The sequence below is a fragment of the Nostoc sp. genome, from assembly GCF_036917675.1.
GTDB lineage: Bacteria > Cyanobacteriota > Cyanobacteriia > Cyanobacteriales > Nostocaceae > Nostoc.
This window is the reverse complement of sequence record NZ_JBALCT010000005.1, coordinates 57,672-115,342: the sequence shown is the minus strand read 5'-3', so window position 1 is coordinate 115,342 and position 57,671 is coordinate 57,672. Positions and strand designations below refer to the sequence as shown.

Annotated in this window: 44 protein-coding genes, 1 other RNA gene and 1 pseudogene (2 of these 46 cut by a window edge); 16 read left to right on the top strand and 30 right to left on the bottom strand. The window is 41.4% G+C overall.

The genetic code is table 11. The features are described from left to right. A protein-coding gene (locus tag V7K31_RS02320; protein WP_335092349.1) for an alpha-L-fucosidase crosses the window boundary here: on the top strand, window positions 1-249 show its 3' portion. The gene continues 999 nt to the left of window position 1, outside the view; the window shows 249 of its 1,248 coding nt (coding positions 1,000-1,248); the start codon falls outside the window, past its left edge; its stop codon occupies window positions 247-249. A 147-nt stretch (window positions 250-396) separates the two neighbouring features. Here the strand turns inward: V7K31_RS02320 and V7K31_RS02315 are convergent, their stop codons facing one another. From V7K31_RS02315 to V7K31_RS02305, 3 genes are all read right to left on the bottom strand, one after another. Then, window positions 397-804 carry a hypothetical protein gene (locus tag V7K31_RS02315; protein WP_335092367.1) on the bottom strand — a complete coding sequence of 136 codons (408 nt, stop codon included), beginning with the start codon at window positions 802-804 and terminating at the stop codon, window positions 397-399. Window positions 805-1,218: 414 nt separating this feature from the next. Continuing rightward, window positions 1,219-1,713 carry a hypothetical protein gene (locus V7K31_RS02310; protein WP_335092348.1) on the bottom strand — a complete coding sequence of 165 codons (495 nt, stop codon included), beginning with the start codon at window positions 1,711-1,713 and terminating at the stop codon, window positions 1,219-1,221. Window positions 1,714-2,069: 356 nt separating this feature from the next. Continuing rightward, window positions 2,070-3,170 carry a D-alanine--D-alanine ligase family protein gene (locus V7K31_RS02305; protein WP_335092347.1) on the bottom strand — a complete coding sequence of 367 codons (1,101 nt, stop codon included), beginning with the start codon at window positions 3,168-3,170 and terminating at the stop codon, window positions 2,070-2,072. 229 nt (window positions 3,171-3,399) lie between these two features. Between V7K31_RS02305 and V7K31_RS02300 the strand changes: the two genes are divergently transcribed. Next, window positions 3,400-5,091 carry an NAD-binding protein gene (locus V7K31_RS02300; protein ID WP_335092346.1) on the top strand — a complete coding sequence of 564 codons (1,692 nt, stop codon included), beginning with the start codon at window positions 3,400-3,402 and terminating at the stop codon, window positions 5,089-5,091. Between the two features lie 566 nt (window positions 5,092-5,657). On the opposite strand, the gene def is transcribed toward V7K31_RS02300, so the two are convergent. After that, on the bottom strand, window positions 5,658-6,188 hold the full coding sequence (def, locus tag V7K31_RS02295) for a peptide deformylase (RefSeq protein WP_335092366.1): 531 nt from the start codon (window positions 6,186-6,188) through the stop codon (window positions 5,658-5,660). A gap of 128 nt (window positions 6,189-6,316) precedes the next feature. Next, window positions 6,317-7,576 carry an HhoA/HhoB/HtrA family serine endopeptidase gene (locus V7K31_RS02290; protein WP_335092345.1) on the bottom strand — a complete coding sequence of 420 codons (1,260 nt, stop codon included), beginning with the start codon at window positions 7,574-7,576 and terminating at the stop codon, window positions 6,317-6,319. Window positions 7,577-7,739: 163 nt separating this feature from the next. On the opposite strand from V7K31_RS02290, the gene dnaA reads away from it, so the two are divergent. After that, complete coding sequence (gene dnaA, locus V7K31_RS02285; protein WP_335092344.1) at window positions 7,740-9,122, top strand: chromosomal replication initiator protein DnaA; 1,383 nt, start codon at window positions 7,740-7,742, stop codon at window positions 9,120-9,122. Window positions 9,123-9,583: 461 nt separating this feature from the next. On the opposite strand, the pseudogene V7K31_RS02280 reads toward dnaA, so the two are convergent. The 6 genes and pseudogenes from V7K31_RS02280 to V7K31_RS02255 all read right to left on the bottom strand — a co-directional run. After that, a pseudogene (locus tag V7K31_RS02280) lies at window positions 9,584-9,796 on the bottom strand (SUMF1/EgtB/PvdO family nonheme iron enzyme); the annotation flags it as partial. A gap of 36 nt (window positions 9,797-9,832) precedes the next feature. Continuing rightward, window positions 9,833-10,906: an RNA-directed DNA polymerase gene (locus V7K31_RS02275; RefSeq protein WP_335092342.1), complete on the bottom strand. Its 1,074-nt coding sequence runs from the start codon at window positions 10,904-10,906 to the stop codon at window positions 9,833-9,835. Between the two features lie 244 nt (window positions 10,907-11,150). Further along, the gene (gene avd, locus V7K31_RS02270; protein WP_335092340.1) at window positions 11,151-11,495 is read right to left on the bottom strand and encodes a diversity-generating retroelement protein Avd; all 345 of its coding nucleotides are present in this window, start codon (window positions 11,493-11,495) and stop codon (window positions 11,151-11,153) included. 107 nt (window positions 11,496-11,602) lie between these two features. After that, window positions 11,603-13,594, bottom strand: a complete 1,992-nt coding sequence (locus tag V7K31_RS02265; RefSeq protein ID WP_335092338.1) for a caspase, EACC1-associated type — start codon at window positions 13,592-13,594, stop codon at window positions 11,603-11,605. Window positions 13,595-13,604: 10 nt separating this feature from the next. Next, a complete protein-coding gene (locus V7K31_RS02260) occupies window positions 13,605-13,994 on the bottom strand; it encodes a sugar ABC transporter permease (RefSeq protein ID WP_335092336.1) in 390 nt (129 codons plus the stop codon). Window positions 13,995-14,192: 198 nt separating this feature from the next. Further along, window positions 14,193-14,633, bottom strand: a complete 441-nt coding sequence (locus V7K31_RS02255; RefSeq protein WP_335092335.1) for a hypothetical protein — start codon at window positions 14,631-14,633, stop codon at window positions 14,193-14,195. 478 nt (window positions 14,634-15,111) lie between these two features. Between V7K31_RS02255 and dnaN the strand changes: the two genes are divergently transcribed. Both dnaN and V7K31_RS02245 read left to right on the top strand, forming a co-directional pair. After that, entirely contained in the window at window positions 15,112-16,275 is a 1,164-nt protein-coding gene (gene dnaN, locus V7K31_RS02250) for a DNA polymerase III subunit beta (protein ID WP_335092334.1), read from the top strand. Between the two features lie 399 nt (window positions 16,276-16,674). After that, window positions 16,675-18,927, top strand: coding sequence for a cytochrome-c peroxidase (locus tag V7K31_RS02245; protein ID WP_335092333.1), 2,253 nt, complete (start codon window positions 16,675-16,677; stop codon window positions 18,925-18,927). A gap of 173 nt (window positions 18,928-19,100) precedes the next feature. On the opposite strand, the gene V7K31_RS02240 is transcribed toward V7K31_RS02245, so the two are convergent. The 3 genes from V7K31_RS02240 to V7K31_RS02230 form a co-directional block, all read right to left on the bottom strand. Then, window positions 19,101-21,878 carry a GAF domain-containing protein gene (locus V7K31_RS02240; protein WP_335092332.1) on the bottom strand — a complete coding sequence of 926 codons (2,778 nt, stop codon included), beginning with the start codon at window positions 21,876-21,878 and terminating at the stop codon, window positions 19,101-19,103. Between the two features lie 255 nt (window positions 21,879-22,133). Then, on the bottom strand, window positions 22,134-23,321 hold the full coding sequence (locus V7K31_RS02235) for a TRC40/GET3/ArsA family transport-energizing ATPase (RefSeq protein ID WP_335092331.1): 1,188 nt from the start codon (window positions 23,319-23,321) through the stop codon (window positions 22,134-22,136). 138 nt (window positions 23,322-23,459) lie between these two features. Further along, a complete protein-coding gene (locus V7K31_RS02230; protein ID WP_335092330.1) occupies window positions 23,460-24,287 on the bottom strand; it encodes a peptidoglycan-binding domain-containing protein in 828 nt (275 codons plus the stop codon). A gap of 271 nt (window positions 24,288-24,558) precedes the next feature. On the opposite strand from V7K31_RS02230, the gene V7K31_RS02225 reads away from it, so the two are divergent. The 3 genes from V7K31_RS02225 (at window position 24,559) to V7K31_RS02215 (ending at window position 26,883) form a co-directional block, all read left to right on the top strand. Beyond that, the gene (locus V7K31_RS02225; RefSeq protein ID WP_335092328.1) at window positions 24,559-24,732 is read left to right on the top strand and encodes a hypothetical protein; all 174 of its coding nucleotides are present in this window, start codon (window positions 24,559-24,561) and stop codon (window positions 24,730-24,732) included. Between the two features lie 448 nt (window positions 24,733-25,180). Next, window positions 25,181-26,245: an HlyD family secretion protein gene (locus tag V7K31_RS02220; protein ID WP_335092327.1), complete on the top strand. Its 1,065-nt coding sequence runs from the start codon at window positions 25,181-25,183 to the stop codon at window positions 26,243-26,245. 380 nt (window positions 26,246-26,625) lie between these two features. Beyond that, window positions 26,626-26,883 (top strand): hypothetical protein, encoded by a 258-nt coding sequence (locus tag V7K31_RS02215; protein ID WP_335092325.1) that lies wholly within the window; start codon window positions 26,626-26,628, stop codon window positions 26,881-26,883. 289 nt (window positions 26,884-27,172) lie between these two features. Here V7K31_RS02215 and V7K31_RS02210 read toward each other — a convergent pair whose 3' ends face one another. The 5 genes from V7K31_RS02210 to V7K31_RS02190 form a co-directional block, all read right to left on the bottom strand. Then, window positions 27,173-27,523 carry a hypothetical protein gene (locus V7K31_RS02210; RefSeq protein WP_335092323.1) on the bottom strand — a complete coding sequence of 117 codons (351 nt, stop codon included), beginning with the start codon at window positions 27,521-27,523 and terminating at the stop codon, window positions 27,173-27,175. Between the two features lie 115 nt (window positions 27,524-27,638). Then, window positions 27,639-28,160 carry an AAA-like domain-containing protein gene (locus V7K31_RS02205; protein ID WP_335092321.1) on the bottom strand — a complete coding sequence of 174 codons (522 nt, stop codon included), beginning with the start codon at window positions 28,158-28,160 and terminating at the stop codon, window positions 27,639-27,641. A gap of 19 nt (window positions 28,161-28,179) precedes the next feature. Next, window positions 28,180-29,565 carry a pentapeptide repeat-containing protein gene (locus tag V7K31_RS02200; protein ID WP_335092320.1) on the bottom strand — a complete coding sequence of 462 codons (1,386 nt, stop codon included), beginning with the start codon at window positions 29,563-29,565 and terminating at the stop codon, window positions 28,180-28,182. Window positions 29,566-29,602: 37 nt separating this feature from the next. After that, entirely contained in the window at window positions 29,603-30,298 is a 696-nt protein-coding gene (locus V7K31_RS02195) for a hypothetical protein (RefSeq protein ID WP_335092318.1), read from the bottom strand. A 201-nt stretch (window positions 30,299-30,499) separates the two neighbouring features. Then, entirely contained in the window at window positions 30,500-31,051 is a 552-nt protein-coding gene (locus tag V7K31_RS02190) for a 2'-5' RNA ligase family protein (protein WP_335092316.1), read from the bottom strand. Between the two features lie 140 nt (window positions 31,052-31,191). Here V7K31_RS02190 and V7K31_RS02185 point away from each other — a divergent pair, with 140 nt between their 5' ends. From V7K31_RS02185 to queF, 6 genes are all read left to right on the top strand, one after another. Further along, window positions 31,192-31,554, top strand: a complete 363-nt coding sequence (locus V7K31_RS02185) for a KGK domain-containing protein (protein WP_335092315.1) — start codon at window positions 31,192-31,194, stop codon at window positions 31,552-31,554. Window positions 31,555-31,695: 141 nt separating this feature from the next. Continuing rightward, complete coding sequence (locus V7K31_RS02180; RefSeq protein WP_335092365.1) at window positions 31,696-31,962, top strand: YciI family protein; 267 nt, start codon at window positions 31,696-31,698, stop codon at window positions 31,960-31,962. A 37-nt stretch (window positions 31,963-31,999) separates the two neighbouring features. Continuing rightward, an RNA gene (ffs, locus tag V7K31_RS02175) (signal recognition particle sRNA small type) lies at window positions 32,000-32,096 on the top strand. Between the two features lie 25 nt (window positions 32,097-32,121). Then, entirely contained in the window at window positions 32,122-32,505 is a 384-nt protein-coding gene (locus V7K31_RS02170) for a phasin family protein (RefSeq protein WP_335092313.1), read from the top strand. 159 nt (window positions 32,506-32,664) lie between these two features. Further along, the gene (locus V7K31_RS02165) at window positions 32,665-33,063 is read left to right on the top strand and encodes a hypothetical protein (protein WP_334826947.1); all 399 of its coding nucleotides are present in this window, start codon (window positions 32,665-32,667) and stop codon (window positions 33,061-33,063) included. 89 nt (window positions 33,064-33,152) lie between these two features. Then, window positions 33,153-33,566 carry a preQ(1) synthase gene (queF, locus tag V7K31_RS02160; protein ID WP_335092312.1) on the top strand — a complete coding sequence of 138 codons (414 nt, stop codon included), beginning with the start codon at window positions 33,153-33,155 and terminating at the stop codon, window positions 33,564-33,566. Window positions 33,567-33,603: 37 nt separating this feature from the next. Here queF and pstS read toward each other — a convergent pair whose 3' ends face one another. From pstS to V7K31_RS02145, 3 genes are all read right to left on the bottom strand, one after another. Further along, window positions 33,604-34,701, bottom strand: a complete 1,098-nt coding sequence (gene pstS / locus V7K31_RS02155; RefSeq protein WP_335092311.1) for a phosphate ABC transporter substrate-binding protein PstS — start codon at window positions 34,699-34,701, stop codon at window positions 33,604-33,606. Window positions 34,702-34,837: 136 nt separating this feature from the next. After that, entirely contained in the window at window positions 34,838-36,238 is a 1,401-nt protein-coding gene (locus V7K31_RS02150; protein ID WP_335092310.1) for a cytochrome c biogenesis protein, read from the bottom strand. 53 nt (window positions 36,239-36,291) lie between these two features. Next, window positions 36,292-37,032, bottom strand: coding sequence for a cytochrome c biogenesis protein CcdA (locus V7K31_RS02145; protein WP_335092309.1), 741 nt, complete (start codon window positions 37,030-37,032; stop codon window positions 36,292-36,294). 272 nt (window positions 37,033-37,304) lie between these two features. Here V7K31_RS02145 and V7K31_RS02140 point away from each other — a divergent pair, with 272 nt between their 5' ends. Together V7K31_RS02140 and V7K31_RS02135 are read left to right on the top strand one after the other, a co-directional pair. Further along, complete coding sequence (locus tag V7K31_RS02140; protein ID WP_335092308.1) at window positions 37,305-44,387, top strand: AAA family ATPase; 7,083 nt, start codon at window positions 37,305-37,307, stop codon at window positions 44,385-44,387. Between the two features lie 366 nt (window positions 44,388-44,753). Continuing rightward, window positions 44,754-47,339, top strand: coding sequence for a GAF domain-containing protein (locus V7K31_RS02135; RefSeq protein ID WP_335092307.1), 2,586 nt, complete (start codon window positions 44,754-44,756; stop codon window positions 47,337-47,339). Window positions 47,340-47,642: 303 nt separating this feature from the next. On the opposite strand, the gene V7K31_RS02130 is transcribed toward V7K31_RS02135, so the two are convergent. From V7K31_RS02130 to V7K31_RS02095, 8 genes are all read right to left on the bottom strand, one after another. Beyond that, window positions 47,643-48,953: a DUF4910 domain-containing protein gene (locus V7K31_RS02130; protein ID WP_335092306.1), complete on the bottom strand. Its 1,311-nt coding sequence runs from the start codon at window positions 48,951-48,953 to the stop codon at window positions 47,643-47,645. 88 nt (window positions 48,954-49,041) lie between these two features. Further along, a complete protein-coding gene (locus V7K31_RS02125; RefSeq protein ID WP_335092305.1) occupies window positions 49,042-49,695 on the bottom strand; it encodes a PIG-L deacetylase family protein in 654 nt (217 codons plus the stop codon). A 107-nt stretch (window positions 49,696-49,802) separates the two neighbouring features. Continuing rightward, complete coding sequence (locus V7K31_RS02120; RefSeq protein WP_335092303.1) at window positions 49,803-50,591, bottom strand: sugar phosphate nucleotidyltransferase; 789 nt, start codon at window positions 50,589-50,591, stop codon at window positions 49,803-49,805. A gap of 40 nt (window positions 50,592-50,631) precedes the next feature. After that, on the bottom strand, window positions 50,632-51,897 hold the full coding sequence (locus tag V7K31_RS02115) for a class I SAM-dependent methyltransferase (RefSeq protein ID WP_335092301.1): 1,266 nt from the start codon (window positions 51,895-51,897) through the stop codon (window positions 50,632-50,634). 439 nt (window positions 51,898-52,336) lie between these two features. Further along, window positions 52,337-54,472, bottom strand: a complete 2,136-nt coding sequence (locus V7K31_RS02110; RefSeq protein ID WP_335092300.1) for a tetratricopeptide repeat protein — start codon at window positions 54,470-54,472, stop codon at window positions 52,337-52,339. Window positions 54,473-54,892: 420 nt separating this feature from the next. Beyond that, a complete protein-coding gene (locus V7K31_RS02105) occupies window positions 54,893-56,002 on the bottom strand; it encodes a calcium-binding protein (protein WP_335092299.1) in 1,110 nt (369 codons plus the stop codon). Between the two features lie 457 nt (window positions 56,003-56,459). Beyond that, the gene (locus V7K31_RS02100; protein ID WP_335092298.1) at window positions 56,460-56,951 is read right to left on the bottom strand and encodes a hypothetical protein; all 492 of its coding nucleotides are present in this window, start codon (window positions 56,949-56,951) and stop codon (window positions 56,460-56,462) included. Between the two features lie 44 nt (window positions 56,952-56,995). Then, window positions 56,996-57,671: the 3' portion of a calcium-binding protein gene (locus tag V7K31_RS02095; RefSeq protein WP_335092297.1), read on the bottom strand. Its footprint extends 440 nt past the window's final position; only the last 676 of its 1,116 coding nucleotides appear in the window; its start codon lies beyond the right edge, outside the window — the gene reads right to left on this strand; it ends in the stop codon at window positions 56,996-56,998.

The following is a 57,671-nucleotide window of genomic DNA, read 5'->3' as shown; positions in this document are numbered from 1 at the left end:
AAGGGCGTTCGCATTTATCTACACCTATTAATGAAACCTTACGAGACAATATCAGTTAGGGGTATACCAATCAAACGAGTAAAATCTGTGTTTGTTCTTGCTGACGGCACAGCACTAACCTATACAAGTCGTTGTGCAATTATTGATTCTATCTTTAATTCTAATCCGTTAGGAGAATTAACAATTGATGTACCTGAATCAGTAATTAATCCATACGTTACAGTGATTTGTATTGATATTGATTCTTGAGTAATTAATGTAACGTCAGTTCGGGTTAAGGACTCAAATTTGATTACTTGGACAAAATAATAAGGCTTTTACACTGTCAAAACTAACGACAGAATAAAGGTTTCAGCTTCCCGCGAACTCAGGTTAATTTCTATCATTAAGTACCAATTACTGGATGAGATAGCTACGCCAAATTGATTGAGTACCTTTACTACCTTTTTCTGGAATTAGCGATCGCCAAGTTTTACCTTCTTGCTGAATTTGCAGGTAAACGTCAAAGGGTTGTTGTGGTTGCGTCAAGCGCCGTTTTGGTAGCTTAAGAATCAAGTCGTAGGTTCCCCGAACCCGGAAAGCTGGTAAATTTTCAATCGTCTGGGGTTGTTCCTGGGTAATTGATAGCCGCTTGATTTCAAATCCTTGAAAATCTAGATCCAACTGTTGGCTAAGTTTTTGTTGAGTTTGCTCTAGCCCAAGTGCGATCGCTTTTTGCACTAACTCGCTAGTCGGTAGCAGTCCAATACTGCCACAAGCTGTAACCAGCACCAGCAATATTGCTGTCAAAACTAACCGCACTATATTATTCACTGCCTAATCTGCTATTTTCGTCCTTATCAGTTTAACCGGACGGGCTGCTGCTTTTTCTGCGTCGAGTAACTCCTTTCCTTTTCAGCAATATTATTTTTTAAGCGCGTTCGCCGAACCTCAAAGAGTCCGATCTTTAATCCCTCTCCTTAGTAAGGAGAGGGACAGGTTTTACTACGTAAAACCAGGGTGAGGTTTTTCAGGGGCTATGAGACTTAACCGTAAATTGCCTCATCAAAGACTTGTGTGTACACCGTAGGCGTAAGCAGAGGGGAGTGTTTGCTTTACTCAAATACGGGGTGAGGTTGCACCGAAGCGAGAACCGCTAAATACTAGTAAAGGCACGGTAGAACCGTGCCCTAATTCGCAAAAAGTATTATTTTGACAGGTTTTTGCTTTACAGTAAATTTAATACTGGCGTAAAAGTGCAGATAATGAACTATCTTTACGAAGATCCATCAATTCTGCCAAAGGTTCTGTGCGCTTATCCAAGTGGTGCTTGTGTTCTGCTGGTAGAACTGTCACCAGATGTTTTGTTTTCGGTTGCATCTGCATAAGGGGCATCAGTTGTTGCTGTGGCACAAAAATTGGCTGGTTCTTGGGAAGCTGTGGTTCCAATTTTTGGTAATTGCTCTGTGCCAAGCGTACCTGATGGCGGTTAATCTGTTTTTGGACTTTTTGCGGCTGCTTCATCCACTTGAGCATTCGGAAAATCAGCAAGCAACCACTACCACAACTGAGGACGATCGCCGCCACCATCCATAAAGGTGTAGGATTACTGTTCTCAGAGGGCGCATTGATTGGTTCTTCAACTATAACTGGGATTTTTTCTGGTTCTTCTTGTGCTACCGGGCCAGCGTTACCTAAGCTATACAGGGCAAAGGCACCACCTGCCATAAACATGGCTAAAAATCCAGTTAACAATAGCCAAGGATGATGTGCAACCAAATATATCAGAACATTCGAGCTTTTTCTTAGTCTCGATTTCCTGTTTGTCAGCTCTGGAGTAGCCCGTCTTAGTTGGGTTGGCTCGCGCTGTACACTCTGACTTTTTTCCATGATTACTTTCAGATTTGTACCCCTCTAGTCAATAAATTGTACTGGAGGAGTCAAGCATCAGGTATCCGTAAAAAAATTCAGATTTCAGTAGCTTTTTTGTAAAATATACGTTACCAAATCTGGCTAACTTTTGCCACAATTCTGTATTTCTGATGACTTTTTGCCGTAATAATCTGAAATCAGTTCGCTTATTTTCTCCATCAGCTAGGAGAATGTCTAGCGATCGCCAGTTGAATTAACCGATCAACTAACTCTGGAAAGGAGACTCCACTATCAGCCCAGAGTTGGGGATACATACTCGTCGCAGTAAAGCCTGGTAAGGTATTGATTTCGTTAATCAAAACTTCTTTTGTCGCTTCCACATAGAAAAAATCTACCCTTGCCAACCCCGCAGCGTCAACAGCTGCAAAAGCTTGCAAAGCCATATCCTGAATTTTACGAGCGATCGCATCTGGAATTGGTGCAGGTATCAGTAAATCTGCTCTACCTTCAGTATATTTAGTTTCATAATCATAAAAATCGCTGTCATAAGTAATCTCTCCAATGACAGAGGCTTGGGGTTGATCATTACCTAAAACGGCACACTCGACTTCCCTCGCTACAACACCAGCTTCTACAACTAGCCGTCGATCATAACTGGCAGCATTATCTAAAGCGGCTTCTAATTCTGGACGCGATCGCACTTTGGCAATACCCACTGATGAACCCAAATTAGCAGGTTTAACAAAAGCCGGATAACCTAATGCTGCCTCAATTTCATCACAGAGTTTCGGAAATACGCAAGGATTAGACCAAACTTGCGCTCTAGTTATCGCCTTGTATTTTACCTGCGCTAGTCCGGCTTGCTCAAAAGCCATTTTCATGGCAATTTTATCCATTCCCATTGCCGAACCTAACACCCCAGAACCAACAAAGGGGACTTGCATCAAAGTGAGTAACCCTTGAATTGTCCCGTCTTCACCGTTGGGGCCGTGGAGAATGGGAAACCAAACATCCACTTGGGCAACTTGAGAGGGAGATTGCCACTTGCTGAGGATTTGGGCTTGAGGGTTGGATGTCAAATGTCCTTGGTAAGTTGATTGTTCAGATTCCAGTAGTGGACTGCCGGTTTCCAAAACCTTTTGGGGTGCTTCTCCGGCAAGCCAGCGTCCATCTTTTTGGATATAAAAAGGCAGTATTTCGTACTTATTAGCATTTTCCTGTGCACTTAAGGCTTTAGCGATCGCCCGTGCTGAATTGATCGAAACTTCATGTTCTCCCGAACGACCGCCAAACAGTAACCCCACGCGCAGCTTAGTCATTTTCGGTTCCTCGACACTTCTCAAGGAGATAGCGTATCACAACCTACAAAAGTTGCCATATTTTTCTATATTATTTTATTGCCTTTGCCTCCTGCCCCCTGCCTCCTTGCCTCCTGTCTCCAATTAAAACAATCGTGTGATCAGCTACAGTTATATTCCAGGAAAATGGGCAACAATATTGATAGATAACTAGAAATGCAGCTTTAACTATAAAAGATGCTGCCGTTTCATGAAACCCCGAATTATTGTTTGTGGCTTAGGACGTACCGGATATAAAACCTTTCGTTTGCTGAGACACCAGGGAGCCTCCGTTGTTGGCATTCATCACCAATCTATCCCTGGCGAAACAGCACCAGATGTAATTGTTGGCGATTTACAAGCAGCTTCTACCCTAACAGCAGCCGGAATTCAACAGGCAGACACTTTAGTAATCGCTGGATCTAAAGATGCTCTGAATTTGTCAATAATGATGCAAGCGCGGGTGCTGAATCCCCAGATTCGGATTATCAACCGTTTTTATAATACAAATTTGGGGGAGCGCCTAGATCAAAGTTTGCCAGATCATTTGAGTCTGAGTGTTGTAGGATTAGCAGCACCCGTATTCACTTTTGCAGCACTGGGAAACCGAGCGATCGGACAAATTAAATTATTTCAGCAAACTTGGCCGATTCACGAAGAATACATTGATGAAAACCACTTCTGGAAAGGTTTAAAGCTGAGTGAATTGTGGGAAGACCGATCGCGGATGCTAATTTATTACTTGCCAGTAGAAGGTGAGATGGATTTGGTGTCAGGTGTAATATCTGGACAAGAGATCAGGGTGGGCGATCGCTTAATTGTTGGTACACAACCCCGCATCCGTTCTCCCCGGAGATCATTGATTAAAAAACTGCTGAAAGTCCTAACTAATCTGAGGCAGTTTCAGCAACACGGGCGATCGGTAATCGTGGGTGCGATTGTACTATTGGCGGTTATTGGGATTGCTACACTCACCTATATGTCGGCTGAGTTGAATGTGTCTGCTGTGGATGCTCTATATTTTTCTGTAGGCATGATTACCGGAGCGGGTGGTAATGACAAAGTAGTAGAAAATGCTCCTAACAGTATTAAGTTATTTACTGTTGTGATGATGCTAGTTGGAGCAGTGGTGATTGGTATTTGGTATGCAATGCTCACCGATTTTGTCTTAGGAAGCCGCTTTAAGCAATTTTGGGATGCAGCCCGAATTCCCCAGCGATCGCACTATATTGTCTGTGGACTGAGTGGTATTGGGCTAAGAATTGTCCAGCAACTCCACGCCAGTGGACATGAAGTTGTAGTAGTTGAACCCGACTCCAACAACAAATATATCAACACCGCCCGCGAACTCGGTATTCCTGTGATTCAGGGTGATGCCAGTTTCCGCACAATACTTAAAGCCAGCAATATAGACTCTGCCGCCGCAGTCCTTGCTGTTACTAGCAATGATGCTACCAATCTGGAAATTGCCCTCAAAGCCAAAGGCTTGACACCCAGCATTCCGGTGATTGTTCATTATGCCGATCCCGATTTTGCTGGCATAGCCCAACAGCTATTTGGCTTCGAGGCCGTACTGAGTTCGGCTGAACTAGCAGCCCCAGCTTTTGCTGCTGCTGCACTAGGGGGACGCATCCTTGGCAATGGCATCACAGCAGATAGTCTTTGGGTGGCTTTTGCAACTGTGATTACACCTTCACACGCCTTTTGTGGTAAGTGGGTGAAAGATGTAGCTATGTCTGCTGAATGTGTCCCTTTATACGTAGAAAAAAACCACCAAAGCCTTCATGGCTGGGACTTATTAGAAACTAATCTCGATATTGGAGATGTTTTATATATGACGATGCCAGCGACGCGGCTATATCAATTGTGGCGGGACAAGGGAGTTTGCGAATCAGACGTTTAAGGCGATTCCCACAGCCATTGCACCCCACCCCGCTTGTGGGGCTACGGTGTAGACACAAGTAAGTCCGCAGCCATATCTTTATTTATTAATTTAGGACTTACGCACTGTACAAAATAATCATGTTGTGTATTAACGTAAATACGCCGTTCAGGTTTTTATTAATCAATTCATTGATGGTAAATAGACCCGCCTCGTAGGCGAAATTCATGAATTGCTCCTACGACGAATGTGGTTTTTCAAATCATCTATACTTGGTCTTTTCTGTCAATGCGTAAGCCCTATAATTAATAAATCTCGCACTGCGTTTCTATCCCGCCTCGGAATTCATTCCGAGTCTCATAGCGAAAGTCCACGCTTAGTAGACTAAATGATCAATTCAGTCCACTAAGCGTGGACTTTCGCTATCAGCCCTGATCTTTAGTTCTGGGCGGGATGTCGGTCAGTGTAACAGTTTCTAACGCACCACCCAAAGGTTTTGGTGTCGTACTCTCGGCAATAACAAACCCTACAAGAATCATCCCTTGATTCAGCAACGCCAGCAATCCTTATTTCCCACCCACTCTCATTTATTTTTTAACTACTCGTTGTTGATATTCCTGCTCAGTGATCATATCGAGAGTGTTCTCTAAACGATCTACAAATAAAATACCGTCGAGATGATCATATTCGTGTTGAAAGATCCGAGCGATAAAATCGGTTAATTCTTGCTTTTGTAAGTTGCCTTGACAGTCAGTGTATTCCACTTCAATAGCTTTATACCGAGGAACTAACCCCCTAATTCCTGGAACACTTAAACAACCTTCCCAATCTTTGACAACTTCAGTTGAATGAGCAATGATTTTGGGATTAATCATGGCAGTAGGTTCCATTTCCGGGGCGTTGGGATACCTAGCATTAGGATGGGAAGCCACAATAAATAAACGATAGGATTGTGCTACTTGAGGCGCAGCAATTCCTACGCCGTTAGCCTTGGCAACAGTGGCGATTAAGTCTTCAATTAATTTTTGGATATGCTCATCTTGAATATTCTCTACCCAAGCAGCTTTTTGGCGCAATGTTGGATTGCCTAATTGAATTATTGGCTCTAATTCAGTCATCATAAACCTCCTTTAGGGAATTGGGCATTGGGCATTGGGAGTAGGAAAATTTTTATAACTCCTAACTCCTGTACAGACGCGATTAATCGCGTCTCTAATCCTAACTTCTAACTTCATAACTCCTAACTTTAGCCTTCACGTTTCATGGGCAAAGCAGCAGGTTGGACACTTACTTGGACAATTTGCCCATTGCGTTCAACTTCTAATGGTAACTTAGTACCGATTTTGCTGTTTTCTACTAGCTTTTGTACTTGTTCAATTTTAGTAACAGGCTGGTTATTAATGCTTTTAATCACATCACCAACTCGTAGTCCAGCTACAGATGCAGGCGATCGCGGTACAATTTGAACCAGCAAAACGCCCTGATCTGCTTTAAGATTTAAGCGATCGCCTGCATTATTTTTTATTCTTTCTTTAATTTCTGGTGTCAGTGTCACCATCTGAACACCCAAATAAGGATGATCGACTTTACCCGTAGCAATTAATTCTTGGGCAATTTTTTGCACAGTATTAATGGGAATAGCAAATCCTAAACCTTGAGCGCCTTGAATAATCGCTGTGTTCATCGCAATTACTTGGCCACGCGTATTTAATAGCGGCCCACCAGAGTTACCAGGGTTAATCGCAGCATCCGTTTGGATGTAATCAACCCGCTTGTCACTAGCACCGATATCGCTACTAGAACGACCTGTAGCACTAATAATCCCAGAAGTGACGGTATTATTCAAGCCTAATGGATTACCAATGGCAATTACAGCCTCTCCTGGTTGCAAAGCATCGGAGTTACCCACAGATAGAGTTGGCAGATTATTAGCATCAATTTTGATCGCCGCCACATCCGTTACTGGGTCTTCACCCAACACTTTACCATCAAAAGTCCGGCCATCTTTGAGTGTGACAGTCACTCTATCAGCACCATCTACCACATGAGAATTGGTCACAATTTGACCTGAAGAATTAATGATAAATCCAGAGCCACTACCCCGCTCTACCCGTTGTCTAGCTTGTGGCGCACCGTCTCCAAAAAACCGCCGGAAAAATGGATCTTCGTTAAATTCGTCTGGTACGCGAGAAGTAATTGTTCGGGAAGAATCAATGCGAACTACCGCAGGCCCCACCTGTTGCACTACTTTCACGATAAAATTAGGATCTCCAGAAGAGATAATTGGTGGGGCGACAATTAGTGGATTAGGTTCTATTGTCTTTTGGGCTTGAGTATCGCTTGGCTGAGTCTGAAAGGTCTTGGCTGGTACAAGAGAGCAGCTTCCCAAGAACACCACTGCTATCCCATATGAGAGCATCCCCAGAATATTATTTGCTCCCCATCTGTGGGGCAAACCCCTGGTATGAATATTTTTGGGCGCTGAGTGATGGTTTGTGATCTTCATGTGTCCTTGCTTCTCCGTGTCAGTCAGTGGGTGTTAGGATCTTGCCTACCGAGTATGTCCCAAAATCATTACAACTTAAAGCTTATTCTAGGTCTAGCGTGTCTCAATGCTAAATTAGTGCTTTCTCTTCTATTGTGACGATTAGTAGCAAAGGTGGTGGATAATGGAAATTCCCATAGAAATTCTGTGGAGTCAGGTACTAGAGCGTCTACAGCTTGAACTATCTCGCCCCACCTTTGAAACTTGGATCAAAACTGCTAGTGCAGAGCGATTAGAAAATAATTGCTTGGTAATCCGCACTCCTAACCCATTTGCTCGTAATTGGTTACAGAAGTATTACATCAACACCATTGCTCATGTAGTACAAGATATTCTCGGTCATCCTGTGGGAATTTATATTACCGTTGCTCAAGGTGATGAAGTTTCTCATTTTAGTGAACGAGAGGTTTCTTGGGAATCACCAAATCCCAGCAGTATTTCTGAAGCTATTCCTAATCACAATCAAAAAACTACTCAATTAAACTCTAAATATGTCTTTTCGAGATTTGTAGTTGGTGCTAACAATCGGATGGCTCACGCTGCTTCTTTGGCAGTTGCAGAATCTCCAGGTAGGGAGTTTAATCCTTTATTTTTATGCGGTGGCGTAGGTTTAGGTAAAACTCATCTTATGCAAGCTATTGGTCATTATCGCTGGGAAATTCGTCCTGATTGTAAAATATTTTATGTTTCAACTGAGCAGTTTACTAATGATTTAATTACAGCAATCCGCAAAGATAGTATGCAAACTTTTCGAGAGCATTACCGTGCTGCTGATGTTTTATTAGTTGATGATATTCAGTTTCTGGAAGGGAAGGAATACACCCAAGAAGAATTCTTTTATACTTTTAATACTTTACATGAAGCTGGTAAACAAGTTGTGATTGCTTCTGATCGTCCTCCTAACCAAATTCCTAGTTTGCAAGAACGTCTTTGTTCTCGGTTTTCTATGGGGTTAATCGCAGATATTCAAAAGCCGGATTTAGAAACTAGAATGGCAATTTTGCAGAAAAAAGCCGAGGATGAAAATATTAGTCTTCCCCGCGATGTAATTGAGTATATTGCTTCTAACTATACTTCTAATATTAGAGAATTAGAAGGAGCTTTAATTCGGGCAGTGGCTTATATTTCCATTTGGGGCTTACCGATGACGGTGGAAAATATCACACCAGTTTTAGAACCTCCTAACGAAAAAATAGCAGCTACCCCAGAAGCCATTTTAAAGGTTGTAGCTGGTAATTTCGATCTTTCAATAGACGACCTCAAAAGTAACTCACGACGAAGAGAGATTAGCTGGGCGCGTCAAATAGGAATGTATCTCATGCGTCAACATACGTCTCTGAGTTTGCCGAGAATTGGAGAAGAGTTTGGTGGTAAAGACCATACGACGGTGATCTACAGTTGCGATAAAATTACCCAACTTCACCAGAGCGATCGCACTTTAGCACAAACCCTACGCCACCTGAGCGATCGCATCAACATGACTAGCCGTTCCCAAAAACCATCCTGAAGATGTATTTTAAGTTTTCCACAACCAGCACTCTGATAATTAGCATTGACGGCTAAATAATTACTCGAAAATATTAAGTAATGTATAAAAATTGATTAAATTTAACTTAGATTAGGGAAAAAACATTACTTTTTCTGGAAAAATCTGTCGAAAACTTGATATTTTCTTGTAAAACTTAATTAAGTATAATTACCTTGTGGAAAAGTACTTGAGTTTTTCCACAAGTTTTCCACAAGGTAAACTTGCCTAACTATAATTGCAATAGAAGTGAAATTTTCTAGTAGTCAGTTAAGTTTTCTCAGTTTGTAGTGAGCGCTTTAACCTTTAAATCAAGGACTAAAGTCCTTACTACAAACTCATTCACCCATCAAATAATAAATGGGATGAGCCGAATAACTGTTCGGCTTCGCAGCCTACCAAGCTATCCGACCCGGTTTTATATTCGGAGATTGTTACCAACCTCACTGGAGTAGGTCTGGACTCTTCTTGGGTACGCCCGATAAATTCCCATTCATCAGTTCTGACAGCAGAAGAGTGCTGAGGGGAGCCGCAACCACAACCCGAAAACCCACGTTGTTGTTCCTATTGTCACGCGCGTTCCTGTTGCGATTGGCCGAGCGGCAGTTCCTCGGATTGTTGTTCCACGAACCACCGCGCAGCAGCCGGAAATGCCTACCCCAATCTTCATTTTAACACGGTAGTATTCTGTATCATAACCTTTGAAAGGTTTGTAGTGAGCGATTTATTGCTCTAAATATTTGCTGCCGTAGATGCCATGTATCACCATGTTTTAAATGAGCAACCCAACTCTGTATTGACTGAGATACTTCTTGATATCCAATTTTGCCTGCATCATAGTCACAGAACATCTGCCGCAATCTTTGTCGTGCCTGACGCAGATTATCATTGCGGACTCTAATTCGGTCTGACAAGATGCGAAACCCGACAAAATTAGCCCCATATTTTGTTTCAAATAATTGGCTTTTTATCGGATGTATTTTGACCCTTAGACCAGCAAGATAATTCTCTATTTCAACTCTGGCATTTTCTAAAAAAGCTCTATTATCTGAGAACAAAGCAAAATCATCAACATAACGAATATATTTAGCAGCCTTGATTTTTTCTTTTACAAAATGATCAAAACTATTTAGATATACATTGGCAAAAAATTGACTGGTTAGATTCCCAATTGGCAAGCCATGCCGTCTTTCGAGAGGCATGAGCAAATCATCACCAGGAAAGTAATTAATTACTGGTTCTTGGGGATTACTGCTATCAATAAGGGTGTTAATTAGCCAGAGTGTATCAGGACATTTAATTTTACGATGCACAAATGACTTTAAAATCTCATGGTCGATGCTAGGAAAGTACTTCTGAATATCAGCTAGCAAAACATAGCGGCTCGAACGGGCAAATTTAGTAAAGCGACGCAAGGCGCGATGAGAACCAAAACCGACACGGTTAGCGTAGGAATCACTAATAAATGTGCGTTCAAATATGGGAACAATTACGTTGCAAAGAGCATGATGCACAACTCTGTCACGATAGGGAGCGGCTGAAATCATTCGCGGCTTGGGTTCAAAAATTTGAAATGTCCTGTATTCTCCTGGAAGATATGTTTTCGACTGGAATTCTGCTTGCAGGTGAAATAATTCTTGTTCTAAATTGTAGTTGAATTCTAAAACATTTTCTCGAAAACGCTTACCCCGTTGTGCTTGCTGGGCGGCTTTTAGTAAATTACTAAATGCAATAATTTCATTCCAAAGATTTCCATATCGTTTCATTGTTTTAATTACAGCTATGGTAGGGTGTGTCATGCCAAAGGCTAACGCACCGTTTTTATGATCTATGGTGATGCATTATGGTATTAGCCTAAGGCACTCTATTGGTGGAATATTTTGTTAATTGGAACGGAAAAAAATATTTGTAGGTTGGGTTGAGGCAATGCGTTACCCAACAAAACTAGGGATTGTTGGTGTTGGGTTTCGTTCCTCAACCCAACTTATAGTCGCCCTGGCGAGTAATAAATTAGACTGGTTTAATTTTTTGTTGTTTAATCCAGCCACCTAAATCTATACCAATGTCATTTAAAAGCTTTTGTGCATATTCATAACGCTCTGTTTTAATTAAACTAAACTCTAAAAGTAACCGAGTTTGATAACGTAAAATATCTAACTTGCTATTTAATACTTCTAACTGGGCTAATTTTTGCTTTGCATACCTTGCTACAATTAAACCATCTAATACATCATATAATTCTGTAATTATCCGATTTCCCAACAAAAACTTATGATCTCTAGGCAGACGATTTAAAATTGGCACATACCACTTGATTAAATCGTATGTTTTCTGTATTATTGGTAAATCACTCATTCAGAATTTAGCTAAAAAAATTTTATCGCGCAGAGCGCGAGAGAAAGAAGAAAAGAAGGGAAAAGAAAAAAGCGAAGAGTGCAAAAGGACAAGAGTGTAAAGGGATACTAAGTCCTGGGGGGAGCCGCAACCACAACCCGAAAACCCACGTTGTCGTACCTAACGACACGCGCGTACCTGAGGCGACCGGCCGAGCGGCAGTACCCCGGATCGTAGCTCCACGAACCACCGCGCAGCAGCCGATTATCATTATCACTCATCCAATCGCTGCCGTCTGTTGGCGCTCCGTTATAATTTTCGTGCCAAGCATCCTGACACCATTCCGATATATTACCATGCATATCAAATAAACCAAAGGGGTTTGGTGAAAATATTCCGACATCTGTTGTTTGCTCACGATATTCACCTTTGGGGCCTTGACCATAATTGCCTGGGTACAATGTCCCTCGATAATCCCAATCTGTCCCGCGATAATTCGCTAAATCAGTCGTAATCGTCTCACCAAAATAAAATGGGGTAGTCGTTCCCGCACGACAGGCATATTCCGACTCTGCCTCACTAGGCAAGCGATAGGTTTTCCCCGTCTTGTTAGACAATCGGGCACAAAACTCAACTGCATCATCCCAAGACACTTGTTCAACAGGTCGATTAGCGCCTTTGAAGTTGGATGAGTCGGGATTTAAATCAATCTTTACCTTTTTCAGCGCCGCTACAACAGCCCATTGGCTTTGTTTAACTGGAAATTTACCCATGAAAAAGGGTTGAATGGTAACAGTGTGCTGTGGACTTTCAGAATCGTATCGTCCTAGCTCATTCTCTGGGGAACCCATTAAAAATTTACCACCAGAAATTGCAACCATTTCCAGAACTACGCCATTACCCAAATTTTCTGAGAAAAACTCGGCTCGTTTGCGACTGCGATTGATTTGTTCTCCCTTAGCATTTACCGTCACCACCTCAAACTCAAACTGGTTATTTTGATTTTGTTCTGGGGGTACAGGCGTTTGTTCTACGACTACAGTCGGTTTTGGCTGACCAATAATCCCTTCTTCTATTGAAGCTACATCTTCATCCCTCAGCCCTAAATATTGCTGATAATCTCTCAAGTCATTAAATGTATTTTCGCTTAGGGTTGTTTCAGATGCATATGAAGCAACCAGCGTTGCTTCATATTCTTCTAATTTATGCTGATAATCCTGATAAGGTTGTTTAACTTCGGCTTCGATCGCATCGGCTATCTCTGAGGTAAGTTTTAATTGCAGGCGTAGCGAATTTAGCATCCGACGGGCGGGTATAGTAAACTTGCCGCGATTGATGCGATTTTCCACTTCCTTGCGATACTTCAGTATGGGGTCATCTTTAGGCGATTTTGCCAACAGAATCTTATGACCTTCTTCAACTGGGTAGAATTTGGGAGTCATTGCAGGCGCAGCTTCTTGCACCTTCGTGCTAGCGTACTCGTGCAGTTCATCAATAGAAATCCAGCCATCAGTATCTTTATCGGCTGCGCCTGTTTCAATACCCTCTACCAAATAGCGGGTGTAGATGGAGAGTTCTGAGCCTTCTTGCTCAAAGGAATATTGGGTAGAAGTGGAAGAAGTGAGGATTGCTCTGCCTTTACCGCCTAGTTGCTCTTGCACATTGATGATACCAGCATCTTTGACAGTCATGCCTTGAGCGATCGCCCCACTAAAGCAACAGTCTAGAATTACAACTTGTCTCTGCGATCGGCTATCGTTAATATTCTCGTGCAGAACACTAGCTGCAACTGCTGAAGGTGTTACCAGCTTGCCATTTTGTGTTTTGGTTGCACGAGTTGATAGATAAAGTTTACCTCTATCATCTTTAATTCCATGCCCAGAAAAGTAAAATAGCAGCAAGTCATCTTTCTGACGGTTGCTGAAAAGGTGGTAGATAGCATCTTCTATTTCCTGTCTTTGGGGATTTTTCAACATCGTGATATCTGACGCAGCAAAGCCACCCATTTCTGGGTTTACTAACACTCGCTGAATCGCCTCGATATCTTTGACAGCACTAGGTAGCGGGTTCAACCCCGGCTCATATTCACTAACCCCGATTAGTAATGCTACTCTTGCCATGTTTGCTGTCTTATATATCTTTGGTATTTTTCATAAAATCCTCAGCTTGCCGTCTGGCAAATTCAAACTCTTCTTGATTGCTGGCTTTGACTTTGAGTTTCTTGCCATTGATTTCTACTTCAATTTCAATGGTTTTTCCAGAAAGTCTAGTACTCAAAAACCCAAACAAAGGCTTTATCAAGGCTGGATTACCCACTGCCTTTAATGTCGCCAACAAGAAACCCCCTAAAGCTTTTGAACCTTGGGGGGCTTCTGTAACTGCCACTAAATTTGCATCTTCTACCCCATCAACTTCTTTAATCTGTGGGAGTAAGTTTTCTACTTCTGCTTGCAACTCCTCTTCGTCTAAACCCTGTTCAGACAGGGAAATAGTCACCTGAATATTAGATGTCGTTGCCATTATGAAGAGTCTCAGTGGTGTTAACAGTATCTATGATAAATTGTACTATTTTTTGGGCGAATGGAATAGAGCTTCCGGCACGCTGACGCGAACGCGGCTACACAAACAAAGTCCACCTCCGTGGACTAATACAAAATCAAGACTTTTAACCCAGGTCGGTGGGTTTTGCCTGTGTAGATGCGGTTTCTAACCGCCTTTTTAACTGACGATCGCAGGTGATGCCCCATTCATAGATCCATTTACAGAAGAAAGCTTAACAGAATCAATTGCTAAAAGATTAGTGAGTTTGGAATTGCCTGATGCACCTCGCTTCTTTTTGGTATTACCTCGTCGCATACCACCCGCCATTTCGTATTCCTGGCTGGTTTTACCGTAACGGCTGCCAACTCCTAGTAACATTTTTTCTGACATTGTGATTACAGCCTGTTCTGCGTTCTTCACGTCGTCGGCAAGTTTGTCAATAGAGGATAAAGCAGTGTTGTAGGCAGCAAGCTTAGACCGTAGATCGTTAATTGTCGTACTGTAAGCTTGTATAGTCAGTCCCTCGCCAAAGTCAAGTTCTACGCTGATAGATTGTAAACTTTCAATCCGGCGATCGCCTCGTTCTAAAACGCTGGAATTTCTTTTACGACGTGCCATAATGCATCTCTGCCAGTAAGTTAATAGTACTGTTTTATACAAAAATATGTTTGATGTCATGGGAAAATATAACAAATCAGTGCGATCGCATCTCAAAAATTTTAGTTAATTTCACTTAGACGTTTTAATATTTCAAGTAGTAAATACTTTTATAAGTTCATTACAACAATTGCTGCAATGATTTAAGTGTTTCTTATATATGGAAGAGCATTTGTTGCAAAGTATTAAGTATTTGTGGCAACTGCTTATACATTTATAACAAATAATTAAGTGTTTCTTATATATAGAATAGCATTTGTTGCAAAGTATTAAGTATTTGTGGCAACTGCTTATACATTTGCAACAAATACTTAAGCGTTTCTTATGAATCAAGCAATATTAGCTGCAAACGTTTAAATTTTCACAGTCTGAAGCGTAGGAGCGATCGCCTATAAACAATAAGGGTGTTAGTATATCCTTCACCAGCTGAATCTGACTTATGAAATTAGTTTGCTCCCAAAGCGACCTCAGTACAAACCTCTCACTCGTCAGTCGTGCTGTACCTTCACGACCAACTCATCCCGTACTTGCCAATGTGCTGTTACAAGCGGATGCTGAAACTAACCAAGTAAGCTTAACAGCCTTTGATCTCAGCTTGGGAATCCGCACTAGCTTTAACGCAGAGGTATGGCAAGGAGGCGCGATCGCACTTCCTGCTAAATTACTTGTAGACATCACCTCTCGTCTTCCAGAAGGCGAAATCACTCTAGATGATGAATCAGCCCTCACAGGTGCAACATCCGGTGGAGAAGGTTTAATTGTCACACTCACACCCAAGAGTGGGCATTACCAAGTACGAGCAATGGAGCCTGGAGAATTTCCCGAACTACCTATAATTGAAAATACGGAAGTAATCTATCTCACCACCGCCTCATTAATTGAAGGCTTACGCGGTTCATTATTTGCTACCAGTGCTGATGAAACCAAGCAAGTATTAACTGGTGTGCATTTAACAGTTAAACAAGATACCCTAGAATTTGCAGCTACTGATGGACATCGCCTAGCAGTGGTAGAAACTAGCAACGAGCGTCCTTTAGGCGGAACTAGTGAACTAGAAGTGACAGTACCAGCTAGAGCATTACGCGAACTCCAACGAATGCTAGCTCATAGCGCCTCATCAGATGAACCTGTAGCTTTATATTTCGATCAAGGTCAAGTTGTGTTTGCATGGCAAAATCAACGCTTGACTAGTCGCACATTGGAAGGGCAATATCCTGCTTATCGACAATTAATCCCACGCCAATTTGAGCGACAAGTGACAATTGAGCGGCGACAATTTGTCAGCACTTTAGAGCGGATTGCTGTACTAGCCGATCAGAAAAATAATATTGTCAAGGTCAGTATTGACAGTGAAGCCCAAGAAATTACCTTATCATGTGAAGCTCAAGATGTGGGAAGTGGTAGAGAGTCAATGCCAGCACAGATTTCTGGGGAAAATATTGAGATTGCCTTTAACATAAAATATTTAATGGAAGGCTTGAAAGAATTGCCATCTTCCGAAATTCAAATGCATTTAAATCAAAGCCTGACTCCAGTGATTTTTACACCACTGGGTGGTTTGAAAATGACCTATTTAGCTATGCCTGTGCAACTTAGAAGTTAAAAAGAATGGTATAAACCCAACAAACGCTTTATTACCCAATAGACATCTCCCAAAATTAATTCTGCGTTGCTCAAAATCCTTGGTAGGCACAATTTATGAATTGTGCCTACGCCATTTTAGGAAATGTATAATACGCTTGGGTTAAGATTTGAAGGCAAGCGACGCTTGCCTCTCTCCCCACTATTCCGATTATCATTATTATGCAGATATATTTCTATACTTAGACGTATTGATAAAATTTACTCGCTTTTAACTTGTCACTAATGAATACAACCTAACCTTTTCCCCTCTTCATTTATTTTTAATAAAATAAAAATGGTCAAATTTTATACGGCTGATAATAAGTAAAAAGCTTTAAATAAGTAGTAATATCTGCAAAGTGTTTTTTGAGATGAAAATATGGTAATTTTACGCATAGTAAGTTTCGGATTGCTTTTTGCTACCTTTCCAATGTTTTTGCTGCTAACCGGCAAAGGTCGATTTTTGCTCAAATCGATGGTAGTGGAGATCAAGCAGGGAATTCGGAGTTTACTAAAAAATCTCAAATTATGGTCTTTTAATGACCGAGAGTCTCGTGGAGCATCATCTAAATTTCCAGTTGATACAAAGCCTAAAAAGTGGGAATCTGGTTATGTAAAACCTAACGGGCTAGGATCAAAACTGTCAAGAACTATAACAATTGCTGTGATCCTTGTGGCAGCAGTAATAGCTGGAAATACTGTATCTGCTCAAGTTACGGCGTTGCCACCTCTAGCTTCTCTCAAGACTGTTTCGGTTCCAGAGCCTGATAATCTTGGAGACTTTGTAAAAGACAAAGTAGCCGCCATTAAGTTAGGAAAGGCTCTTTTTTGGGATATGCAAGTTGGTAGCGATGGACTAACCTCCTGTGCTACTTGCCATTTCCATGCCGGAGCCGACAGCAGATCAAAAAATCAGATATCTCCTGGTCTTATGCGGCTCAACGCTGATCGCACAGAAAACCCAGATCCGGTTTTCAATGTCGGCGGTGGGGCGAACTACCAGCTCAAGCCAGAAGATTTTCCCTTTCACAAGTTGTCAAATCGAAATGATCCGACAACAGTTGTGTCTGACCGGAATGATATCGCCTCCTCCCAAGGAGTTATCAATACCAAGTTTGTTGATGTAATACCTGGTAATGCAGAAGACCAAGTAACGCTTCAACCAGATCCGGTGTTTAACGTGGGAGGTATAAATGTCCGTCGCGTCGAGCCACGTAACGCGCCAACTGCGATTAATGCAGTATTTAACTTCCGCAACTTTTGGGACGGTAGGGCGCAAAACATCTTTAATGGAGTGAATTCCTTTGGTTTGAGAGATTCTCATGCTTCTGTCGTGAAAGCACAGACTCCAAATCAGCTAAAATTTGTCAAAATCAGTCTCAATAATTCGTCTTTAGCTTCTCAAGCAGTCGATCCACCACTTAGCTCCTTCGAGGAATCTTCTGATGGTCTTACCTTTCAAGAAATAGGTGATAAGTTCGGACTCATTGATCACAAATCCGGCAGCGTTGCCAAGGGTAAGAAACTCCCCAGAAAACTTGCTAAAAAGTTATTTCCTCTGAGGCCGCTTGGGAAACAACTTGTGCATCCACAGGACAGTGTTTTAGGTACAGATAGCAGATGGCCTGAACCCGGACTGAGAAATAAAAGCTATGATCGCCTAATTAAAGATGCCTTCAAGCCGGAGTGGTGGAAGTCTAATCAACTGATTCAAATTGATGCTAAGGGTGTCAGAACTTTTGTTAAGAAACCGGATCGCTCTTTGGAAACCAATGAGTACAGGTTAATAGAGTACAACTTCTCGCTATTTTTTGGGCTAGCAATTCAAATGTACGAATCTACGCTCATCGCTAACGATACCCCACTTGATCGCTTCTTGGAAGGAAACACCACTGCCCTAACTGGGCAACAGCAACGGGGGAAACAACTGTTCGAGGGTAAAGCTCAATGCAACGTTTGTCATAATGGGGCAGAACTTAGCAGTGCTTCTGTGAGTTCTGTGCAGAAACAAAGGATTGGGATTCTTAAGATCCCTAATTTTAGCAGATTCGTCTTTGACAATGGCTTTTTCAATATCGGCATCAGACCGACATTAGAAGATGTTGGTGTTGGAGGTAATGACCCATTTGGGAATCCGCTTTCTGAAACGAGACTAGCTCTATTGGGAACTTTCCAGCAACTTCTCGGTTCCCCATCCAACACCACAGTTAGCTCTAAGGACATAATACTTGCGGATGGTAGTTTTAAAACTCCTGGACTCCGCAATGTCGAACTGACTGCCCCTTATTTCCACAATGGTGGTTCTTTAACTTTGCAGCAAGTCGTAGAATTATACAATCGTGGCGGAGACTTCCGCCAGCAAAGCGCTCTTGCCGTGTTGGGATTAACTGAAGCTGAAAAAAATGACTTGGTAGCCTTCTTGAAATCTCTCACTGATGAGCGAGTCCGCTATGAAAAAGCGCCATTTGATCACCCACAACTGTTTGTTCCAAATGGACATCCGGGTGATTCTACATACGTGATTAATGATGGTACTGGCAAAGCCACAGATAGTCTACTGCAAATTCCTGCTGTTGGTAGTCATGGTGGTAATGGCACTCCAAATTTCCTCGCCACTTCCAGACAGTGGTAAATAGCGTATAATCGCTAACCTGACAACATTTCCGATGTTGGGGATTTTTTGGTCGGGGAAACCCAGCACTAGCTCCCCAACACCGGAAATTATACAAAATCTTGAAATCGGGCTCCCAGGTGCAGCGATCTTGAGAGACTTAACGGGAAAAGTCAGGGCGGTGGCTCCCCAGCTTAGGGAAGTTGATGATGCGATTTGGTGATTTGTTTAATCGGAATTTCAATCCAAAATTCTGTACCTAAACCTGGCTCTGAATCAGATTTAAACACACCACCGTGTTTATCTACGACAATCTGATAACTAATTGACAACCCCAAGCCCGTGCCTTTTCCCACTGCCTTAGTAGTGAAAAATGGGTCGCAGATTCTTCCCTTCAGGGCTTCGGGTATTCCTGGACCATTATCTGCAATCCGAATTACTACACTCTTGACATTGCCTTCCATCTCTCCAAGAGCAGTACTGATGGTAATTTGACTGCTATGAGGTTTTGATAGAGATTCGCTGTAATCTTCTAGAGCATCGATCGCATTGCTTAAAACATTCATAAATACCTGATTGAGTGGACCGGCATAGCACTCTACTAAAGGAAGATCGCCGTATTCTTTGACTAATTTAATATCCGGGCTTTTCGGTTTTGCTTTCAAGCGATACTGCAAAATTAACAAGGTGCTATCAATGCCCTGGTGAATATCTACTGGCTTCATTTCCGCTTCGTCAAGGCGAGAGAAATTCCGTAAACTCAAGACAATCTGCCGAATGCGCTCAACCCCAACTTTCATGGAAGATAGAGTTTTGGGCAAATCTTCTTTGAGAAATTCTAAGTCGATGTCGAATATGCGATCGCTAATTTCAGGGCTGGGGTTGGGGGTATTTTGCAAATAGAGGTCTAATATACTCAGTAAATCTTCGGCGTAATTGTTGACATGATTGATGTTGCCATAAATGAAGTTCACCGGGTTATTAATTTCGTGGGCAACACCAGCTACCAGTTGACCCAGTGAGGACATTTTCTCAGTTTGAATTAGTTGGGTTTGAGTTTGCTTTAAATCATGCAAAGCTTCAGCCAGTTTTTCTGTCTGCTCTTTGGTTTGATTATGCAATTGGGCCTGTTGGACTGCAACCCCCATTTGGCCCGCAATCTGACTGAGAAAGTTAACTTCAGAGGCTTTCCATTGCCGAGATCCAGTGTGTTGATAAGTTGCCAACAAACCCCAAAGTTTTTGTCCAACAAAAATCGGAGCAAGCACAAAAGCGTAAATTTGAAACTGCTCTAGATTGTCGATATGACACTGAGCAAACCCCATCTTGTAGATGTCATCGGCTGCAAATGTTTCATTGTTGCGGTAGCGTCCTCCCTCTGTATCTTGTAAATAGGTGTCATTCCAAATTGTATTAATACCTAGTTCGGACTGATTCGACCAGTGTGGACTAGCAGCCTCGAAATCCCCGACAAATTGACCACCCCAATCAGAATCGAAACGATAAACAGAAACGCGATCGGCTTTGATTAATTGACAAACCTCTTTAGTAGTGGTTTGAAAAATAGTAGCTGTGTCAAGAGATTCCCGAATCTCGGTAATAACTTTAAACACAGCCTGTTCTTGTTCAGATGTTCGTTGTAACTCAACTGTGCGTCTTTTAACTTGTTTTTCTAAATTTTCATTGAAGGCTTGTACTTGTTGGTATAGTTCATACTGCTGAACTGCTGAACCAAAGTGTTTACCCAGTTCTCTAGCCAGTTCAATCTCTTCAACCGTCCATTTTTGAGCTTGTGCTTTTTTAGATTCGCGCCAAACCTCAAAGGATAAACGGGGGTACAGTTGCCTTTGATCGCTGTCATACTGCCCCGCCCAGAGAGTCTCTGTATCTATTTCGTCACGGAAAATACTTAAGTAGCCCAGCAACTTCTGACGATACTGGAGTGGGATAATCAACATACTGCGAATTTTAGTTGGTTGAAAAGCAACTTGCAAAGTTCGCAAACTAGAGGTTTTATATATATCTAAAATCGCCCAAACATCGTAGTTACTGGACTTGTAGTGTTCCTGCCAAACACTATACTGCTCGATCAGTGGATATATAGTTTGTTGTGGCAGCACAGGTTGCTGTCCACAGATATAAAGCTTGAGACAATTATTTCCTGGTATTAAGCATTCTGTTAAACTGGTGACGTTGCTATTGTCGGAATCAAAAGCTGCATTTCTAATGCAAAGCCTGCCACCAACACCATTAAAGGCAGCAACAACCGCTTCTAGGGCTGGTTGTAATACAATTGTCGGTAATGAATGTAATAGGGTAGCAACGCGGTTAACGATCGCTTCACGTTCGGCTGTTTTGCGGACTTGAGTCAGAAGGGTACTTTGAGCGATCGCTATTGACAGTTGATCCACTACCATCTGTAATGCTTCTAGTTCATATTCTGAAATCAAACGCGCTTGGGAATTATGAGACACCAGTAGTCCCCAGAGTTGATTTTGATAGAGAATAGGCGCGATTACAGAGGACTTTACCCCCATTGCCGTCAAATATTCAACATGGCATAAGTCTACAGAGCGGTAACGGATCTCCTCTGATATAGTTTCTCCATTATCCAAATCACGCAGGTGAATTTGACCAATTTCTTGAGTATCAACATTCACAACAGAACGCACCCGTGATTTAATAAATAGTTCACGGGCGCTGAGTGGAATATCCTCAGCAGGAAAATTCAGCCCTAATAGCGATGGCAACCGATTTTCGTAAATTGACTCAGCAATCACTTCACCACTGCCATCGGCATGAAATTTGTAAATCATCACTCGGTCAGTTTTTAATAGCGATCGCACCTCTGCCGTTGTCACAGTGATAATTTCTTCCAACTCTAAGCTTCGTCGGATACGGTTTGTTATGCGGCGTAGTAAACTTTCTTCATGGCGACATAAGGACAAATCTTGTTCAGGGTTCGAGGTCATCGCTTACAGTAAAATAAATTAATAATTTGCAAACTAACATAATTAAATCTAAAGCTATTTTGGTTGTTTTTTAATCAATTTGTCTTCAGTAAAAACACGGGCAAATCATTAGTAAAAATCTTTATTTACCTTTTATCAAGCTTTACCAAAACATCACAAAAACAGACGCTAAAAGATTGCGTCTGTACTAGCTAAAATAAAGGATTTTTGCTTTTTAGTTTTAAGTTTTTCTGGAACATTGCCCTAGCCACAAACTTAAACTCTTATATTGTCACCAAAGCGGATTTTAAGATAGTCATCTTCCATCTTTGCCCCTCCTGGTTGTAGTGCTGCTAAGGCTTGCGGTAAAACTAAGTTACGACGATGGTTGCCAATAGTAATGTTTAATTCATCTCCATTCTTACTCAGTTGAATTTGGTTTTTAGGAATCCCAGGTAAGTAAAGTTCTAAGCTGTATTGGTTCTCCTCTTGTACAATCCTCATAGTCGTTTCTTTATAATAAACCTGAGTCGGATCTTCATCTTTGTAGAGGGTTTCCTTCAGGCGTTCTAATGCAGCTAATCCGCACATTTCCTCAGAAAATAAGGGAACTTCTTTCACAGGTAGAGGGTGAAAATTATCATGAATTTCCTGGCGATATTGCTCCTGACTTTCCTTCCAACGTTGGAAAAATGGATCTTGGACTTCGTTGGGGATAATCCGATTAGCCACTATTAAATCTGTTGCAACATTATACAAACTCAGATAAGCATGGGCACGCAAAGACTCTTTAATCACCATTTTTTCGGGATTTGTTACCAGACGCACTGAGGTTTGAGTATTGTCTGTTAATACTTTTTCCAGAGCTTCTATTTGCTCATAAAACTCATAAGGTGCATCCATCACCTCTTTATCAGGTAGCGAAAAACCGGCAATAGGTCTAAAAAAAGGTTCAACCAGAGGGCGAAGTGCTACGGAGATGTTTTGAAATGGTTTGTAAAAACGGCGCATATACCAACCACCAACTTCAGGTAAACTCAGCAAGCGCAGTGCAGTGCCAGTCGGGGCTGAGTCGATAATTAAGACATCAAACTCACCTTCATCGTAATGGCGTTTCATCCTTACTAAGCCAAAAATCTCATCCATTCCTGGTAAAATTGCCAATTCTTCCGCCTGTACTCCATCTAAACCCCTGGCCTGTAAAACTTGGGTAATATAACGTTTCACAGCACCCCAGTTTCCCTCTAGTTCTTGCAGCGCATCCAGTTCAGCACCCCACAGATTTGGGCGAATTTTTTGGGGTGCATGTCCCAGTTCCATGTCAAAGCTGTCTGCTAGGGAGTGAGCGGGATCTGTACTTAAAACCAATGTCTGATAGCCTAGTTCCGCACAACGAAGTCCAGTTGCAGCCGCAACGGAAGTTTTGCCAACTCCGCCTTTCCCGGTCATTAAAATTACACGCATAAATGCTTCTGTCCTGCCTGATGATTTTTACATTTATTTACATTATCGACTGTTTAACGAAAATAAATGCTCTTTCACCACGTCTAGGCGTGAATAATATTCTCAATATAACCGTTAAGTTGACACCAATGAGTTTACTTATTTATTCCAGAGACTTAAAAATGCTTGAGAGATGGCTGGGGTCATCTGACTTTGTAAGTGAGTTAGTGCATCACGATGGTTTTGATTGTTGTCATCATAATAAGTGAACACATTAGTCAGCTTGACAAGCTCAGGATTTTGATCATTTGTCCCCCTCCATTTGTTAGTAACTTTGTGTAAAACGTCCTGGGGTAGATTTTGTTGTAAGTTATTTAGGGCTGCGATGTAAGAAGGATTTTGAGGATTCTTTTTGAATTGCAAACACAAATCTATCAGCTTGAGTTGGGTCTGTGGCTGAGGCTGGGGCTTATCTGTTAAACTCGATTGCTGTAGAATTTGGCGCTGTTCAATAGTGGCAATGCCATTTTGAGTTAAACCCTGAGATTTCTGAAATTTCTTGACTGCTGTATAAGTGGCTGGTCCATAAAGAGGCAAGTCTTGAGGAATTTCGGCATTGGTTGCAAAACCGTGAAACTTCAATCTATTCTGAAGTCCTTTGACTGTATCTTCCATTACAGTTCGAGTCTCAGAGTCAGCGTTACCATTAACCACAAGTTTTTGTGAGTACTGTTTCTGAAACTTTTTAATTGCTTCTTCAGTAGGATCATCTGTCAAGGAGTTGTTATTCCGCTTCCAGGGAGCAAATTTTGTGAGATCCGGTTTAGGATCAATCTCAGGAGCTAAATATCCCAGCCCGATCAATATATGACGGATGACTTCAGGGCTACTAATGGCCATTTTTTTTGGTTCCTTTGCTACTAAACTACCATTTAATGTATCTGGTTTTACAAAAACTAAGTAAGTAGGAATAAACAAATCTAACATGTCTTATTAAGGCGTTGCAAAAGTTAAGGAATAAGAATTAAATAACATACAATTTATGTCCCTGGCTTACCTCGCCCTCAATCCCTCTCCTTATAAAGGAGAGGGAAGCTAGAGACAGGATAAAGTTTTGCATTTTATTTAATCCACATTCCTAAACGATGTGTGACAAAAAGCTGCAACTCTTTGAGACGTTCGTCGTAGGCGACTACACACCGGGAAAAAGAAAGATGGTTTTAAGTCTTGGTGGGCGATCGCTTCTTCTCAACTATTGATGATGATACTACGCAATGTTTCCTTGACACCAGTTTACAACCGCTCTCCGTACTTGTGCGATCGCTCTTTGCTATTTTGCGATATCGCGTTGGTTAAGGAATTACGCCAAGATATTCCCAATATCAAAAATCGCTCTGACCCAGAGGCTGAAATTACAGCGTATTGCAGGTAAATGAAGTACACGGGTAGGGACACAACATGTTGTGTCCCTACGATGATCTGTACCTCACGCCTGTTGCAATCTGCTGTATCAAGTCTCCTACTGAGCCGCACGTAATTATGAAAAATGTTTAAGCAAGCCAAGTGATGCTACTTCTTACCTTAAGGATAAAAGCCGGACAGACAAAGAAATTTGACAGTCAATGCTGGGTAACCTTCTGACGCGGTTGCAGCTGTCTCAATAGATTACTATTGGTAAGAAACGATTTCCAACTTTTCATAATTTTAGTTGTTGATGGAGTCAAGGGATAGTATTTTCAATTGTGCATTTCAGACAGAGTGATTTCTGAAGCTATTTTGAGACTAACTATGCACTCAAGTAATATTTGCCGTATTCTGTAAGTGGACTAGTTAAGTAGTGCCAATCTTTACGGAAAATTTTGTTGACATCAAGAACACTGATGAAACGCTTAAATTTTTTACAACAGTCCCAAAAAGTTACAACATTATCAGAACAAAAAACTCCTGTGTTATCGCAACAGGAAGCAACTGAGACTTCTACTGAATCGAACAACGCTCTCAACAAAAAATTATCATCTTCTTGGGTACGGTATCTGCTACTGCTTACGGGATCGGCAGTATTGTTGAGTGTACTTGCAACTTATGTAGGAAATTATGCTTACCAGGAATGGCAATACAGGCAAAGATATTTACAAACTGATAATGCTCATGTCACCGCAGAGATCAACCCTGTGACTACTCGTGTATCAGGAATAGTCACTGAAATTACATTTAATGATAATCAAATGGTATCTCCGGGCATGGTGTTAGTCAAACTTGATAAAAGCAACTATCAATTATCTCTAGCACAGGCAAAAACATCTCTAGAATTAGCTAAACAGCAAGCAGCATTGGCACGTGAAAAAATTTCCAAAATTGTTATTGATATTCCTGAATTACAACCAGATACCAAGAACAAAAATGCTCAGGTAGAACAACGAGCTTTGATTAAAAAAAGAACTTTACAAGCACAAATCCTCAATCAGCAAAAGAAGCTAAATGAGCAACAATATAAGATAGCGTTGACTACTTTTACTCAAAAGCAAATAGAGGTAAAAAAAGCGGAAATGGAGTTAGATTACACTAATATTGCAACTACTGTTGGTGGACTAATTGGGAATAAAAACGTCCAAGTAGGACAGCAGGTGCTTCCAGGGCAAACTCTCTTATCAATAATGCAGCCACGTCCTTGGATTATTGCCTATTTTCCAGAAAAGCAGTTAGAAAAGATACAGCCAGGGCAAAAGGTGAAAATTACAGTCTCAGCCTTTGCTAATCGGCAGTTTCAAGGCAAGGTAGATAGTATCGCCTTTATGACAGAAGATAATCTTACGAGTAATTCAGCTTCTAATAATTCACTACATCAAATTCCCGTCAAGATTGTGTTTGATGGGTCAAGTATTCAAGGTTATGAATCCCGATTTAATCCGGGAATGTCAGCAATTGTAAAAGTTGAAACTAAATAAATGGTCAGTCCCAACTCTAGGAGACGCTACGCGAACGGGGAAATCAAAAGTCAAAAGTCAAAAGTCAAAAGTCAAGTGAAACTGGTAACATACTCGTTGTAGTTTGCATTTGCGAGTGAAAACGTAAAAACACTTATTTACCGAGGTGATTGTTTACTTGTGGCTAAGTAGAGCAATTATCTACTTTTTTGTATTAAGAGTGTTGGGATGAGGGGGCTAGCACTGCAATCGTTAAAGTATTGCGACAAATATAATTGTCATAATCAATCCCTGTGGTTAGGGATTAATCATGGCGATCGCTCATACGGAACTGCGATCGCTTTTTTATTGGATCAACCCGCCATTACTTCTATAGTTTCAACTTAGACTGTATATTTTTTATGCAATTGTGGCAGGAGTTATGGGGTCAATCTGCAATATTTTCAGAAGAAAACCAAGTCTGTGACGAGGAACCGAAGAACTGTCATGTCCTTTGTGCGTCTGGTAGAGAAGGCATATTTTACGCGCCACCCTTTACTCAAAATGAATTTTCTTCAAGTTCAGCGATGTCTAGCGACAAGCCGGTTCACGTCTCGGCTCGTAAAACACGGGAGCAAGTAGAATGGGGTTATTCTGGTTCCTTGTTGGGAGAAAACTAAGTCTCTGGCGAGGAGGTGAAAGATTGTTTTGAAGGCACTTGTTCCGCCACGCCTGTCGCTCAAATTGAAAAATCCTCAAATTCAGCAGCGATCGCATTGCAGGGATAGTGGATCTGTACAATAGCCTATAGCGCTTCTCAATTGAGTCGAATACAGACCTAACCCCCAGCCCCTTCCCTACAAGGGAAGGGGAGTAAGAAATTCAAAGCCTCTCTCCTTTTAGCCTACGGTGTACACACAAGTATGACCAGCATAAGTTTTAACTCTTCTAGTTGTTTCGTAGGGTGCATTATGGAGACGCCAAAATAACAAATGCGTTCGCCGAAATAACAAATGAGTTCCCCGAAATAACAAATGAGTTCGCCGAAACAACAAATGCGTTCGCCGAAATAACAAATGCGTTCGCCGAAATAACAAATGAGTTCCCCGAAATAACAAATGAGTTCCCCGAAATAACAAATGAGTTCCCCGAAATAACAAATGAGTTCCCCGAAACAACAAATGCGTTCGCCGAAATAACAAATGCGTTCGCCGAAACAACAAATGCGTTCGCCGAAACAACAAATGCGTTCCCCGAAATAACAAATGCGTTCCCCGAAATAACAAATGCGTTCCCCGAAATAACAAATGCGTTCGCCAAAATAACAAATGCATTGGCGTAGCCCGTACTTCTCTACGAGACGCTGCACGAACGATAAAGCTCAGTGATCACCGCAGGCATTGCCATGATTGCAACAATTTAGCATTTAGCTTTGTCACGCCAGCGTAACGCACCCTTCGGCTTTGAGACGAATTAACGCTCCTGGTTGCACAATAGCCTTATAGCATTTATCTTCAATGGGTGGTCGTTCAATATATATAGTTGTATCTGCCCCCATTGCAGAGTTCTCAGCCGCTTGTAACTGTTGTTCAATTGCATCCAACTTGTCACCAAGCTCTTTCAACGTGCATTCCTCTGACTGAAGCTGTTGCTCGTATTGAAACTTGCGGGATACATCAGTTTCAATTACCAACGCTGTTCGTATTTGTGCAACTTTCTGGCTTTGGAGGGTGTAAACTTTTTCCAGTGAGTCTCGCTCTTGCTGCGATCGCTCTCTTTGATTTTGTGATTGTGCTGGATTACTTGATGTTACTGTCTGCTGCCCAAGGTGAATATTGTAGATGTCACTGCCAATTCGCCCAGCATTTACAGACTCAGCATTAATCAACCCACCGCCAAACTGGGAATTGCGTAAGTCGTTGTTGTCGGCTTGCTTCGGATCTTCTGAGTCGGGCATGGGTTTGATTTGAGCGTTCTTAAGCGTCTCTGTTCTGAACGTTACCACCTAATTGCTGTAGGTCAACATTGTTGGCATCTGCTATTCCACCTGCAAACTGTGGATTCTGCATATTGTAGTTAGACACTTTCCGTGGATTTTCTAGCAGTGCTTTTTGAACTGATCCTTGCTGTTCCACTATCTCAAACAGGCGGTTAATTTGTGCTTCCTGTTTGGTAATTAGCAAATCTTTATCTTCAAGTCTTGCTTTGTATTGCGCTTCTAAAGCTTTATTCGCAAATTCATAGCCCTGCATGAAGTCGCTGTGGATTTTTGCTTTGTCCGCATCAGGGGCAACAGCTACTCTGACTAAAAGAACGCCATGGCCTTTCTTCTCGATGCTTTGAACATCTAGTTGACTGCCTTGGTTTTCGACTTCTAATTTTTTGAACGAGTAGGCGAAAGCATCCCAGTCGATTCCATTGCGGAAGATTAGGTCAACTGTTTCTAAAGATTTTTGGAATAGCTTGGTGAATTCTCTAGGGGCGAAATTACCACTGCTGGGACGACGTTCTTGTTGATTTTGGCGGAGGTAAATATAGTCACAGATTACATCATCCAACCTTGTAGCACTATTAATATTCCAATCTTCTAAATAACTACCAGTCAAATTTGCCGAAGTAAAATCTGTCGATAAAGCTTGGACTCTAGTAAGATTTGCTTCACTTAAGTCAGCTTTAGTTAAATTAGCATGGCTAAGGTTTGCATCACTAAGGTTAGCTCCTTTTAAATTCGTTTTCACTAGATTAGCCTCACTAAGGTCATAGCCCATTAGATTCGCTTCACTAAGATTTGCCTTACTTAGGTTAAATTTAAATACAAATTTTTGTAAAGGAGAATAGTCTGTTCTTGGGAGATGAATCGGATCTACATTAAACTTAACTCTAGCAAATTTAGTACCATTTAACATAGCTCCAGTAAAATCACTATAACCGATATGAGCACCGCTTAAATCAGCATTAGTTAGATTAGCCCTAATCAGGATGGCTCCATCGATTAAAGCACCTATTACGTCAGCATTAGTTAAATCAGCATCTGTGAAATCTGTCTCATTAAGGTTAGCTCCACTCAAATTAGCTCCATTCAAATTAGCCTGCTTTAGCTCGATATTACTAATATCACTCCTACTTAAATCAGCTTTATTTAAATTAATACCATTTAAATTTTTAGGAAAGTATTTAGATTGATTATCTGAAACATGGATACCTGGGCTAACTAGAATACCTTTAAATTCAGCTTCTTGAGAATACCAATGATGTATAACATTTCCGCTTAAATCAGGTATTATATATGGGTTTTCCTTTCTCCAATTATTCCAAACCTCCACCCCTTGGTTAACTATTGCCAGATGTTCCTCATTCGCCATTTTTAGTTAACCCCTCTGCTTTATCTGTGCAAGTAAACTACTCTGCCTCCTGCCAACCTTCTAAAGTTGCCACAAGTATGTTGAGAAGAGGATGATCCACTAGCTCCTTGAAAGCTTCTGTTCCACCTGCTTTCAAAGCCGCAATTACCCGCACTTTCAAAGTAGGATTACTATCAATTTGCTTGAGTGCTTCTGTGGCCACTATCTGTTTTTCTAGTGGAGTATTAGTAGGGTAACTCTGCCCCAATTGGTTGAGAAGCTTCTGAATCTCTGCGGCGACTTCTGCCAGATTTTGCCGTTGCTGTGGGGTGTAGTTAGTAATGTTACCGCCAATTTGTTGTGCATTTACGGTGTCAGCATCTACAATACCACCAGCGAATTGAGCGCCTTGTAGGTTAAAGTTAGAAGTTTTATTATTCACTTTTTGCTGGTTATTATCGCCTTGGACGTTGTTGACGTTGCCGCCAACTGAAAAGCCACCGGGATTGTTAGTCATAGTACCTACCTGTTCAAGATTTGAATAAAAGCTAGGATGCTCTAACGCCGTCATCACCATATTTTCTAATCTGCGGATTTGATTATCTTTTTCTGCTAGCAGTAATTTAATCTCCCACTCCGACAAACCTTTTATCTGATTATACGTGGTAAAATCTTCTGCGCTCAGTTCCGACTTATCAGTCATAGCTGCGGTTTTGGCATGAAGCAAGAACTTGTCTTCGCCTCGTGCTTCCATTCCTACAATCCCAAATCTGCTTCTGGGTGATTCTCAGCTAACTACTTGAAGTAAATTGCGATCGCACTTCAACTACTTGCATATTTCAGTACTCTCCCAAACTCCCAGCGCCAAGCAGTCTCTACCACTATTTCTTTGCCGTTGATGAATTGGATGAATTCTTACCCATTGTCATAAGAAAAGACGTGAGTAATACATTGCTCATTGTTCAGTAGGCAAGAAACCAAACTCCGATTTAATATTCCAGCGCTTACCGTCGTGAAGCAGCAGCGTTAATTTATCGGCAGTAAACTCAAAATGCAACTGGCGCTTTTCAAACTCTGGCCAAGCAGCTTTAAAGTTTTGCTTTGTTAAATCCCGAAACGCAACTGTTATATGGGGCGCAAAAGGGCGGGTTTTAGAAACCTCGTCAACAATTCCCAAGTTGCTTTCTGTATAAGCCATTAAATCAGCTTGTAAAGTTAAAAGCTCTTGACTTATAACTACATTAATGTATATGACACGAGGCGCAAAGGCATTAAACCCCCTGAGTGTAATTGCTACTGGCTGTTGTCCACTAGCAAACTCCTTCAAAGATGCTTCTAAGAGTGGCAAGTGATCATCTGCCCATTCAAAGGGCGGTTGCAGGGTAATATGAGGCGGAGACTTTAGCGCCCCGCTACTAGCATAGCGATCGGCAAAGTACTGCTTAATCTCGTTGGCGTAGTCTTGAATGTCTTGCGGTGGTAAAAGGGCGACAAAAAAACGGCTCATCTATGTATCTATATTAATTATTTTTATTTTGACTCCTAACTCCTGATCTGTGATCGTCTGATCACTATTTTTATTCCTTAGTAATGGGTGGTTTGCGGGAAAACTTAGAGAAGGCGGATCGAGTTGGTGCTTGATCCGCCATGTCTGTTAACGAAAGAGAAAACGAAATGAGCGATCAAATTATTCTGTCCGATGAGGATGTTGTTTCTGTGGCTCAGGATGCTAACTTTGCCGGGGCTTCAACATCGACAGGTGAAGAATTAATGGAACGTCTGAAGTCTTTGGTGCATAGGAACAGCAGCTTACAAAAGGAGAAGGCTGAAGCCTGGTTTGTAAATGGTGTGATCTGTAAACTTTTACAAGCTCAGGGTGGCGGCTGGCAGAAAGGTAAAATCCGAATTCGCTTTGAATTTGTTCCTGATGAGCCGATACCAACAAAACCACTGATTCCCACTAACTCGACATCTCCACTGGATGATCTGCGATCGCACCTAGATATCTAAGAGTCACAGATGCCTCCCTTCTGCTGTTTTAGTTAAATCTTCAGTAAATCGCTGTAGTTAGTGTATATTGCTACTAAATTATTGCTCAAAAATAGTACTAACTTAAGCAGGATGTCTGTTGCAACTGGAGTTAATAAGCAAATGCCGTGGTTTGTAAAAATTGAAGAAGGCAAAGTCGATAAACCTACCTTTGACCAATATGTACCTGCCCACAAAGCCTATATTCAGGACTTGATTGCTAAAGGACACAAAGCGCGAACAGGCTATTGGGTGGAGCAAAGAGGCGGGATGTTGCTGTTTGAGGCAGCCTCAAAGGAGGAAGCAGAAGCAATTGTAGCTGATGACCCCTTGGTACAACACGGCTGCGTCAACTATCAGCTTTATCAATGGCGGATTGTTATGGAATAACACACACTTACTGAATTTTAATGTTATGCTTTTAGAAGACCTGGATCTATGCGATCGCAACACCCAAATCTTGTCAGAACCGGAAGGTAGCAGCAACACGGGAGGCTTGTGGTAGGCGTAGTCTCCGGGTCGCCCTATTTTGAGGAGCATTCAGCAAAAATGCCTGGTTTTGGAGATATTGTTCAAAAAGCTTTTTACCTCGGTGTTGGATTAGCTTCTTACGCAGGTGAGAAAGCAGGGGGAAAATTAGCCGAAGTGCGATCGCAAGTCCAAAAACTGGCAGATGAAATGGTGGCAAAGGGCGAAATGAACACAGAAGAAGCCCGTCGCTTCGTTGAAGATATGATGAAACAAGCCCAACAGCCCCAAGCATCTGGTGAAACCTCACCAAAAACACCCCCTTCTGAACCTCGCCGCATTGAAATCTTAGAGGAAGATGAAGAACCAACGGTGAAAGAGGGATCAAGTGATCAGAACGTGGATAAATTACGCCAAGAAGTGCTAGATCTGCAAGACGAGTTGAAACGATTGCAACGCGATTAATAAAAAGCATTCTTTGATCGAAATATCAGTAATAAGTGGCACTTTCATAGGGCACTTCATATAGAAACTTGATAAGATAAATTGCCTAGTGTGTACTTTAGTGCTTCAAGCCAGATAGCACAAACCGTCTTGTTTATAGCCTGTAAGGGCGTCAAGTTTATGGAACAGTGGCAAAAAGATTTAGTAGAAATCGTCGAAACAGTGGCTGATGAAGTAGAGCGTTTCTTCCTGGGAATGAGTGAAATGGTAGACGCTTTTTTTGAGATAACGGAAGAAATGACTGAGCAAGTCCCTAACATTGTTACTGAAGTCGATCAGTATTTACAGGAATTGGCTGAACCAATGTTAGAAGCTTACTGGGAACTGGAGGACATTGTAGCAGATGTAGATCCGGGTTTTCCTTATTCAGTTGAACCCACTGCCGAAAAAAATCCTGCCTGTATCGGCTGTAGTCACTACCACGGACAAGTCTATAGTGGTAATTTGTTAGTTTGTGCCATGCATCCCCACGGTTGCGAAGATGAAAATTGTCCAGACTGGGAGAAGGAAGAGTATTGAGGGGAGACGCGATTAATCGCGTCTGTACAATAATTGCTAAAAGGACGTAAAGACGGGTAAAATAACCAATGACAAATGACAAATGACAAATGACAACTGATAAATTACCTGAAACTGTATCCCCGGCAAGCCAAGAAATTAAGTATGGCGAACGCGACATTGCACAAGGTAAACTAATTACCTTTCCGAATCCGCGTGTGGGGAGGCGATATGACATCAACATTACTTTGCCGGAATTTACTTGTAAATGTCCGTTTTCCGGTTATCCTGACTTTGCGACAATTTACCTTACCTATGTTCCTGATGAACGGGTAGTGGAATTGAAGGCGCTTAAGCTTTATATTAATAGTTACCGCGATCGCTACATTTCCCACGAAGAATCTGCTAATCAAATTTTGGATGATTTTGTAGCTGCTTGTGATCCGTTGGAAGTAACTGTGAAAGCAGATTTTACGCCTCGTGGTAATGTACATACTGTGGTTGAAGTACGGCACCAAAAGTAACATCATCACTGATTAGCGCAGACGGGATTAATCGGCTTTATTCAGCAATTTTCTTTGCAGCTGTCTGCACTTGCAGCACAACTTTTTTAGACAAAGGAATATATCCGAGTTCCAAACTGGATTTTTGTCCCTCAATCAAAGCCCAATTAACAAAGTTTTTCAGCACTTGCCCTTTGACTCGGTTTGGATATTGGTGATAAGTTAAAAGCCAGGTGTAAGTGACGATGGGATAAGACTGGGGACCTGTAGGATCGGTGACAAAAGCAATCAAGTTATTGGCAGGTAATTTGATTGTCTCTAAGGTTTGAGCTACAGATTCTGGTGTCGGCGTAATATAACTACCAGATTTATTTTCTAAAGCAGCCACAGGAAGTTTATTTTGTTTGGCGTAAATATACTCGACATAGCCAATAGCTCCTGGTATCTGTTGAATCAGGGCGGTAACACCTTCGTTACCCTTTCCACCAATTCCCACTTGCCATGCTACAGATTTACCAGCCCCAATTTTGCTTTTCCATTCTGGATTTATAGCACTTAGGTGTTGCGTTAACACGCTCGTAGTCCCACTCCCATCAGTTCTGTGTACTACCTGAATCGGTAAATCGGGCAAACTTACCCCTGGATTAGCTGCGGCTATTTTAGGATGATTCCAATTCCTAATTTTTCCGAGAAAGATATCTACGTAAACTTGGCGTGGTAGCCTGAGAGCAGTTGGTACACTGACTTGAGGCGACTGATGTGCAACTGGTGTGAGATTATAAGCCAGCACAATAGAACCGGCAGTTAGAGGTAAAGCGATTACTCCCCGTTTTATCTTAGCTGCTTGTTCATTTGTAATTCCCACATCACTAGCTGCAAAGTCCACAGTACCTTCGATGAGCTGTTGCACTCCAGCACTGCTCCCTATAGCTTGATAGTTAATTTCCACATTGGGATTTTGCTGGTTATAATCTGAAAGCCAGCGCTCGTACAAAGGCGCGGGAAAACTTGCCCCGGCACCTACAAGGGAAACACGGTTGATGTTTCGATTATTGGCAGTGCAAGCAGCAATACTCAACGAAACAACGATTAGGGGTAGAAGGTAAACGCGTCCCTTGGATTGAAGTTGAGCAGATATAGAAATCTTTTGTTGCAATGTTTAATAAATACCTGTAATAATTTCCCAATTTTAAGCCGTGTAGACATAATTAATTGTAAATAACTTGGAAACGCAAAGGTACGCAAAGTAATCATCTGCGTTCCTCTGCGATTTCCTTTGCGCCCCTTTGCCTTTAAACTTCAATCGCCGCCTCTTTCTCCTCAGCTTTTGGCTGTGAACTCAGCCGATCTAAAATCTCTAAAATCTCTTGTTCAAAAGCAACTTGGGCGCGATTTGTTTTGCCACCCACATATAAGCGATCGCCTTTTTGCAATGCCCATATTTGTGAGTGAGAGAAGTAACTCATCACCACACCCAACATTAGTAAGCCAAATCCTGAGTAAACAATTGGTATGCCTGGATCAGCTTTAATTTGTAAGCCGGTGCTGCCAATGACATCGAGAATTTTGAGTTTCACGCCATTGATTTCGGTGAACATCCCAGCGCGGACGGTATCAACAAGTTTGCCAGTGGCATCATAAATTAATACCATCCCTTGCAAGTCTTTGGCTAACAGGGAAACACCCTCACTCAAATCTGGTTTAGTCGGAACCCACGTTCCCCAAATGCGCCCGTTACCGTTGGTGTTCAATTGCGCCATCGGTAGCTGAAAAATCGGGCTGTTGTTAAATTGAATGCGAACAGCTGCGATTCCCCAATCAGTTTGATAGAAAGTTACGCCATGATAGCGCAGAGGTTCGTTGACAAAAATCTTCTTATGGTCAACTTCCTCTCCCTGATTATTCAAGACAGACATATCCGAATAAAATTGATCAATGCCGCCAGATGGTGTGTAGTCAATCCAAAAACGATTGACGCGCACAGACCAATCTTTCGGGACTTGGGCTGCTGCTAAAGGTCCGGCATCTACAATATTTGTCACTTTAAATGTATTGCCACTGGCAACCATTTCCTGAGCCAGAAACCCAGTCATCGCGCCCCAAATTGCCCCTAGCAGAATAGCGACGATGCCAATATGAACCATAATTGGGCCGATGCGTCCGACTATTCCCTTGCGGGCGTAGAGGAGGTTTTCTTTTTCTGGATCTTGAAAAATTTTATAGCGGCGTTTCTGTAATATTTGGTACAGAGAATTCAGGGAACCAGTATCTAGTTCTGCACTCAAAGCTAACTTTTGAAATTGCCGTGGTTCTTCATAATATTTCCAGCGCTGGGCAGCTTTTAAGGCTGGTAGCTGACGGGTAAAAGAACAAGCAGTTAAGCTAGTGCCAAATAAGATGAGTAATGCCAGAAACCACCAAGTACGATATACGTGGTCTAACCCAACTACCTGAATTACCTTCCAAGTTAAGAAACCAAATAAAGCTGGATGTTCTGGGTAGTTAGCCTGGTAGAATGCTGGTGACTGACCTTGTTCAATTACAGTACCGGTGGAGCTAAAGATTGCAATCAATAGCAGTAGTGCGATCGCTAGTCGTAAGTTAGTTAGTACAGGCAAAAGCTCTTGTCGTAAAAACTGCCCAGGTACTGCCCACCATTTTAATTCTTTTGATGCTGAATCTTCTAAAGTCATTACGTGTAAAATCTAAAAAAGGTGTTCATATAAATCCTGATCAAGGAATTAAATTAAAAACTGCCAAGGGGAATCCGAGAAATTAAAGAAAATACACCGAATCCTACCAACAGCGCCCCGCTAACTGGGTTAATCCAACCAGACCAGCGACGCAATTCTAGTAACTTTTTAATTGAAGCTGTAAAAGTACCCGCCAAAATCAATGGTGCTACATAACCGCCTGTGTAAGAAAGTAGCAAAACAGCGCCTAAAATTAAGTCTTGTGTATTGGCAATCCAACCTAGTAAGCTGGCTAAAACAGGCGTGCTACAAGGAGATGCCACTAAGCCGAAAGTCAGCCCCAGCAAATAGGAACGCAATCCTGCTGGTAAATCTGGCGAAATCCAATTTGTTTCACCCAAGGATGGAAATTGCAGAGGTAGTGCTTCCAGTAAGTTCAGCCCCATGAGAATGGCGATAATGCTGACGATAATCGGCAAACCAATTCCCACTTGACCGTAGACTTTTCCCACAAAAGCTGCTATGATACCCATCCCTGCCAATGTAGTTGCTAATCCGAAAGCAAACCAAGTTGATTGGGCAGCTGCTTGCAAGCGGCTTTTAGCTTCATAACCGCCGATGTAGCCAATGGTAATTGGTAGCATAGAAAGCATACAGGGTGTGAGACTGGTGAGCAAGCCAGCTGCAAAGATGATACCAATACTCATGACGCTAAGGTGTGTCAGTTGGTTAGAAACAAGGCTGTTGGCAAATTGTTCTAGTTGGTAAATTTGGGTTTGCAGGTTATCAAGCATGGGGATGTTTCTGAGCGGAAAATGCTTACTCTGCTTGAATTTTAACTTATTTTTGGATGTAGAGTCAGCAGAAGTAATTATCCAAAGCTGATATCATCTAAATTTCATCTGCCCAAGGAAATATATTTACAATAGAATTACAACCTTTTTCAACTATTTAAACCATAATCTTTTGTAGCGCCCAGATGTGCTACCTTACCTTATGATTTAATTACCTGAAAATTACTGTAGTCTCACATTATCCCTGAAGAACCACGGCTGGAGTATTTGGCATGATGATTGCATTACCCGGATTTCAAATTGTCACTTTGTTAAAAGCAGGGGTAAAAGCAGTCATATACCGTGGAATTAAGCTCAAAGATCAGTGTCCGGTAATTATCAAAGTACTACGTCCAGAACAGTGTACACCGAATAATATTGAACAACTCAAACATGAGTATGCGATCGCTCAAAGGTTAAACACCCCAGCAGCTCTCATTGCCTACGCCTTAGAGATTTATCAGGGAATTCCTTATTTAATTATGGAGGATTTTGGCGGGCGATCGCTCGACCAGTTGCTAGACCAATTTCAACAGCCTGTTCCATTTCTGAAGATTGCCATTGAAATCACCAACAAACTCGCACAAATCCACACTTTTAACATTGTCCACAAGGATATTAAGCCGCAAAATATCTTAGTTAACCTCGAAACTAATCAGGTGAAAATCGCCGATTTTGGTATTGCTGCCTTTATTCCCTATGAGCAGCAAAGGGTTAGCAGTTCCAGTTGCATTGAAGGCAGTTTAGCTTATTTGTCACCTGAGCAAACCGGGCGGATGAATCGGGGAATTGACCATCGCAGCGATTTGTATTCTCTGGGAGTCACCTTTTATGAGATGCTCACAGGTCAGCTACCGTTTCAAGGCAAAGACCCCTTAGAGTGGGTGCATTGTCATATCGCCAAATCTCCGCCATCCCCGACAAAGCTGAACTCTGATATTCCTCAAATGCTTTGTGACATCATTATGAAATTGCTCTCGAAGGAGGCAGAACAGAGGTATCAGAGCGCTTTAGGTTTGCAATTTGATCTGGAACGCTGCTTAAAGCAATTGGAGACAACCACAGAAATCCAGTCCTTTGTTTTGGGTGAGCAAGATATCTCAGAGCGCTTTCAAATTACCCAGAAATTGTATGGGCGAGAACAAGAAATTGCCAAGCTTCTCCAAGCATTTGAGCGAGTTGTTAGCCAAGGAAAACCAGAAATTATCCTCGTCTCTGGCTATGCTGGGGTTGGTAAATCTTCTCTGGTGAAGGAGATTCACAAACCCATTGTCAAAGAACGTGGGGTTTTTATCTGTGGTAAGTTTGATCAGTACAAACGAGATATTCCTTATTCCACCATTGTTCAAGCTTTTCAAACACTCGTTCGACAAATTTTAACACAGCCGAAAGATCAACTTGCCACCTGGAAAAAGCGAATACAAGCAGCATTAGGAAACAATGGTAGACTAATCACAGATGTAATTCCAGAAGTTGAACTAATCGTTGGAGAACAGTCTCCTATACCAGAGTTGGGGCCTGCTGAATCTCAAAACCGATTCAACTTGGTGCTTCAAAATTTTATCAGTGTCTTTGCTCAAAAAGAGCATCCACTCGTTGTTTTCTTAGATGATATGCAGTGGACAGATAGTGCTACTTTGAATTTAATTCAAACTATCATTACTGGATCTAGTATCGAGTATCTCTGCTTCATTTTGGCGTATCGAGATAACGAAGTAGATGTTGTCCATCTCTTTAGTTTGATGATAGAGAAGGTTCGCCAGTATGGTGCTAGAACAACTGAAATTATTCTTGCACCGTTGAATCTTGCTTATGTAAATCAGTTGATTTCTGATACCTTACATAGTTCAGCAGAACAAGCAGCACCCCTTGCCCAATTAATTATCCAAAAAACTGACGGCAATCCTTTTTTTGTCAATGAATTTCTCAAAACACTGCATCAAGAAAATCTGTTAAATTTTAATCGCCAACATCGGATATGGCAATGGTATCTAGCTGAGATTGAAGCCCAAGGTATTACAGATAATATTATCAGTTTGATGATTGGGCGGATGGAAAAACTGCCACTTGCAACTCAACAGGCGCTGAAGTTAGCCTCATGTATCGGTAATCGCTTTGATTTAGAAGTTTTGGCACTTGTTGGCGAACAATCTATTGAAGAAACGGCAAATGCACTGGTTGAAGCAATTTTAAGAGGATTAATTATTTCCATTGAATCAGATGAAAGTGTTGATAAAAACTATCGTTTCTACCATGATCGAGTTCAACAAGCTGCTTATGCCTTAATTGCGGATGAATCAAAGTCGGCTGTTCACTTGAAGATTGGGCGACTTTTGCTGAAGAATGCTAGTGATGAAGAAGTGAATGAGCAAATTTTTGATCTAGTCAATCAGATCAATCTCGCTGTGGGTCTGATTGTTAAACAAACAGAAAAAGATGAATTGGTACGATTAAATTTAATCGCTGGCAAGAAAGCAAAAGCTTCCACAGCCTACACTCCTGCTAAAAGATTTTTTAGCGTTGCCATGAATCTTTTGGCTGAAAATGCCTGGATTGAACAATATGAACAAACATTTACTTTATTTAGAGAATTGGCTGAGTGTGAATTTTTAACAGGAAATTTAGAGCTAGCGGAAGAATTATTTGATCTCCTATTGCTCAAAACAGAATCTCATGTGGGAAAATCCAATATTTATATATTGCAAATCAGACTCTACCAAGTTGCAGGTAGATATGAAGAGGCGCTGATATTGGGATTAGAAGCTTTAAAACTTTTTGGGGTGATCCTCCCTGATTTAAATGAGCAAGTGCAAAGTGCGATCATAATTGAAAAAAACCAGGTATTAATAAATTTAGGTGAGAGACAAGTCTCTGATTTAATTAATGCTCCAGTAATCCAAGATCCGAATATTAAAACATTAATTAGTCTGTTGACGACTTTGGGACCACCTACTTATCTCGGTAGACCTGATCTCTTTCCGTTAGTCGTACTTAAAGCTGTTAACTACTCACTCAAGTTTGGGAATACGGAAGATTCCTGTTTCGCTTACAGTATGTATGCCATGTTGTTGGTTTCCATCTTCCATGATATTCCTACAGGCTACGCATTTTCTAAGATGACAATTGAATTGAATGAAAAGTTGCATGACTTGGAACTTCGAGGAGTTGTTCTACACATTCATGGAAGTCATATCAACGTTTGGTGTAACCATATTGCCACTGATATTCCCTTTTTAGAGCGGGGATTTATTGGCTGTGTGGAAACAGGTAATGTGACGATGGCAAACTATAACGGCTATCAAGCCTCTTGGCAAATTATCCAATTAGGCTCTCCACTTTCAGATACATACAAATCTCTAGAAAAATACACCACCTTTGCCCGCCAGTCTAAACATGAGGCTGTCTATGAGACAATTAGATTAGAGCAAATGCTACTGATGAATCTGCGCGGACTCACTCACCAACATCTTACTTTAAGTAATGATGAATTTGATGAATCACGCGCTTTGTCTATTATTATAGATGCAGGTTTTATCAGTGGAATTATTTTTTATCATATTATCAAATTAATTATATTTTTTACCTATGCACAGTATGCAGAAGCACTGAATTTTGCCTTAAAATTATCAAAACTTCTAGTTTCAACACTGGCATTACCAATTGAAACAGATTATATTTTATATTACTCACTGACTCTAACGGCTCTTTATGGAACACTATCTTCTCAAGAGCAAGAACAGTTTTTACAAACGCTAGAATCCCATCAGCAGCAATTGCAATACTGGGCTAACCACTGCCCTGCAAACTTCTTACATAAGTCTCAATTAGTGGCTGCTGAAATAGCTCGGATTCAAGGTAGGGACTTAGAAGCAATGCACCTATATGAGCAATCAATTGCTTCAGCCCGTGAGCAGGGATTTGTGCAATATGAAGCTTTGGCTAATGAGCTAGGCGCTAAGTTTTACTTAGAACGGAAGTTTGAATTAATTGCCAAAACCTACTTACAAGCAGCTAAAAATGCCTATGTGCGCTGGGAGGCATTTGCTAAAGTCAAGCATCTCGAAGAATCCTATCCTCAGCTATTACCACAACAGCTTGTCTCTAACGGAACGTTTTTCAGCACAGGCGAACACCTAGACTTTTTATCGGTCGTTAAAGCGTCTCAAACTATATCTAGTGAAATTGTGCTTTCGCGGTTATTGAAGACATTAATGCAAATTGTCATCGAGCAAGCCGGAGCAGAAATTGGTTATTTGTTGCTTGAACACGAGCAAAATATGGTGATCGAAGTAGAAGCTAAAGTTAATCCCCAAGCAGAAAAGCTCAATGTTTATCGACCTATATTAGAAGGTGAAATTTCACAGGTTATTCCTCAATCAATGCTGAATTATGTTCAACGAACTCAAGAAACAGTGATTTTGCAGAATGCCACTGAGCAAAATCTGTTTTCGCAAGATGAGTATGTCATTCAAAAGCAACCTAAATCTGTACTTTGTTTGCCGATCGCTCGTCAGTCAAAATTACTTGGTATTTTATATTTAGAAAACAATCTGATCTCCAGCGCCTTTACACAAGAAAAACTTTCCGTACTGGAAATCTTGACAGTTCAAATTGCTATTTCTCTAGAAAATGCTCATCTTTATCAGGGTCTAGAAGACAGCCAAGCACAACTAAACTTGGCGTTAAAATCTGCCCAAATCGGTGTTTGGAGTTGGGATATTGTCAACGATCGCCTTGACTGGGATGAGCAAATTTATCAACTATTTGGGTTAACACCTGAAACCTTTGCTGGCACATCCAAAGCAATCCTCGATCGTCTGCATCCAGATGATCGAGAATTACTGGCTCAATCTTTGAGTCGAGCGATTAACGATCGCGTGGAGCATAATTTAGAATATCGAATTATTCAAGATGACGGCAGTATCCGCTACCTAGCCTGTCGGGGAAAAGCCTTTTTCAACGAAGCGGGTAAACCCACACACATGAGTGGTGTTGTGCTTGATATCACCGCTCGCAAACAATCTGAAGCCGAACGTATCCAACTGATTCAAGAGCAAACCGCCCGACAAGAAGCAGAAGCCGATCAGCAACGAGCAGCATTTTTGGCTCAAGTCAGTGCAACCCTCGCCTCTTCCCTCGATTACGAAAGCACGTTAGCAAGCGTGGCCAACTTGGTTGTGCCTTATCTCGCCGATTGGTGCGCCGTTGACTTGCTGCAAGATAACCAATCAATTCATCGGGTAGCAGTTGCTCACCGAGATCCAGAGAAAGTAAAACTCGGTTGGGAACTTCATCAGCGTTATCCTAGAAAGTTGGATGAACTTCAAGGTGTGCCGAAAGTGGTTCGTACAGGAATTCCTGAGATGGTAACTGAAATTTCAGATGCAGCCCTAGCAGCAGGTATCCCAGATGCAGAACATCTAAGGATTGTGCGTGAAATTGGTTTAAAGTCATGTATAATCTTGCCCTTGATGGCACGGGAAAAAATTTTTGGTGCAATTTCCTTTTTTACTGCGGAATCAGAACGTTGTTACAGCACAGCTGACTTGTTACTAGCGCAAGATGTTGCCCATCAAGCGGCGATCGCTATCGATAATGCCCGCCTTTACCAAGAAGCACAGCAGGCACAAAGAACAGCAGAGCGAGCCTTAGAGCGCATTGCCCGTCTCCAATCGATCACGGCTGCTCTTTCAGAATTGCTGACACCAGCCCAAGTATCTGAAGTCATTGTAGAGCAGAGCATGGCTGCCTTGGGAGCTAGTTGTGCCCTCGTCGCCTTGCTGAATGAAAGTAAAACTGAACTAGAAATTGTCCATGCAGTTGGTTATAACCAAGATTTGGTAGATACTTGGCGGCATTTTTCCATTGATTCACGCTCCCCTCTAGCAGAAGCTGTGCGGAGTGGACAACCTATTTGGGCTGAATCGAGACAAAATAGAATAGCTCGTTACCCTCATCTAGCTGAAGCTTACGCCCAATATGACATTGATGCCTGGATTTCTATTCCCTTGATGGTGGAGGGTTCGGCAGTTGGAGGTATAAATTTGGGATTTACTCAACTTCAACAACTTAGTGGAGAAGATCAAGCATTTATCTTGGCTGTTGCTCAACAATGCGCCCAAGCGATCGCTCGCGCCCATCTCTATGAAGCCGAACGAACGGCACGCAATGCTGCGGAATCAGCAAATCGCGTCAAAGATGAATTTCTAGCCGTGCTGTCCCATGAATTGAGAACACCGCTTAACCCGATTCTGGGTTGGGCAAAACTGATGCGGAGTCGCAAACTTGACCAAGCAACAAGCGATCGCGCCCTCGAAACTATTGAGCGTAATGCCAAGTTGCAAACTCAATTGATTGAAGATTTACTTGATGTTTCTCGTATCCTTCAGGGTAAACTTAACCTTAACTTCGACCGGATTAATTTGGTATCAGTGATTGAAGCTGCGATCGAGACAGTGCGTTTATCGGCGGAGGCTAAGTCTATCCAGATTCAAACAATTCTGGAATCTGGTGTTGGGCAAGTTTTAGGCGATGGCAATCGATTGCAACAAGTCATTTGGAATATCCTTTCCAATGCCATTAAGTTTACTCCTACCGGGGGAGAGGTAAAAATTAAATTAGAGCAAGTCGGCTCACAGGTACAAATCTGCGTCACTGACACCGGGAAGGGGATTGTAGCTGAGTTCTTACCTTATGTCTTTGATTATTTCCGTCAAGCAGATGGTGCGACAACTCGAAAATTTGGCGGTTTAGGTTTAGGATTAGCGATCGTCCACCATCTTGTAGAACTTCACGGGGGAACTGTTCAAGCAAAAAGCCTGGGCGAAGGTAAAGGAGCAACTTTCACTGTCAAACTTCCATGTTTACAGGATGAAAGCAAAGTAATCAAGGATGCAAAAGATAACTCCTCAGTTGTGGCGGCTCAGTCCTTACCCCTGTCTGGCTTAGAGATTCTGGTGGTGGATGATGATGCAGATATGCGAGAATTTTTGCCCTTCATGCTAGAGCAATATGGTGCAACTGTTATCGTTACGGCCTCAGCCATTGCCGCTTTAACTGCCCTGAGTCAATCCCAGCCAAATCTGATCATCAGCGATATCGGGATGCCAGAAATGGATGGTTATATGCTGATGCGAAAGGTGAGGAGTCTGAAACCAGAGCAAGGCGGGACAATTCCCGCGATCGCTTTAACTGCCTATGCTGGTGAGATAGATCATCAGCAAGCGATCGCTGTCGGATTTCAACTGCATATTTCCAAGCCTGTAGATCCAGAAGAATTAGTAAAGGCGATCGCCTTATTAGACTTATCGAAATAGAATTCAGGATGAATTCTGTACGAGTGAGGGGTCTAAACCCCCACGCTCTTGATTCTGACATCTCGGCGGAGCGTCTCTGGCTTTGCTTTGCAATTCTGACTTCTTCTTCAATACAAAATTAACGATTCCCAGAAGGCTTGTGTGTAAACGGTAGCAGGGATTCGGAGTATTACTGCATCTGCATTCTGGTCATACCACGCTTGTTTGTAATCGACTTATACCTTCCTGCACAGGATGACGCTAGCTCAACAAGCGATTAAACTATGGATAATATCAAGCAATTAATTGTTGCTTTTAACACCAATTACATAAATTTAATTTCATTGTTAAAGCTAAAATCTTATCCTGCTATATAAAATACCAATTATGTCAGTGTATCAAGGAACTTCTGGGGAGACCACCGATTTAATGATTGGTATTCACAACCAAGAAAACCTCGAATTACAAGCAAATTCTGCTCCTGTGGGCGCTCTTGCCACAAGAAAAGGGAATTTTTCTACCTTTCTTGCTCCCCTGACTCAGGATACTTTTAAACAAGTCGTTAAGGATGTCGAGCATAAATTACAGATTGTCCATCAAACCCTATCAATGCTGGATTCTCAGGGGTTTGAAACTCTTCTGCAAGAAATGTTGCATTCGATTACCTTGAAAACCGGGGAATTACTGGAGGCAGATCGGACGACGATATTTTTATTGGATGAAGAAAAACAAGAACTCTGGTCAATTCTAGCTGAGGGAGAGGGCGATCGCTCTTTAGAAATTCGCATCCCCGCCGATAAAGGCATTGCTGGGGAAGTCGCCACCTTCAAGGAAGTTATCAATATTCCCTTTGATTTTTATAGTGATCCGCGATCGCATTTTGCCCAAGAACAAGAAAAAAGAACTGGCTATCGCACCTACACCATGTTGGCTTTGCCATTGTTGAATGAACATGGAAAGTTAGTTGCGGTGGTGCAATTACTAAATAAATTAAAATCTGTTAATAATTCCGATGCTCCACTTGCAGAGCGCATTGATACCAAAGGTTTTGTCTATGCTGACGAGCAATTATTTCAAGAATTTGCCCCTTCGATTCGGCTGATTTTAGAATCCTCGCGCTCTTTTTATATCGCCACTCAAAAACAAAGAGCAGTGGCGGCGCTGATGAAGGCGATCAAGTCCCTCTCTCAAAGCAGTCTTGACTTAGAAGACACTTTAAAGCGGGTGATGGATGAAGCCAAGGAACTGATGAATGCCGATCGCAGTACACTATGGTTAATAGACCGCGATCGCGATGAATTGTGGACGAAAATCACCCAGGACGATGGTTCAACTAAAGAGTTGCGAGTCCCGGTAGGTAAAGGCTTTGCTGGTCTAGTAGCGGTTTCTGGCAAGAAACTGAATATTGCCTTTGACTTGTACGACCATTCTGACTCGGAGACAGCCAAAGAACTCGACCAGCAAAATGGCTATCGCACCTGTAGCTTATTTTGTATGCCAGTGTTTAACGGCGATGAACAACTAATTGGCGTTACCCAACTTGTAAATAAAAAAAAGTCTGGTGATTTTCCACCTTATAATCCAGCTGATTGGCCCAAAGCTCCCGACTGCTTCCAAGCTAGCTTTGATCGCAACGATGAAGAGTTCATGGAAGCTTTTAATATTCAAGCCGGAGTAGCGCTGCAAAATGCCCAGTTGTTTGCCACAGTCAAGCAACAAGAACAAATGCAACGGGATATTCTGCGTAGTCTTTCCAATGGAGTGGTTTCCACTGATAAAACTGGATTAATTATCGCCGCCAATGAAAGTGCCAAGCGTTTGCTAGGACTGGAGCCAGAAGACCGTTTAGAAGGTAAATTAGTTACTGATGCGATCGCCATCAAAGAAGGTGACTTTAGCAAGTGGTATCAGGATGCTTTACACGCAGTTGACTTAAAAGGCCGCCAGCAATATTACCCCGATCGCACACTCATAAGTACTAGCATAAAACCGCACAGTATTAATTTATCGATTAACACAATTGCCGATGCTAGCGACCATGAGCAAATCCGTGGGGCGCTGGTGGTGATGGAAGATATCAGTGATGAAAAGCGGCTCAAGAGTACGATGTACCGCTACATGACCCAGGAATTAGCCGAAGAATTGCTGAAATTGGATGATGCTAAACTAGGAGGCGCTCGCAAAGAAGTTTCCATTTTATTTTCCGATATTCGCGGCTACACCACTTTAACGGAAAGCTTGGAAGCAGAAGAAGTGGTGAGTATGCTCAATGAATATTTTGAATCAATGGTGGAGGCAGTTTTTAAACATAAAGGTACCCTTGACAAATACATCGGTGACGCCATCATGGCTGTGTTTGGTTCTCCCCTACCTTTGAAAGAACACGCTTGGATGGCAGTGCAAACAGCCTTAGAAATGCGCGTTCGCCTGCATGAATTTAATCTCCGTCGCCACGCAGTTAATAAGGCCAAAATCAAGATCGGCATTGGCATCAATTCTGATACCGTCATTAGTGGGAATATTGGCTCTAGTAAGCGAATGGAATTTACCGCCATTGGCGATGGTGTTAATCTTGGCTCCCGATTAGAAAGTGTCAGTAAACAGTATGGTTGCGACATTATTATTAGCTATAACACTTTTAAACCATGCCAAGATTATATTTGGGCTAGGGAACTAGATTACATTCGTGTCAAGGGCAGAAATGAGCCAGTAGCCATATATGAATTACTGGGTTTGCGTTCCAATCCGATTGAAAGCGAAAAATTGCAAGTGATTGAGCACTATCAGAAAGGGCGCGAATATTACCTCAAGCGGGAGTTTTATCTTGCAAGAGCTGAGTTTGCTAATGTTTTGGCAGCAGACAATCAGGACAAAGCTGCTATGTTGCATCTGTTGCGTTGTCAGCATTGGTTACAATCACCACCAACAGAATCAGATTGGGATGAAGGAGTCTGGACATTTCTGGAAAAATAAAATAAGTGAAAAAGAATGTAGAGACGTAGCAGTGCTACATCTCTACAAGGGTTATGGATAACGCTATATTTAATTTATGACTTACGCATCAAGTACCAAATGTAGGGGCAATTCATGAATTGCCCCTACGAGAAATCAGTTATCAGTTATCAGTCAATACGCTTGGGTTAAGCCCAAGAAATATATTGCGTAGGTTGGGTTGAGGAACGAAACCCAACATTTTCAGGCATTTGTTGGGTTGAACGAAGTTAAACCCAACCTACATTGATAGATTTTATTATAAGTAATCACCCGAACTTGATATTAGTTCTTTTTACTTGTTAACAATTCATGTGCTAATAATGTATCGGCAGCATATTTAATCACATCAAATGATATTCCCGACCTTTGGGCAATATCGAGCAGAGTATGCTGACCATCAGATAAATTTAAAACCCACAAAATTGCCATTTGATTTAGCCTACTATCTTGAGCGCCATTGTCTGCCTGATATAGACCTCTTCTCCCCAACTGTGGCTCACATTTAGGATTTGTGTTGTAGTAAATGTGATTATTATTGAGGATATCTAATATCGAACGACATTGAAAGAATGACTCGGCAAGATATTGGGGTTGAACAAAATTTAAATCATCGGCTGAGGTGTGATATTCGGGAAAAGATCCATGAGGCGATCGCATCAAGCAACCTACAGCTAAATTAAATCCAGGTGAGCAATATTGTCGCTCATCATAGCCATAGGGGAAGAAATCTATAATTTTATAATCCTGTTTTGAGTTTCTGAGTACATAAGCAGCAATTTTATCAATTTCAGTGTCACCTCTACGGCTTTTTTTGTAAGTAAAGTTGCCTGAATCTCCTAGACAAGTTAACACCAAGCCATGTTTAATATTATTGACTTTAGCCTCATTGAGAGCCAGCCATGTAATTGAGCCAATGGTTCCTGGAATCCAGAGAAATCGATAGGAATATCTTGGTGTCGTTTGATTTAAATATTTAGCGATAAAAGTAGCGATCGCAATTCCCGAAAGATTATCATTACACAGTGAAGGATGGCAGGTGTGGCAAGAAATTAAGACTTCATCAGTACTGTCTCCTGGAATATAATACTCACCATAGCTCAAATGACCTGGTTCGAGGGAAGAATCAATAAATACTTCATATTCTTGATCATTTAGTTCCAAATATTGATTGTGACTCATGCAAAAACCCCAAGTCTCTTTATAGTAAGAAGTGCGGTAGGGAATCCAGTCAGGATAATCGACAAGTGTAAATAGATGTGCTTTGAGTTCTGGAAGAGATAGCTTTTGATGTACTGGAATACTATAATTAAGAACGTGTAGATTCGAGTTAGCAAAATCTACAATTTTCTTACCTTGGGAGTTTTTGATGTAGGCATCTTTAATATTCCATTCTTTCGGAACTTTCCAATCAAAAACTTGAGTCTCAGTTGGAACTTCATGAACCGATAAAGGAATATACTCACTAATAATCTTCAGGGTGTTTCTAACGCCATTACCTGTAATACTACGACAAATAGGATATAGCTGAGCAACTAGTTGATAAAGTTCCTGAGCAATTTTATCTGAGGGTGTTTGTATACTACTAAAATTCATATATTTCCAGCAATTTAGAATTTTTAACTCCCCTCTCCTTAGTAAGGAGAGAGGTTGGGGGTGAGATTTTGAGATATACTTCACTCTTTTAGAAAACCATTTTTCGACAGTAAAATGCCTCAGCATATTTACTCGGTGAATTTGATTCAATCCCGCGAATTCGGAGAATAGAACGAAAAGTATCTTCTGTAAACCACTGCTTATTATTTTGGGTGGCAAACGCATCCAAAATGTATTGAATTTTTCGGCGGCAAAGTGCCTCATCTAAATGGACAAAGAAATTAGGAATACCCAAATCACCATCGTATTTTGGGATCTCATATTCCAAAATTAAATGATTTCTGAAACTATTCCAAGTCAACTCAGAAATTAAGCGGTGATCTTGGTGGCGATCGTCTCGGTAGTGAGTAAAGATTATATCTGGTGAAAATTCCTGCTTCAACTGTTCAAAGCATTCCTTCACCTCTATCCCTTGGAAAGGTAAAAAGCCATCTCGAAAATTTTTAATGATAATTTTCTTGGTCTGGATTTCTTTTAAGAAAAGATTGGCACTTGCTGTTGCTTCCTCTGCTCTTTGCTCGTTGGAACTAAAAACAACCCAATAGATGAAAATATGCTGGTAATTCTCTATCAGCTTTAAGATTGTGCCTCCACAACCAATCTCGATATCATCACAATGAGAACCTAGACAAAGGATTTTGTACTCAGATTCTTCTGTCTTGTTTAAGCTAAGTTGGATCATATATGCCTTACTTCTAGTTGTTTACAGCGTTTCCTAATCACATGAGGTACGTCATAGCCCCCTCCTCGCGCGCGGGGAGGGGGTTGGGGGTGGGGTTCAGTACCTACTCAACTGAGAACCGCTATATCTCCCCATACTTCCCAAGGTCTTTCCCCTTGAGCATACATATCATCCAACTGTTGCTTCTCTTTAAAGGTATCCATTACCCCGAAAAAGCCAGTATATTTATACGCAAAAAGTTCTTCTTTGGCAATCAGTCGTTGAAAAGGCTCAAAGACAAGTTCTTCGCCATAATTAATATAGTTAAAAATCTCTTTTTTAAAGATAAAATATCCCCCATTAATCCAAATATCACGTTGCTTGACATCTTTAATATCCTTCACCAAACCATCCTCGTCCATCTCAACTAAGTGAAAAGTTTGGCTTGGTCTGACACACAAAAAACTACCGATTTTATCACGCTGATAAAAATGCTGAATATACGCTGGTAGATGCAAATCTGTCAAACCATCACTGTAGTTAGCTAAAAATACTTCTTCTCCTTCTAGATACTTTTCTACTGCCTTCAATCTTTGTCCAATATTGGCAGTTAACCCTGTATCTACAAATGTGATATTCCAATCTTGAATATCCCGATTAAATAACTGGATTTGGCTGCCGTTGGAAAGGCTAAAATTATTAGAGAGCCATTCATTGTAATTTAAAAAATAGCTTTTAATTAAGTCAGCTTTGTAACCAAGACATAAGATAAAATCTTTGTGTCCATAATGAGCATAGTATTTCATTACATGCCATAATATTGGTCTATAACCAATATTCACCATTGGCTTAGGAATAGTTTCTGAATAATCTCTCATTCTAGTTCCTAAACCACCACAAAATAAAACTACTTTCATCTAAATTCCCCTTTTTTGACGATCAAAAAATATCAACCGCTTAAGAGTAGACATTAACTTCGGGAATTGGTACAATAAATTGGCCTCCCCAATCCCGAATATAAGCTATTTGTGTCATAATTTCAGTTTTCAAATTCCAGGGTAGAATTAGTACATAGTCAGGCTTTGTTTCGGCAATTTTGTCTGGATGAAAAATCGGAATATGAGTTCCTGGTAGAAATTTACCTTGTTTGTAAGGGTTACGGTCTACTGTGTAATCAATAAAATCTGTGCGGATACCACAATAGTTTAAGAGAGTATTTCCCTTACCTGGAGCGCCATAACCAACAATCGATTTTCCCTCTTGCTTAACTTTGATCAAGAAATCTAGTAACTTGCGTTTGGTTTCTTTGACTTGTTCACCAAATGAAAAATAGTATTCTAATTGCGTAAAACCAGCCGCTTCTTCTCTATATTTCAGTTCTGATACTTGGTGGCGAACGGATTTAGAATAATCTTCGTTGTGGCGAGCATAAATTCTCAAAGAACCACCATGAGTAGTTAATTCTTCCACATCAAAAATTGTTAACCCGTGAGCAGCAAAAATCTTTTCTACGGTGAGAAATGAAAAATAAGAAAAATGCTCATGGTAAATAGTATCAAACTGATTTTCCTCGATTAACCGCATCAAGTGGGGAAATTCCATAGTAATTACACCATGTGGTTTCAGGATAATTTTCATTCCTTTCAGAAAATCATTAAGATAGGGTGTGTGGGCAAGGACATTATTTCCTAGTAATAAATCTGCCTGTTTGCCCTTAGCAATCTGTTCTTGGGCTGTCTGCTGTCCAAAAAATTTGACAACTGTAGGAATACCTTTTTTAATTGCAACTTCCGCAATATTTGCGGCTGGCTCTATTCCCAGCACCGGGATACTTTTGGCAACAAAGTATTGCAGCAAGTAGCCATCATTACTAGCAATTTCTATTACCTGACTTTCGTGGGTTAATTGTAAACGCTCTACTACTAAATCAACGTAGTTCTTGGCATGTTGCAACCAGCTATCAGAGTAGGAAGAGAAATAAGCGTAGTCGCTAAAAATATTTTCCGGGCTAATGTATTCTTCAAGTTGAACTAAAAAACACTCCTCGCAAACATAGACATGCAGAGGATAAAAAGACTCCACTTGGTTGAGTTGTTTGAGACTGCGATAGCTTTCGCAGAGAGGAGACATACCTAAATCTACAAAGGTATGGTGTAACTCTGTCCCACAGAACAGACAGTTACCAGTAGTTGGTTGATTATTTGTTGGTTTTGCTAAATTCATAATTTATATTTTTTGGCAAAAATCAGATTTCTAATTACAGCTATTTTCACGTAAAGAGGCCACGCAGCAAAAAGGGGTTGGAAGTTAGCTTTGATATCATGTCCGCCAGATTACCCATAATAAAAGAACCCCTCCCCGCTCTTCGGGAGGGGAGACAAAGCATAGCTTTGGCTCTTTGGGGTTCTTCGGGTTTAATAAGCAATCAAGCGGACATGATATGAGAGAAAGTCGCACAGGGAGCATCTCAGTTTTGCAAATATACCAGATGAGAAACAAGATTCTTGCTCCCTCTCCAAAGCATCCCAGAGGGTTGGGGTGAGGTTTTACAAGGCTTTTTACACTCATTGAGATGCACACGGCGTTATATTATGCCGCGATCGCAATTTGTGGTAGTTTTAATTAAGTAGCAATATTTTCTCCTAAAATAGCAAGTGCCTACCTACTTACGAGTTTGGGTTGTCATGTCTGCGCGATGTTCAGCAGGAAGATAACTCTCAGAAATTTGTTCTTGCAGAATGCTCCCTAAGTTATAATACAACTCTGACAAGTCTGGCTCAAGAGCGATCGCTTGTTGATAATAGCCCAAGACTTTTTGGATATAACCTGGTTTCTGAAGGGGAGATGTTTCTTCCTGTGTTAACCAACTGAATAACTTTGCGATCGCTTTCGAGTTATGATCTATTTTTAGAGCCTCTTCTAACACTTGCCAAGCTTCCGTCAGATTCCCAGCCTCTAGAGGAATTAGGGCTAATTTTAGACAATAAAGAAAATAATAACTCCGGCATTCGGTCGTAATCTGTACCGCGTCTTCAATAGGAAAATAACTCTCTGATATTTCAATTGCCCTGCGGATGGATATCGTCTGCTTCCCAGTCAGCAAAAGCTCGCTAGTTATGTTATTAGCATGTTGGCGGTAACAAGCTAAAATTTCTGGTTCGTACCACCAATCATAAAAAACAGCAATGCGTTTATAAAGTTCCCAGTCAGTTGTATAGGTCAATTCGGGATGATATACCCCCAATTTTTGGTGCGCCTCTCGACGAATCACCACCGCAGGCACATTCAATAAATTACTAACTCCAATGCGTTGCAGCCAATTTTTAGCAATCCCTCGCTGCTCTCCATAGACTTGTTTGCAGAAAATTACTTCCCCTTTTTCGTTAATATTTTGATAACCCGTAAAAGCTGCTCCCACAGAATCCGAACACCCTTCTAAACTCTCTTGCAGCCGGGAATAAAAACCTGGGATAGTATAATCATCGTCGTGAAGTAAATGAACCCACCAACCGCGAGTTAGGGCAATTCCCGCATTCCAATTTCCTGGCACACCGAGGTTTTGCGGATTGCGGTAGTAGTGGATTATTCCTTGTCCAAGACTATTCACCAGTTGAAATACTGGCGTTATACTAGCATTGTCCATAACGATGATTTCCATCTGCTCTTCTCCCTGCCATTGTGCCAACACACTAGCAAGACATTCGAGTAGATAATCTATCCGGTTATATACAGTTACCACCACACTCCAGAAAGGACGATTGATTGTATGATCTACTACGGGCTGGATAGCCGGAAAACTGTATTTCCCTACCATTACCTCCCCTTGGGGAATTGGGGGTGTAACTAGTACTTGTTGAAGAATTTCAGCATCCTCGTCAGATGCTAATGCTTTGGCATAGTGGGGATTAATCAGCTTTAACCCTTGTCGATAGGCAGAAACTGCTTTCTGGAATTGCTTCTGCTGTTGGTAAATTTTGCCTAAGTTCAGGTAAACTTGTCCATAGTTGGGATTAAGTTGCAAGAGTTTTTGATAAAAGGCGATCGCTTCTTCTAACTCCCCTTGGGATTGCAGCGCCAGTCCCAAGTTATAATAAGCTTCTAGCAAATCTGGCTGTAGTGCGATCGCTTGTTTGTGATAAATAACAGCAGTTTTTAAATCCCCTGCTTTTTTCCGGGCAACACCCAATTTATGATTCAATTGTGCATAGTGCAATTGTTGTTTGCTGGCGAGCCTCCCTTGAGCGTGCAGTGTATTGCCCAAATTCGCCTCTGCTTCTATAAAGTTTGGCTTTAACTCTAGAGCTTTTTGATAGTAGTTAATTGCTTCGTCAAATAATCCTTGTTGTTGCAGAGCGTAGCCCAAGTTATTGTAAATTGGGAGTGAGTCAGGTACTATAAGTAGAGCTTGACGGTAAGCTTTCTCCGCTTCGGAAAAGTGTTCCTGAACTAAACGCAAATTACCTAAACTAAACCAAGTCTTAACAGAATCAGGTTTAATTTGCGAAGCTGTACTTAGCCACTGTTCAGCAATTTGGGGTTGCCCCATCTGCTGCGCCAACATCCCTAAACTATATAAAGCTTCCAGGTGGTCAGGTTGTTTTTCCAGAACTTGACTATATAACAGTTTAGCCTCTACTAAACGATTGGCTCGTTGATGTTCAACTGCTAGTTGGAAGATTTCAGCCACTTCTGTTTTGTCTAGCGATTCCGGTTCATCCCCTTGACTTGACTGATGCTTCTGCACCGCGATTTTAATCAGAGATTTTACTTTAGATTCAGAAATATTAGTAGTATTCATGGCTATCTATATTAATTATTAAGTTGATATCAACTTGTTACGGGTTAGTATAGCCTCAGAGCATGGCTGATAAGTATAAAATATTTCGCCTGTTTCCCCTCTTAAAAAGCAGGGTAGTTTCATCCGATGAGAGAAAAATGTCTAAGCTCGTCTCCCCTTACCCAAAAGTTCTCTAAAACCTCACCCTGTCCTATCTTTTAATCCCTCTCCTTACTAAGGAGAGGGACAGGTTTTACTACGTAAAACCAGGGTGAGGTATCTGAGGGGCTATGAGACTTAACCGGAAATTGCGTCACCAAAGACTTGTTTGTACACTGTAGCCTCCAAGGAGAGAGGAATGGAAGTTAAGTTTTTCAGATAAGAGTGAAAAGTCAGGCAATTATTCGGGATAAGAGTAGTTTTTCTGAAGAGCAATTAGCCTTAAGTAAATGCTATTGATTGAGAATTAATGTGACTGGCACTCACACCTGAAAGTAATATTGTTTCTTGATTAAATAAAGAATCTAATTTGATCACAGCACCATCTTTGCTATTTGTTATATTTATACCACCTAGCTTAAGACTACTATTAGTATAATCCCAGCCATCTAATACAATCTTATCAAAACCAACTTGGAAATCTTTAATGATATCAAAGTCATTTCTTAAGTGGGTATCGGCTTTTTTGAAAATAAATGTGTCTTTACCACCGCCACCAACCAAGACATCATTACCACTACCACCAATCAGGACATCATTGCCCAAACGGCCATAGAGTCTATCATTGCCATCACCACCATATAGCGTATCATTACCTTGGCCTGCGTCGAGGATATCATTACCTTTTTTTCCATATAGCTTATCATTCCCCAAGCTGGCATAAAGTTTATCGGCACCGTTGGTTCCCGTTAAATTATCGTTCCAAATCGTGCCATAGATAACATCTTTACCCAAGTTGCCAATTAAAGTATCTCCTGCCAATTCAACGCTACTAGTATTAATTTCAACTACAGTTATGTTGCTATTGCGAGTAAAATTCCGATGATAAGTCCCAATAGTACTATCATTGAGGAAGTCACTACCATTGTTGCCATTAATCTCAGAAATTTTATTCCGAAGGTTAATCGTAACATTGCGACTATTACCAAGGGTCAGATCGGCGATTTGATTAGAGGAGATTAACTTACCCTGGATACCAAAATAATCTAAAACTATGGGCTTATTGGGATTTGTAGTATCTAACACCAAAAAAGCGGTTTTAGACAGAGCTTTGTTATATTCAACTTTGGAATTTTCAATTTCTTTAGCTTTCAATACTAAATTTGCTGAAAAATCAAAAGAGAAGTTTTGATTAGCGTCAACCCTAAAATTAGCAAGGACTTTTGTTTTGCTGTCGGAACTACCTGTAAACTGACCATTTAATCCAATGACACTAGCATCAGTGAAGAGTTTTGAAAAAGTTGTATCAGCCTTAAAAAACCTCGCTTTAGCCTCAGCAATAGCAACACCCAAGCCACCTTTAACTAATGTGTTCGTCTGGGCATCAGTCAAAGTTCCTGAAGGACTTTGACTATAGTTAGAGAAAACAGTATTCTCTTGAGCGGTAACAAAATTGGGTTTGGGTTTGGGTTTGGGTTTGGGTTTGGAATTTAAATCGTCATTGGAATTGTAACTGTAATTGGACTTGAAGTTGAAATTGTAATTGAGATTTAAAATTGGTTCGAGATTGACTTTGACAGTAGAAATAATGAAGTCTGAAAGTGTAGCTAGTGATGACATGAAAACCTCTGTTGAGCTTATTAACTACTCAATGAAAATATGGGCAGTCCAACTGCAACCACACGACAAAGTTTAGCGTATTGGCAGGTTTTACAGAAAACCCACAGGTGTTTTGTGCCTTCAGGTATTATTGATTATCAATAGCTCTGATTTAACAAAACAGAATCAAGGCGTCAGAAGCTAGAATTGAATGAAAATAGCTAACTGAAAAATCAGGACTTGGAAAATCTCAAAATAAACTTTCCAACAAGTCGGAAAAACTCAGTACGGAGTTGGAATCAATCGAGATTACAGAACCACTTGCAGAAGCAGTGTTTTGATAAGATTTAAATTTACTATTTCCAATCACTATATTACCATTACCTGCCGTTGCTAGGTTAGCTGTAGCATTATCACCCCATGCCTCAGCTAATCCTGTGCCATTTGATGTATGATCATCCGTTGACCAAGCTTGGGAAGAACTATTTGAACTAGCAAAAGGGTAACTATCTGACCCGAAAGCGAATGCCCCAGAGATCACATTCACTCCAGCAGAACCTAAAATCAATTCTTCTTTTGAAACATTCTGTAAATATGGCAAATCCGCTATTTGCATACTTCCATTTTCTACAGCTTTTTTCAACTCTCCAACTTTCTTGCTCAGGAGTTGGCTGTGAAAAGTTTCGTCTTTGACTATTTTGATGAAGAAGTCTTTAACTTTTTTGAAAATTGCTAAGAACATATTTTTTACTCCCTCCTGGAATATTAGTACTTGTGATGTAAAAGTCAACCAGTATTTACAATTTTTAGGGTAGGCGCGACTTCTCCTGGTGTTGCTCCAACCACAACCCCTAGAATGTCATTCCCCTTGCCAAAGTCGGCATAAATCACAGTGTCAGCTGCGCTAAAAAAGCTGGCTTGTGCCAGTTTATAATTGAGTCCCTTCTGTAACTGAATGCGATCAACCGTCGGATCGAAGTCCCGTTTCAGCACCCCATTACTTTCCACACCAATCACAGCCGCATCAAAGAGAGTGAAACCCTTACCGACAGTAGAACCACCGAGGTAGTAGAATTGTCCATTACCTCCGAGTACAAACAGGTCTGCCCCAGGTCCTCCGGTCAAGAGATCGGTTTCCCCAAAGCCTAGTGACTTTCCTCCGAAACTTTCCTTGCTGCCCCGACCTACACCGACGAGGACATCATCACCAGCACCGCCGATGAGAATATCATCATCGCCGCCCCCTTGGAGGGTGTCATTGCCGATGTTGCCATTTAGAGTATCCTTTCCAAGATCGCCGAACAGAAGATCATTTCCGAAACCGCCATCGAGGTTGTCGTCGCCAGTGCCCCCTTCCAGATGATCATCGCCACTATCGCCACTGAGGGTATCATTGCCAGCATCTCCGTAGAGGAAATCGTTTTGGCTTAACCCGAATATTTGATCATTCCCGTCACCCCCA

Excerpts from the sequence above, each read along its gene's own strand:
- V7K31_RS02310 (WP_335092348.1), bottom strand. The coding sequence starts at position 1,713 with ATGTTTATGGCAGGTGGTGCCTTTGCCCTGTATAGCTTAGGTAACGCT.
- V7K31_RS02130 (WP_335092306.1), bottom strand. The coding sequence starts at position 48,953 with ATGAATTTTAGTAGTATACAAACACCCTCAGATAAAATTGCTCAGGAA.
- V7K31_RS02220 (WP_335092327.1), top strand. The coding sequence starts at position 25,181 with ATGAAACGCTTAAATTTTTTACAACAGTCCCAAAAAGTTACAACATTA.
- V7K31_RS02265 (WP_335092338.1), bottom strand. The coding sequence starts at position 13,594 with ATGGCAAGAGTAGCATTACTAATCGGGGTTAGTGAATATGAGCCGGGG.
- V7K31_RS02245 (WP_335092333.1), top strand. The coding sequence starts at position 16,675 with ATGGTAATTTTACGCATAGTAAGTTTCGGATTGCTTTTTGCTACCTTT.
- avd (WP_335092340.1), bottom strand. The coding sequence starts at position 11,495 with ATGAGTGATTTACCAATAATACAGAAAACATACGATTTAATCAAGTGG.
- V7K31_RS02230 (WP_335092330.1), bottom strand. The coding sequence starts at position 24,287 with ATGTTAGATTTGTTTATTCCTACTTACTTAGTTTTTGTAAAACCAGAT.
- V7K31_RS02100 (WP_335092298.1), bottom strand. The coding sequence starts at position 56,951 with ATGTTCTTAGCAATTTTCAAAAAAGTTAAAGACTTCTTCATCAAAATA.
- V7K31_RS02305 (WP_335092347.1), bottom strand. The coding sequence starts at position 3,170 with ATGACTAAGCTGCGCGTGGGGTTACTGTTTGGCGGTCGTTCGGGAGAA.
- V7K31_RS02275 (WP_335092342.1), bottom strand. The coding sequence starts at position 10,906 with ATGAAACGATATGGAAATCTTTGGAATGAAATTATTGCATTTAGTAAT.
- def (WP_335092366.1), bottom strand. The coding sequence starts at position 6,188 with ATGACTGAATTAGAGCCAATAATTCAATTAGGCAATCCAACATTGCGC.
- V7K31_RS02140 (WP_335092308.1), top strand. The coding sequence starts at position 37,305 with ATGATGATTGCATTACCCGGATTTCAAATTGTCACTTTGTTAAAAGCA.
- V7K31_RS02180 (WP_335092365.1), top strand. The coding sequence starts at position 31,696 with ATGCCGTGGTTTGTAAAAATTGAAGAAGGCAAAGTCGATAAACCTACC.
- V7K31_RS02240 (WP_335092332.1), bottom strand. The coding sequence starts at position 21,878 with ATGACCTCGAACCCTGAACAAGATTTGTCCTTATGTCGCCATGAAGAA.
- V7K31_RS02290 (WP_335092345.1), bottom strand. The coding sequence starts at position 7,576 with ATGAAGATCACAAACCATCACTCAGCGCCCAAAAATATTCATACCAGG.
- V7K31_RS02225 (WP_335092328.1), top strand. The coding sequence starts at position 24,559 with ATGATGATACTACGCAATGTTTCCTTGACACCAGTTTACAACCGCTCT.
- V7K31_RS02125 (WP_335092305.1), bottom strand. The coding sequence starts at position 49,695 with ATGATCCAACTTAGCTTAAACAAGACAGAAGAATCTGAGTACAAAATC.
- V7K31_RS02215 (WP_335092325.1), top strand. The coding sequence starts at position 26,626 with ATGCAATTGTGGCAGGAGTTATGGGGTCAATCTGCAATATTTTCAGAA.
- dnaA (WP_335092344.1), top strand. The coding sequence starts at position 7,740 with ATGGAAATTCCCATAGAAATTCTGTGGAGTCAGGTACTAGAGCGTCTA.
- V7K31_RS02200 (WP_335092320.1), bottom strand. The coding sequence starts at position 29,565 with ATGGCGAATGAGGAACATCTGGCAATAGTTAACCAAGGGGTGGAGGTT.
- V7K31_RS02185 (WP_335092315.1), top strand. The coding sequence starts at position 31,192 with ATGTCTGTTAACGAAAGAGAAAACGAAATGAGCGATCAAATTATTCTG.
- V7K31_RS02235 (WP_335092331.1), bottom strand. The coding sequence starts at position 23,321 with ATGCGTGTAATTTTAATGACCGGGAAAGGCGGAGTTGGCAAAACTTCC.
- V7K31_RS02300 (WP_335092346.1), top strand. The coding sequence starts at position 3,400 with ATGAAACCCCGAATTATTGTTTGTGGCTTAGGACGTACCGGATATAAA.
- V7K31_RS02115 (WP_335092301.1), bottom strand. The coding sequence starts at position 51,897 with ATGAATTTAGCAAAACCAACAAATAATCAACCAACTACTGGTAACTGT.
- dnaN (WP_335092334.1), top strand. The coding sequence starts at position 15,112 with ATGAAATTAGTTTGCTCCCAAAGCGACCTCAGTACAAACCTCTCACTC.
- V7K31_RS02170 (WP_335092313.1), top strand. The coding sequence starts at position 32,122 with ATGCCTGGTTTTGGAGATATTGTTCAAAAAGCTTTTTACCTCGGTGTT.
- V7K31_RS02255 (WP_335092335.1), bottom strand. The coding sequence starts at position 14,633 with ATGGCACGTCGTAAAAGAAATTCCAGCGTTTTAGAACGAGGCGATCGC.
- V7K31_RS02150 (WP_335092310.1), bottom strand. The coding sequence starts at position 36,238 with ATGACTTTAGAAGATTCAGCATCAAAAGAATTAAAATGGTGGGCAGTA.
- V7K31_RS02195 (WP_335092318.1), bottom strand. The coding sequence starts at position 30,298 with ATGGAAGCACGAGGCGAAGACAAGTTCTTGCTTCATGCCAAAACCGCA.
- queF (WP_335092312.1), top strand. The coding sequence starts at position 33,153 with ATGACAACTGATAAATTACCTGAAACTGTATCCCCGGCAAGCCAAGAA.
- V7K31_RS02190 (WP_335092316.1), bottom strand. The coding sequence starts at position 31,051 with ATGAGCCGTTTTTTTGTCGCCCTTTTACCACCGCAAGACATTCAAGAC.
- V7K31_RS02205 (WP_335092321.1), bottom strand. The coding sequence starts at position 28,160 with ATGCCCGACTCAGAAGATCCGAAGCAAGCCGACAACAACGACTTACGC.
- V7K31_RS02135 (WP_335092307.1), top strand. The coding sequence starts at position 44,754 with ATGTCAGTGTATCAAGGAACTTCTGGGGAGACCACCGATTTAATGATT.
- V7K31_RS02120 (WP_335092303.1), bottom strand. The coding sequence starts at position 50,591 with ATGAAAGTAGTTTTATTTTGTGGTGGTTTAGGAACTAGAATGAGAGAT.
- V7K31_RS02145 (WP_335092309.1), bottom strand. The coding sequence starts at position 37,032 with ATGCTTGATAACCTGCAAACCCAAATTTACCAACTAGAACAATTTGCC.
- V7K31_RS02110 (WP_335092300.1), bottom strand. The coding sequence starts at position 54,472 with ATGAATACTACTAATATTTCTGAATCTAAAGTAAAATCTCTGATTAAA.
- V7K31_RS02260 (WP_335092336.1), bottom strand. The coding sequence starts at position 13,994 with ATGGCAACGACATCTAATATTCAGGTGACTATTTCCCTGTCTGAACAG.
- V7K31_RS02165 (WP_334826947.1), top strand. The coding sequence starts at position 32,665 with ATGGAACAGTGGCAAAAAGATTTAGTAGAAATCGTCGAAACAGTGGCT.